This window comes from Clostridiales bacterium (assembly GCA_014799665.1).
Classification (GTDB): Bacteria; Bacillota; Clostridia; order Christensenellales; family Pumilibacteraceae; genus Anaerocaecibacter.
Map to the genome: position 1 here is coordinate 1 of JAAVHP010000004.1, position 57,671 is coordinate 57,671.

General features: G+C 47.8%; 38 protein-coding genes, 1 tRNA gene and 1 riboswitch (1 of these 40 running past the window's edge). Of the genes, 24 read left to right on the forward strand and 15 right to left on the reverse strand.

The features are described from left to right. The 5 genes from HDT28_00770 to HDT28_00790 form a co-directional block, all read left to right on the forward strand. On the forward strand, positions 1–957 hold a 957-nt coding region (locus tag HDT28_00770), incomplete at its 5' end, for a hypothetical protein (GenBank protein MBD5131119.1). A 15-nt stretch (positions 958–972) separates the two neighbouring features. Continuing rightward, positions 973–6,555 carry a hypothetical protein gene (locus HDT28_00775; GenBank protein ID MBD5131120.1) on the forward strand — a complete coding sequence of 1,861 codons (5,583 nt, stop codon included), beginning with the start codon at positions 973–975 and terminating at the stop codon, positions 6,553–6,555. Positions 6,556–6,615: 60 nt separating this feature from the next. Further along, positions 6,616–11,922, forward strand: a complete 5,307-nt coding sequence (locus HDT28_00780; GenBank protein MBD5131121.1) for a hypothetical protein — start codon at positions 6,616–6,618, stop codon at positions 11,920–11,922. Beyond that, on the forward strand, positions 11,915–14,503 hold the full coding sequence (locus HDT28_00785; protein MBD5131122.1) for a hypothetical protein: 2,589 nt from the start codon (positions 11,915–11,917) through the stop codon (positions 14,501–14,503). The genes HDT28_00780 and HDT28_00785 overlap by 8 nt, the downstream gene beginning before the upstream one ends. A 21-nt stretch (positions 14,504–14,524) precedes the next feature. Then, positions 14,525–14,797, forward strand: coding sequence for a hypothetical protein (locus HDT28_00790; GenBank protein ID MBD5131123.1), 273 nt, complete (start codon positions 14,525–14,527; stop codon positions 14,795–14,797). A 589-nt stretch (positions 14,798–15,386) separates the two neighbouring features. Here the strand turns inward: HDT28_00790 and HDT28_00795 are convergent. The 5 genes from HDT28_00795 to HDT28_00815 form a co-directional block, all read right to left on the reverse strand. Beyond that, on the reverse strand, positions 15,387–16,706 hold the full coding sequence (locus HDT28_00795) for a linear amide C-N hydrolase (protein MBD5131124.1): 1,320 nt from the start codon (positions 16,704–16,706) through the stop codon (positions 15,387–15,389). Positions 16,707–17,225: 519 nt separating this feature from the next. Next, entirely contained in the window at positions 17,226–17,663 is a 438-nt protein-coding gene (locus HDT28_00800) for a VOC family protein (protein MBD5131125.1), read from the reverse strand. Between the two features lie 382 nt (positions 17,664–18,045). Beyond that, a complete protein-coding gene (locus tag HDT28_00805) occupies positions 18,046–18,249 on the reverse strand; it encodes a hypothetical protein (protein MBD5131126.1) in 204 nt (67 codons plus the stop codon). A gap of 121 nt (positions 18,250–18,370) precedes the next feature. Next, positions 18,371–19,570 (reverse strand): hypothetical protein, encoded by a 1,200-nt coding sequence (locus tag HDT28_00810; protein ID MBD5131127.1) that lies wholly within the window; start codon positions 19,568–19,570, stop codon positions 18,371–18,373. A gap of 178 nt (positions 19,571–19,748) precedes the next feature. Continuing rightward, a tRNA-Val gene (locus HDT28_00815) sits at positions 19,749–19,823 on the reverse strand. 256 nt (positions 19,824–20,079) lie between these two features. Between HDT28_00815 and HDT28_00820 the strand changes: the two genes are divergently transcribed. From HDT28_00820 to HDT28_00845, 6 genes are all read left to right on the forward strand, one after another. Next, entirely contained in the window at positions 20,080–21,888 is a 1,809-nt protein-coding gene (locus HDT28_00820) for a hypothetical protein (GenBank protein MBD5131128.1), read from the forward strand. A 15-nt stretch (positions 21,889–21,903) separates the two neighbouring features. Further along, positions 21,904–24,678, forward strand: a complete 2,775-nt coding sequence (locus tag HDT28_00825; protein MBD5131129.1) for a hypothetical protein — start codon at positions 21,904–21,906, stop codon at positions 24,676–24,678. Between the two features lie 423 nt (positions 24,679–25,101). Further along, a complete protein-coding gene (locus HDT28_00830) occupies positions 25,102–27,267 on the forward strand; it encodes a hypothetical protein (protein ID MBD5131130.1) in 2,166 nt (721 codons plus the stop codon). 35 nt (positions 27,268–27,302) lie between these two features. Next, entirely contained in the window at positions 27,303–28,256 is a 954-nt protein-coding gene (locus tag HDT28_00835) for a hypothetical protein (GenBank protein MBD5131131.1), read from the forward strand. Between the two features lie 2 nt (positions 28,257–28,258). Continuing rightward, the gene (locus HDT28_00840; GenBank protein MBD5131132.1) at positions 28,259–29,074 is read left to right on the forward strand and encodes a ParA family protein; all 816 of its coding nucleotides are present in this window, start codon (positions 28,259–28,261) and stop codon (positions 29,072–29,074) included. A 48-nt stretch (positions 29,075–29,122) separates the two neighbouring features. Further along, a riboswitch (TPP riboswitch) is annotated at positions 29,123–29,231 on the forward strand. 203 nt (positions 29,232–29,434) lie between these two features. Beyond that, positions 29,435–30,622: a hypothetical protein gene (locus HDT28_00845; protein ID MBD5131133.1), complete on the forward strand. Its 1,188-nt coding sequence runs from the start codon at positions 29,435–29,437 to the stop codon at positions 30,620–30,622. Positions 30,623–30,692: 70 nt separating this feature from the next. On the opposite strand, the gene HDT28_00850 is transcribed toward HDT28_00845, so the two are convergent. Next, positions 30,693–31,709, reverse strand: coding sequence for a hypothetical protein (locus HDT28_00850; protein ID MBD5131134.1), 1,017 nt, complete (start codon positions 31,707–31,709; stop codon positions 30,693–30,695). Between the two features lie 374 nt (positions 31,710–32,083). On the opposite strand from HDT28_00850, the gene HDT28_00855 reads away from it, so the two are divergent. The 4 genes from HDT28_00855 (at position 32,084) to HDT28_00870 (ending at position 35,051) form a co-directional block, all read left to right on the forward strand. Continuing rightward, positions 32,084–32,776 carry a hypothetical protein gene (locus tag HDT28_00855; protein ID MBD5131135.1) on the forward strand — a complete coding sequence of 231 codons (693 nt, stop codon included), beginning with the start codon at positions 32,084–32,086 and terminating at the stop codon, positions 32,774–32,776. A 17-nt stretch (positions 32,777–32,793) separates the two neighbouring features. After that, positions 32,794–33,792 (forward strand): GGGtGRT protein, encoded by a 999-nt coding sequence (locus tag HDT28_00860; GenBank protein MBD5131136.1) that lies wholly within the window; start codon positions 32,794–32,796, stop codon positions 33,790–33,792. A gap of 167 nt (positions 33,793–33,959) precedes the next feature. Beyond that, entirely contained in the window at positions 33,960–34,166 is a 207-nt protein-coding gene (locus HDT28_00865; GenBank protein ID MBD5131137.1) for a helix-turn-helix transcriptional regulator, read from the forward strand. Positions 34,167–34,184: 18 nt separating this feature from the next. Next, a complete protein-coding gene (locus HDT28_00870) occupies positions 34,185–35,051 on the forward strand; it encodes a hypothetical protein (protein ID MBD5131138.1) in 867 nt (288 codons plus the stop codon). Between the two features lie 49 nt (positions 35,052–35,100). On the opposite strand, the gene HDT28_00875 is transcribed toward HDT28_00870, so the two are convergent. Together HDT28_00875 and HDT28_00880 are read right to left on the reverse strand one after the other, a co-directional pair. Continuing rightward, positions 35,101–35,493, reverse strand: coding sequence for a nucleotidyltransferase (locus HDT28_00875; protein MBD5131139.1), 393 nt, complete (start codon positions 35,491–35,493; stop codon positions 35,101–35,103). Continuing rightward, positions 35,480–35,779 carry a nucleotidyltransferase domain-containing protein gene (locus HDT28_00880; protein MBD5131140.1) on the reverse strand — a complete coding sequence of 100 codons (300 nt, stop codon included), beginning with the start codon at positions 35,777–35,779 and terminating at the stop codon, positions 35,480–35,482. Before HDT28_00880 ends, HDT28_00875 begins: the two co-directional genes overlap by 14 nt. Before the next feature lie 94 nt (positions 35,780–35,873). Here HDT28_00880 and HDT28_00885 point away from each other — a divergent pair, with 94 nt between their 5' ends. The 3 genes from HDT28_00885 to gyrA all read left to right on the forward strand — a co-directional run bounded on the left by HDT28_00885 (position 35,874) and on the right by gyrA (position 41,727). After that, the gene (locus HDT28_00885) at positions 35,874–36,452 is read left to right on the forward strand and encodes a hypothetical protein (protein ID MBD5131141.1); all 579 of its coding nucleotides are present in this window, start codon (positions 35,874–35,876) and stop codon (positions 36,450–36,452) included. Positions 36,453–36,940: 488 nt separating this feature from the next. Next, positions 36,941–38,854, forward strand: coding sequence for a DNA topoisomerase (ATP-hydrolyzing) subunit B (gyrB, locus tag HDT28_00890; protein MBD5131142.1), 1,914 nt, complete (start codon positions 36,941–36,943; stop codon positions 38,852–38,854). Between the two features lie 335 nt (positions 38,855–39,189). Next, complete coding sequence (gyrA, locus tag HDT28_00895; GenBank protein MBD5131143.1) at positions 39,190–41,727, forward strand: DNA gyrase subunit A; 2,538 nt, start codon at positions 39,190–39,192, stop codon at positions 41,725–41,727. Between the two features lie 162 nt (positions 41,728–41,889). On the opposite strand, the gene HDT28_00900 is transcribed toward gyrA, so the two are convergent. After that, positions 41,890–42,165, reverse strand: coding sequence for a helix-turn-helix transcriptional regulator (locus HDT28_00900; protein ID MBD5131144.1), 276 nt, complete (start codon positions 42,163–42,165; stop codon positions 41,890–41,892). A 301-nt stretch (positions 42,166–42,466) separates the two neighbouring features. Here HDT28_00900 and HDT28_00905 point away from each other — a divergent pair, with 301 nt between their 5' ends. Both HDT28_00905 and HDT28_00910 read left to right on the forward strand, forming a co-directional pair. Then, positions 42,467–42,703 carry a hypothetical protein gene (locus HDT28_00905; GenBank protein ID MBD5131145.1) on the forward strand — a complete coding sequence of 79 codons (237 nt, stop codon included), beginning with the start codon at positions 42,467–42,469 and terminating at the stop codon, positions 42,701–42,703. Between the two features lie 91 nt (positions 42,704–42,794). After that, complete coding sequence (locus HDT28_00910; GenBank protein MBD5131146.1) at positions 42,795–43,544, forward strand: hypothetical protein; 750 nt, start codon at positions 42,795–42,797, stop codon at positions 43,542–43,544. A 70-nt stretch (positions 43,545–43,614) separates the two neighbouring features. On the opposite strand, the gene HDT28_00915 is transcribed toward HDT28_00910, so the two are convergent. The 5 genes from HDT28_00915 to HDT28_00935 form a co-directional block, all read right to left on the reverse strand. Beyond that, complete coding sequence (locus HDT28_00915; GenBank protein ID MBD5131147.1) at positions 43,615–44,649, reverse strand: hypothetical protein; 1,035 nt, start codon at positions 44,647–44,649, stop codon at positions 43,615–43,617. A 159-nt stretch (positions 44,650–44,808) separates the two neighbouring features. Next, a complete protein-coding gene (locus HDT28_00920; protein ID MBD5131148.1) occupies positions 44,809–45,759 on the reverse strand; it encodes a restriction endonuclease in 951 nt (316 codons plus the stop codon). Between the two features lie 10 nt (positions 45,760–45,769). Then, a complete protein-coding gene (locus HDT28_00925; protein MBD5131149.1) occupies positions 45,770–46,954 on the reverse strand; it encodes an RtcB family protein in 1,185 nt (394 codons plus the stop codon). A 21-nt stretch (positions 46,955–46,975) separates the two neighbouring features. Beyond that, on the reverse strand, positions 46,976–47,875 hold the full coding sequence (locus HDT28_00930) for an ATP-binding protein (GenBank protein ID MBD5131150.1): 900 nt from the start codon (positions 47,873–47,875) through the stop codon (positions 46,976–46,978). Positions 47,876–47,965: 90 nt separating this feature from the next. Further along, complete coding sequence (locus HDT28_00935) at positions 47,966–49,381, reverse strand: DnaD domain protein (GenBank protein MBD5131151.1); 1,416 nt, start codon at positions 49,379–49,381, stop codon at positions 47,966–47,968. Positions 49,382–49,528: 147 nt separating this feature from the next. Here HDT28_00935 and sbcD point away from each other — a divergent pair, with 147 nt between their 5' ends. The 3 genes from sbcD to HDT28_00950 all read left to right on the forward strand — a co-directional run bounded on the left by sbcD (position 49,529) and on the right by HDT28_00950 (position 56,331). After that, positions 49,529–50,737, forward strand: a complete 1,209-nt coding sequence (gene sbcD, locus HDT28_00940) for an exonuclease subunit SbcD (GenBank protein ID MBD5131152.1) — start codon at positions 49,529–49,531, stop codon at positions 50,735–50,737. A gap of 98 nt (positions 50,738–50,835) precedes the next feature. Next, positions 50,836–53,673, forward strand: a complete 2,838-nt coding sequence (locus tag HDT28_00945; protein MBD5131153.1) for an SMC family ATPase — start codon at positions 50,836–50,838, stop codon at positions 53,671–53,673. A 27-nt stretch (positions 53,674–53,700) separates the two neighbouring features. Beyond that, complete coding sequence (locus HDT28_00950; GenBank protein ID MBD5131154.1) at positions 53,701–56,331, forward strand: leucine-rich repeat domain-containing protein; 2,631 nt, start codon at positions 53,701–53,703, stop codon at positions 56,329–56,331. A 59-nt stretch (positions 56,332–56,390) separates the two neighbouring features. Here the strand turns inward: HDT28_00950 and spo0A are convergent, their stop codons facing one another. Further along, the gene (spo0A, locus tag HDT28_00955; GenBank protein ID MBD5131155.1) at positions 56,391–57,119 is read right to left on the reverse strand and encodes a sporulation transcription factor Spo0A; all 729 of its coding nucleotides are present in this window, start codon (positions 57,117–57,119) and stop codon (positions 56,391–56,393) included. Positions 57,120–57,511: 392 nt separating this feature from the next. On the opposite strand from spo0A, the gene HDT28_00960 reads away from it, so the two are divergent. Beyond that, positions 57,512–57,671 carry the start of a DegV family protein gene (locus HDT28_00960; GenBank protein ID MBD5131156.1) on the forward strand. The gene runs 710 nt beyond the window's last position, so only the first 160 of its 870 coding nucleotides appear in the window; it begins with the start codon at positions 57,512–57,514; the stop codon falls past the right edge of the window.

Sequence of the window (57,671 nt, forward strand, 5' to 3'; positions counted from 1 at the left end):
TATATGGATTATCCTTATACAGAAAAAGCGTTCACCGGAAAGATTAACGGTAATAATTACAAATTATACGGGGAATGCGGTTGGCCGATATTCGGATATATAAAAGGAGCCGAGATTTGTAATTTTGTTTTATCAACTGAATTGCATAACAATAGTTTGATTTATGGAGTATTTTGTTATTTAGCTGAAAATAGCAGTATAAAAAACATCGTTAATTATGCCTATATGGGTGGCGCAAAAGGGGATAATTGGGACGTTTCGTTGGGTGGCTTGATATGTCTTATTGCGGATTGTACCGTAGAAAACGTAATTAATTACAGTGACGTTACGGGTGAAGCCGCGATAGTCCAATATGCATATAACAGTACTGTAAGAAACTGTAAAAACTACGGTAATATTTCTGTTGCTTTTAAATATCCGATTGTTGGGGCTGTTGTAAGCGTAATTTTGTTGGAAAGATATGAAGTTCCGACTGTCGGGAGTATAGTAGAGGACTGTGAAAATTACGGAAACATTATAGGCGTAAACTATATAGGCGGGATAGTGGGGCGCGTAGAACTTTTTAAAGATGCGCACACGATCGGATATGATTATCCGAGAAATTATTTTACGGATCTCGGGCGCGTAAAATTAGCGCAAAACCCGTCGGTCATAAGAAATTGTAAAAATTACGGGAACATTTATAGGTATAAAGATTATGAAGAGGATCCGTTAAAAAATACAGTAATCTGCTGTTTCGGAGGAATAGCGGGATTAGGATATCAAATAGAAAACTGCACGAACAGCGGTAATATTTACGGGTTCGAAGTTATACATCCCGAATACACTGTGGATTATATAGGCGGAGTAGCGGGCGCCGCCTGCACGGTAACAGATTGTACAAGCTCGACAAAATTAGTAGCGGCAAATACGATCAAGCACACGGACGATATTTGCGGTTACTTAATAGAAAAATAAATTGGAGAAGAAAGTATGAAAAACGTCTTGAAAAAGGGTATCCTGCCGTTTATTATCGGTGCGCTAGGTTTGGTAATCATATCGCTTGTAATCTGGTTTACCCCATCCTCAGTCGCACGTGCAGATGAATATAAATCGCAGGTCGGCAGTTTTACTCCGGAACTCGTCATTAATAAATATGAGGATGGTGAAGCTGAATTGCTGTCGGATAACCTGATTGAGGTTAAATGCAATTCGTTCGGTAAGAATATAACCTTTGATTGCGGTTCTTGGTATAAAAACGAGAAATCGGGGCAAGTTTTTATGGATACTCGGTTATCCGATGATATTTCGTTTGCATATTTAAATGCCCAAAATTCCAAGCTGAGCGTATCGTATTATGATGAATACAATGAATATAATGTTTTAACGGTAAACGCCGACGCGGAATTAGCGGAGCATATCAATAGCGCCAGCGTAACCGACACTTATACGGCTAACAACATTGTATCGGAAGATCGATTACTTTTTGCCGGTTTAACAAATACAAGAACTAATACGTTTTATTCCGACGGAAGTCGCACGACGTCTGATGAAAAAAGTGACGATGGGTGGACAAATTTGTCCGAAGATGATATTATTCGGTTAAAAAATTTGACGAGCGACAAAAAGAAAAAGGAAGAGCTGCTGGATATAGGAAGAAAAGAAAAAGACATCACGAATATAGTCGATTACATACCCGAGAAGTATTTTGCTATCGAAACAAACACTATGTTTATAGGACAGGAATATGGGTTTGTTATCCTTTCAACATTGTATGAACGTACTTATACTTTTTATGGAAGAGATGCGTGTACTTACTTCAATAGTGTAATTGTATTTAGTATAGACAGGGAAAGTAATGTCCTCAGTCGGGAATATCCCGTAACGCTTAACATTGCATTTACGGCGTCAGGCGCATGTTATTATTATCCTAACGGATGGGGCGACGGCGATGACAAAGCCACTAAAGATATAAGTCTCAGCCAATATTACGATGGCTATGAGGGTATATTTATCGCCGATCCTGCTTTTTCTTCTCGCATAAATAATTTATATGATATAAACGCGTTTAACGAAGATTATGATTTGTATAAGGATACCGATACGTCCCTATCGCAGGTGCGAATGAATTATAACGGATATGCCGGCAAAAAAGTAAGGAAGAAAAATGTAAGCATGGAATCGATTAGTTCGATGATTTTAACTATCGCTTCGAGTGCGGCTTCCACAGCAATGAAATTTATTACTAAAGGAAAATGTAATCCTTTCATAGCGCTGATCGGCACCGGCATAACAACGATTAGTGAAATATGCAAGTTTGCTAACGAGGAAAAAGTATTTAATGGCATATATTATAATAATGAGAAAAATATATTTACTTTTGACGCACCGTCACAAAAACCCAATAAGTCGGTAATTGCCTGTATCGGCGTTGATACACAATCCGATAATATTGATTATAAACCCGGATCTAAAGCCAGCGCTATTTTCGGGAAAAATGGGCATTATGCTCAATCTATCTTTGTATTGAATGAAGTGAACAAGCCTACCGCCTTTACGAGTTATGTAAATTTTGCGTTGGGGTTTCAGTCAGCAAATAAAGATGATTCGCAAACTTACAGATATCCTGTTCCGGATAGATTCAATTACTCGGGATTAACAGTAAAGCTGTGGGATAATGGGAATACAGAGAAAGTAACGGTAAATAACGATACGGAAATCTATGCATATGCAAACAACAGGATTTCGTTAAACTGTGCTGTCGAAGAGGATGGGTATTATAATTTGAAATTGAAAAATTTCGAAAGAATAATTTCAAGTTATGACGAAAAAAAATTGCCGATAGAGAAAGCGCAAACTCTCAATGACATAACCGAAGATCGTAACTCGATATTTAATGGCATGGTTTCAGATATAAGCGGCGACGTTATAAGTATTCGGCTGTACTTGAATAAAGGATCGAATAAAGTTTCTTTGGAATTGGCGGACGTAAAAAATATCCCGTGTTTGGGCGCGTCGTTTGTTGCATCGATTGAAAAGTGCATTAACGAAATCAGTGTGGGCAGTACGAAAGTCGTTAAGTTAAAGCCCAATGAAAGTGGCATATATAAGTTCGACGCTCCCAAAACAGGTATATATAGGATTGACAATACTACTGCTACGATAGACGTATTAAACGAAAACAACATTGTCGTTATTGCCAATCGAAAAGATGGCGAAGTTTTGCTTACGGAAGGGAAATCCTGTTTTATTAAAGTAAAGAACACTTCAAGCGTAGCTTTGACAACAGAATTGTGCGCAACATTTAAACCGGAAACCACAGAATTAAATTACTCTGGAACGCTCGACGCACATAAAAGCATATGGTATCCCATTAGGATAAATAATAGTGGCACTTATGTTTTCGATGCCGATGGCGATATAAGGATAGCGTTTAAGGATTCCAAACCACGCGACGTTTTTTGCGGCTCTAATAAAGTAGTTTTTCCTTCGGGTACGTATTTCCTCTACGTCGAAAATTTAAACGATACGAAAACTGATTATAGCGTTTCTATATCGTTTGAACCCGGCATAATGAAAGCCAATCACCCGCATAACGTGTATTTAGATACCTCGTATAAGTTTATTCCGCCGATAACGGGTAAATATCGGTTAACCGTGGACAATGAAGATTATATCTTAACGATAGACGGCAAACCTTATACCGGAGAAGATTTAACAAAAGGGAAACAATATATTATAACTGCTAAAATCAAGAGAAATATCGATATCGGAGCAAAAATACAAATAGATTTTGTTCCGAAGCAGGAGGGGGTCTTCCATTTTAATGATAAAGTAAACCTTATATCTTCTTCGGCTGCGTTTTCTACCGAAATAGATGGGGAATTCCAAATAGATTCAAATTATGTAACGGTTTACAGTCAGGATTTGACTGTAATCAGTAAAGTCAATAATACTTATCTATTATCGGCAAATGAGATATACTATATAGTCAATGAGGGTCAAACCGGTTGTGAAGTAGTATTCTACGCAAAACAAATCCCCGTAAATACTCAATTTAACGTCTTACCGAACAGTACGTTATATTATAGGATATGCCCGGACGTTGACGGTCTTTACTCGGTTGAGGCAAGCGGACAATCAACCGTAGCTGTATTTGAATATGGGAATCTATCTAAAGAAGAATCTTTAACCAAAGAGAGCGGTTCATACAGATTAAGCAAGGGAAGCATTTATTACGTTGTTGTAAAGACAAATGCCAATCCCGATGTTATAACGATACATAATAATGAATGGGACGGATTATTTGAAATAACGGAAGGGTTGATGTTCGAAAATGTGTTGTCCGCTAACAATTATTTCACTACGAACACATTTATTCCGGAGTTTTCGGGCCTTTATAAATTTGTCTTTTATAGGGATAGAAACGTTGATTTTAAGATAAGTTTGGAAAGTAACGGACAAGCAGTTAAGGAAGCGGAGTTCGTACCAATGAATTTTGTCTTAATCTTTGAATGCGAACTCCGAGCAAATACAAAGTACAATTTGAATTATGAACTGCAATCTAATATTCCCGGCAATACCTATTTAGCATTCGGGATTTTTAAGACTATCAGTCCTTCGAATTTTGTTGTTTATGCGGATGGAAAATTGCAAGATAATAGCGGGGATGCGAACATCGTAGCATTAGGGAAAACCGGCGAAGGATTTACTACAAAGCAAATAGCCGTTTCAAAACAATTCGGTGACGTTACATATAAAGTGCTGAACGCGCCGATTATTGATAATTCTCCTGCCGTTACGATAAGCGGAAACGGTTTATTAAGAATAAACAATAAACTCCCGCAATGGACAAGTTTTGCCGTTGAGATAAACGTCGGAAAATGTGAATACGGAGATATAGTTTTAGATGAGGGTATATCTAAAATTATAAATTTCGTTATATATAACAAAGTCGAAAATATTGAAATTATTGATGAGGATAACGCATTCGTTACCATTGTTGACGTTGCGCCGAATAGTTCAATTAATTTATATGCTAAAATTTATCCTTTGTTTGCTGCGCAAGCGGATACATTGAGTTTCAGTGTTAAGGAAGATGATAAAAAATATATCAGCTTGAATAGCAGCGGAAATAAAGCGACAATATTCGGTGTTGTAACGACTCCTAATAATACATACGCAAGAGTCTATGCGTTTTGCGGAAATGAATTTACCGTAGTTGTTATGGTGCGAGTCCACGCCGAAGAAATCACGGCAACGTCCGCTTTAGACACAAGCCAGTTTAACGGCAGCACAGCCTATGAAATAATAGTAGAAACAGGTAATATAGGAACGCTGAATTTAAGCAATAAAACCAATATCAATTATTTGAAAATACGCGGCGGCTCTGTTAAGGAGATTAATGATTTCAATCTACAAATCGGTTCGCGCAGTTTTGTATTGGTATTGGAAGATATAATTATTCATGGTACGAATGATAGCGTAATATATTCTACAAGTTCCGATTTGTCGGTTTACTTCTCGGATAACGTTGAACTATACGGCAAGGATGGCGACTTAGATATTCAAAACGGTGCACCCGCTATCAAGGTAAAATGTATGACGGTTTATCAGATCGGAACACAAGAGATAGTTATACAAGGTGGTAACGGTTATAGTTATAAAACCAGTCAAAATAATGTCGGCGGCGATGGCGGGATAGCTATTCTTTCCGATACGTTAGGTGGAAAAGTTGAGCTCAAATCGATCCATGATTTTGTTATTAAAGGTGGTAACGGCGGTAATGGCGCTAAAGGTATTGACGGAAGTCATGCAACCGAAAACGGAAAGAAAGGAAGCGACGGAGGAAATGGAAGTCGTGGCGGCAACGGTGGTATAGCTATTTTTTGCGTCGGTACTTTGAAAATCAGCGGGAATAAAATAAATATATTAGGCGGCAACGGCGGTAATGGTGGTAACGGCGGTACCGGCGGCAACGGCGGCAATGGGGCGAAAGGAGATTCCGTCGATGCTTCTCCGGGGCAGCGCGGTGGCGACGGCGGCAACGGCGGTGACGGTGCTTTGGGTGGAGAAGGAGCAGTTGCTATTTATAACGATACGAACATATCATGGCAAACTAATTGGTCGCACGTTGACGGAGAAGACGGTGTTTACGGTAATGGTGGTAACGGTGGTAATGGCGGTCGCGGCGGAGATGGTGCCGATGATGACAGTACGGATAACGATTCATCTCCCGGTGGCGACGGTGGTAACGGCGGTAACGGTGGAGAAGGAAATAAAAACGGTCGCATGGGCAATGGCGGCGATGGTGGTAATGGTGGAAATCCCGGGGCTAACGGCGACGGTGAACACGGCGGTAACGGCGGATATGGCTATAACGGCGGCAACGGCGGTAACGGCGGGTCTACGGAAATGTGGTTACAATCCGGCGGCAACGGCGGTAATGGCGGGGATGCATATGGCGGAACAGTCGGACAAGGCGGCAACGGCGGTTATAGCGGCGTATGGGGAAGCGACGGTTCAAGCGGTTCGTCGGGTACACAACGTGGCGAAAAGCATAAGCCTGATGCTTGAGAAAGGTATAACTTTACGCTAAAATTTCTTTGAAATAAGTAGTAATTCGGGAGAAAAAATATGAGTTATGACAATTTATCGATGGAAAATCTTACTAGAATCGTAAAGTATTCCGATAGTAAGGATATTACTTTTGAGGCAACAAAAAATGATATTTCATTGGTTGATTTAAATTCCGATCTTATAGTTAGTAATACTTATAATGGTATTAATGTTTGGGGACGAGGGAAGAAAAGCGTTAGCAATTATGAAAGCGCGGAATATCAATTGTTCATTTTGCGTGTGAGCTTCGACAGTGACGATACAGAGCAAAATTTGGCGTTTCCGTTTTTGTCTGCGCTGCGACTATCGCAACAACCGTTCAATACTATAGTTGACGGTAGTTTTAAGAATCTTTCAAACAAAATGTTGGTTGTTCTTTTGATTGATGCAAAAAAATATTCAAACAGAGAACGGGCAAAAGATCTGGTATCGTATTATCTTAATAAATTTGAAAATCTTATTATTTATGCAAAATATAAGTATGATGATGAGCAAGAGGATTATACGTATGAGCTTTTAGAAGAGGATGAATTCACTTTTGGTAAAATATTCCCACTGTTGCCTATATCAGATGAAAAACATAATTTTCCGTTTAAATCGTTAGATTATAGGGAACTGACCTCTATAAGAAAATATAAGGAAATCCCGAGTTACTTTGATATAGCTATCGATCGACTTTCAAATAACGTAAAGGAAAAATTGTATGATTTGATTTATGGAAAAAATGTATATGCCGGTAATAAAGAATTTATTAAGCAATATGAGGAAATAATAGGCTCTAAACTCCAAACTTTAACGTGTTTGGCGCAAATTATTTTTCTTACTATGTTAAAAGGCGTATCGGAAAAAGTAGACGAAAATGTTATTTATCCTATCCTATGTAAAAAAGAGTTTGATGCTAACGCAGAACCGGATGAGACAATTGAAGAAGTCGAACTAAATCAAGAAGTAATCATGAGCATTTACCTGTCGGCAATAGAGTATGCCGATGGTATTTCGCAAATCTTAGAAAACTCGGTCACGCATAGTAGCGAGCATATCGGATTCTTTTCTATGAGAACATATTATGTGGATTGTAACTCGCCCCCGAGCAGTTCTGAGAATTGTGCACATTACAGATATTCGATAACGCAAAAATGTAATGTAAGAGGAAACGGGCCGTTTGAAAACTGTCGGTATATGATTGAATTTACCGCAATCGACTATGCTATCCCTATCCCGAATGATGCCGATTGCGCAACAAAAGATGATAGAAGAAACTTTTATCGTAAATATGTGAACGGAATCTACGACGTATTTAAGAAAAATAATCCCGACGCTAATTTGGTGCCGGATACGTTAGAAGGCGTTTTTAATTTCCGAAGTCGAGAAATTGATCAAATAGCTCATCATCTCGGACTTAAGCTGTTTAGAAATCTTATTGTAGAGAATGGGGGAATGGTTGTTGCAGGGTCGCCACGCAGGAGCGATCAAAAAGAACCAATAATTGATCCGATATGTTACTTTCATAATTACAAGAGAAAAAGCGCCAAGCCTATTGAAAATAAAACTAGAGGCTTTACATACTATGTCGTTATGCTCCCTATTCAGGAGCGCAGCATGGATCTGCCGGATTCTGAGCGTAGCAAAAAATCGTTTGCCGTAAACGATTCCGTTTTTGATGATAAAAGCGTTGTGCAGTGGGATATTCCTAAACCCGATAAGAATATTCTCGATATAAGTAAGCAAACAGATAAGAGTATCGCTATCAATAAGATGCGAGAATACTATACTAATCAAATATTATCTAATACGTCGGATAATATTGTAATTCCCGTAATCACTTATGAATTGACCGATAATTTTATGGAAGATTGTGAACGTTTTGCAAAGATGAGTCTGTTGGTGCAAGAAGATCTTCGTAATGCGTCCGGTTATCCGTCCAAAAGAAGATTTTTAGCATTGAACTTTGTTAGCAATAATATTGTGCTTGCGGATCAAGCGATAGGATATTTTATAAGAATATATGCATCGTTCTATAAAAAAGCGGACGGCGGTATCCCCGCACTCGGCTGTTCGCAACTTGCATTATTTGCAAACGTTAAAGACGAGCCTACGCAATATGTGATGAATATAAGTGGAGAAAGTATTGATGATTTGCGTACCGTCGCAGAGTATTTTGTTTATTCCGGATTTCCGATTGCGTTGAAACAAGCCAACCAGTTGAGGTATCTTTTTGATAGACCTGATAAAAGCTCAAACAGCGGAAGAAAAGTTTCCGCAAAGCCCGGAGACGCAGTAAATCTCTTCCCTTATGATTTGTTTGTTCGTGATGAGCAGGCGCAACAAGAGGGCGTTTTTATATCGTCTATCAATAGAGAGCTTAATAGAGAACTGGGGGCGGAAATATCTACAAGACAATTCGCCGGACCGATCAGAAACGGAGTTAGACTTAAACCCGCGCACGTCGCTTTGAGCGTTGGTATACATTTGGACACTTTCTATCAAGCGGAATTACTTTTTTATAATAACAGTATAATTAAAAATTTTGCCATTTTAATAGCACGAGATTTGATAAATAAACTTAAAAATAATGATTATGGTAAATCAGAACAAAATGGAATTGTAGTTATCGGCTATGAAAACTATTCACATGTATTAACGGAGCAAGTAACATATTATTTGGAAAAATATGCGGATTCGCTCGGTATCGGATACATATTGGGCAATAATAATTATCCACATGTTGCTTACTGTACGTTTGCCGGTCAAATCGATATCGTAAGCGGAATAAAGACGAGAGTTGTTCCTAAATTCAGACTGCAACATTTGGTGCTAGATAAGGATGAAAATCTTGCCGACATACAAATGTCGGATCTGTTTGTAAAAGACGATAATGGCAAAGTAGAAGCGCCGTTATTTGTAATTGTCGAGCCCATTGCAACAACATCAAACACGATCTTGCAAATAAGACGCGCCCTTCGGCATTTTTCCGATAACGCCGGAGTAGCGTCCATTAACTATTCGTTGATTGTATCTGCGCCGAAACACGACGAGCCGGAAGGAGAGTACATACATGGGTTGGATATCCTCTCACAGTATTGGTACAAGGATATTGATCCGAAAATTGATAAGTTTGGTCAGATACAGCTAAAGCGAGATTATCCAGACGAAGTAGAACAAGTTGTTCAATATTTGATTCATGTTGGGTCTAATTGGCATAATGCGCATAATTGCCCTATGTGCGATAGGGATGTGGCTTTGGATTGGGTCGATAAAACTTCCACAACCACATATCTTATTCACGAGCTTTTGGGTAGTAGCAGAAAAGGTATTACCTATGCGCTACAAATCGGTGATAATAAGCAGAAAGAAATTAATAGCGATAGAATTGGCTTCTTGCGCGGAAATATCGCATATGGGCACACGCAAACACAATCAAACCATTTTTTATTCAATTTGGATCTAAAGCACATGTTGGAAAGCCATGTGAAATTAGCAATAGGCAGTCGTAAAAATAAGGTGACTTGTCGAGATGACGTGGAAAAATGGTTGGGAACTATCGGAAAAGATTCCGCGGCATTTAACATTTTAATTTCACCTTTACATGAGCGCAATAGCCCATTTGTAAGAATGGTTTCCGAGTTTGCGCTGAAACAAAATATACGATTTATTCATTTCGATGTTTCTTCAATGCCGCGTGAGACTGTTCGTACCGATTTTATTTATGTAGCCGATGAGATATCCAATATTATAAATGATAACCACCACAATAAGGTAAATGTTTACTACTGCGACGATTCAAACGTTTCGGGCGAAAGCATACACCGTGCAATGCTAATAATGAAGATGCTTTTAAACGAAGCGCATTTGGCGGCGGACGACTATGGTCGAATTAACTTATTTAAGGGGATTATATTGTTTGTTAACCGTTCGTCTTATGAGTCATTGCAACAGTTTGTACGTAATCCGGAAACGGACGTTTACTCATACATAAACCTTGGTGTCCCCAATTACAATACTCATCAAGGAATATGTTACGATTGCAGCTTTATCAAAAAGCTTGAGTTAGAGAAGAAAAGAACTGTATCATCTCGCGATATTTGCGATATTGATCGTTTGATACAAAAACACAGGTTATTGACCGTTGATCAGTTCTGGGAAGTTATTAAGAGCGAGCTGTTTACCTCTGGGAAGTACGTAAAATGGTTAAAGTCATGGAGATTGATTAATCCCAAAGAAAAATTGCCAAAGGAAATTAATGCAATATTAACGTCGCTTAATACAAGGACGTCAGAGTTTTTTTCAGAAATACCGAATCTGCAGGGTATAACGGACAAGAACTATGTAAATAGCGAATTTTCAAAAATATACGAACAGTTTAATCAAGTAATAACGAACATTGATAAAATATGTTTGAATGATTTGATTTCCGATGATTTGATTTCCGAAGAAGAAAGGAATAAAAACAGAGAGAATATTTGGCAATTCTTTAAAAATAGAGTAATAGCCGATCGATATTATATGCGATTATTGTGTACCCATAAGCTATATTGCGCGCTCGAGCATGTTTCAAAAAATGCAAAAAATAATGATGATTTATATAAAAAGACGTTAGAGGCTGTGCTTGACTTATTGATAGATGAAAAACAGAAAATTATAAAGGATACTCCTAAAGAAAAGCAGCGGTCCTTGGTGCATTTTTGCGAGTTGCTTATCAGCTATATAAAGATATTGTCTCGCGAGCAGTTGGTAAGATATTATCATATTAGGCAGGTAGCAATAGATATAATGCTGTATCTGTTGCTTGCCTGTATTAATGGTGTGAATAACGCGAAGGTTAATTCACTCGCATCGAAGCGCGTAACTGAACATGACACGGATATTTTTGATAAATATCGCCAAATTTTAGATGGGTTGATTTTTTCTAATTTGGATGAGTTAGATGGTGAAAAGACCCAAGTGAAAACAACACATGAAAACAGTCTGAATGCCGGTTCTCAGGCTTTTTTGGTGATATCGCTTATAAAGAAAATTGCTCATTTGGATTCGGTGTTTTTCATGAGAAATAAAAATGAAGCCATATCGTTGAAGATAAATGAATTTTCTGATATTTGGAAAAAAGCTGTTAATAAGTATTTCGGTATAATAAATTATCAAGATTATTATAATTCAATTGAAAAAAAAGAATTAACATCGCTTACTACTATGCCGTCATTCGAGTATTTTGTCAATGTATATCAAAATGCGCTTCGTTGGACGTTGCTTACAACGCATGACGATGACGGCAAAAGCTATAGGGTAGAGGATGTTTACAGTATTAACAAGGAGGAAAGTGATGAGTGATTTGTTTGAAAAACTTATAAACGAATTTAAAGTAACGATGTCTCTTGAAAATACAAGACGGCAATATGATATTATAGAACTGCTTGCAACTGAGTTTGGCAAGCATAAACACGTTGACGAAAAAAATCGTGATAGTGTATACTGCGATAAAGAATTATTTGACAATATCTTCGAATTTACGGAAAAAGAGACCAAAGGTATAAACAGTGGCGGAATAGGCGATTCTAATCCGTTGTGTAAGTATATTAAAAGCAGAAATAAGGATGAATTGTTTAATATCGGTATTAATGATGATGATAGTATCAATCATTATAAGTTAGCATCGCTTGTTACATATTTTTCGTTAGTGCGTTACTATGAGGGCATAATCGATAAAAAACATTTGGGTAATAAGGTAAAATCAATTGATAGGTCAGATTTTGATAGAATAGTGGAGGCTATTCGCCGAGTCCTCGATGTGGATATATGCCATTTTGTTTCGGTAAAAGATGGGGAAACACTAGTGCTTGCTTCATCCAATGAAAGGTATTACTCTTATAATGAATTGGCCGAGGATAATAAACTATTCGCTTTCTCTCAGTTGGTAATGTCTGGCATAGACCCAATTCCGTACCAGAACAGAAATAAAGCCCTTCGCACAATTAACGACGTTGTGCATGAGGGGGGCGACGAAGATTGGCTTCTAGATAGGACAATTAGTTGTAAGCGGGTAAGATATGATAAAGAACATGAAATGCCTGTGCTGATTATACGCCTTTCTCCGGATAATTCGGCCAATAATGTATATTTAATTGCTTTATTAAATGATAAAGAAGACGGTAAGATTAATGGGCGTAGGTTGTTGGAAAAGGCGGTGGGGATTGTATTTCTAAAATCTAAATTATGGCGACTCGTAGATTCGAATTATGAAAATTTGTGCAGTTCTCGGATGCGGTTTGATTACATACCTCGGATCAACAAGGAAAATTTATGTGTTGCTTATCATATAAGTGATCTTCATGTTGGTTCATCACATTCGATTGACGATAAGATAGAGTGTATGCGTCATTATTTTGACGCGGCAGAGAGCAATACGAAAAAAGTAAAATTGCTCGGTATACCAGAATTACTGCTGATTACCGGAGATATATGCAATTATGCTCCTACGGCATATGAGTTAGAATCAAATTACGCACACGCTGCTCAAATTATCAAGCATTTTGTTTCTTGTTTTTGGTGCGTTACAGAAAAACATGATAACAAAGCTCGCCACTTTTTGCGATCTGATTGGAAAAAACGACTTGTTTTTTGTCCGGGTAATCACGATTATGCGTCGATGAATGAGTTAAAAGCGAGTAGCAACCGCAGAGAAACGACTGGGGGTAATCCGGTAGAATATTCCGGTGGCTCTATAGCTAAGTTTACATATTATATTAATGCGTTGCGCAAGCATTTTGATGTGTCGGATGCGCATATTGATGATAAATTGAATTTTGTTAGATATTATAAAAAAATCGGTGCAGTTATTGTGTCACTCAATTCCTGCAGTGAAGCAAATTCAAAGCTACAGAATAAAGCACATATTGATTTTGATCAGGCTAATATTATGGAGCGCACAGTCAAATCTTTATTGAATTCTGAGAAAAAAAGAGAAGCATTGTCGCCTGCGGTGATAGTATTGTCACATCATAGCTATAATTATTTTCCTAATTATTTTAAAGATAGGCATCAGCGAGATAATCAAAAAGAGGACACTTCTGTTCACGATGCACTAAGTAAAATTAATATCAGACACAATTTTGAAAGAAATATAGTAATACAATTAAACGAGCTGGCAAATAATATTCAAGAAAAAAGCCGGGAAAAAATAGGAAAAAGAGACAAAGATTACAAAAAATTAATTGCTCGTATTTTTGCAATACTCTTTGCTTTGCGTTTTTCCGGCAATTCAGATGAAATAAAAGAGTTTAGGGAAAAGGCTTTCAGATTATATTCAAAGGCTTACGGATTAGATGATGACGCAGAAAATGATGTACAAGTTTTATATAATAGAGCTACTACCGAAATGGACGAATTGATTAAAGAGACAGAGTTGATTTTGGATAATAATCGAAACGAAAAAGAGTTTATAACGCTAAGCGAATTGTTTTATCATATGACGGAGGATAGATTCTATATAGAAAAAGGAACAATGGGCATGAAAGCAAGTAAAGAAGATAGTCGTGTTTTATTGCGGCTCAATGCGGTTTGCAGCGATATTGAGGAGTCCATTGCCGATTATGAAGCATTGAAAAAAATAGGAGAATTGTTTATAAAAGAGGATAATACTCACTGGTTGTCCGGGCACGTGCATGAGGACGCAGTAGCCAACGCAGGGCTATTTAAAAACAACGATCGGTTAGGAATATATGATGAGCTCGATACATATCAGGAGCTAGCTGATAAAACAATCGGAGAATATGGCAAAGCTCACGAAGCTCAAAAATTTTCCGGGGGTAAAGGGTTGAATGTTTACAGTTATGTCCATAATTTTAAGAACGAAACAGTTTCCTATCAATCTTTGCTGGAGTTGGTAGATTTGGAAAATAGTGGAAATATATAAAATTAAAGTCAGGAGGTTAACATGATAAACGCAATCTCGAAATTGGGAACATCAAAAAATAATGCCGACGAAGATAAGCTAAAAATTATCAAGCGGCGGCTGTTGTATTTGTACGAAGTAATAGTAGATATTACATTCGTACTTAAAGAGATTAAAGATGGTATGTATTACTATAATTACAGTTATATTGTCGATGCCGAATTAGATAATAATGATATCAAAGAGTGGGTAGATAATTTGGTATTACGAAAGCCGTGGGATATTACCGGGAATCGTATGGCAATCGTTTTGTAATATCAACAGTAACGGTTTTAATGCTACGACATATGTAGTATAAAGTAGTGCCTGCAAATTAGTAAATATATAAAGTTATCATGCCCTTTTAGTGATAAATTAAAGGGTGTTTTATTCGTGATGTATCCATTTTTAATACCGTATGTTCCTTAAAACGATCCAATAACACCTGGTTTTTCATTAACGGAAAAAACAGAGTTGTGTTTACATATGTAAAAATCAGAAAAATTATTATGCCGTTGATGCTTATTCCTTATAACAAAAAGCAATCGCTTGACAGAACAAGCATTAAATCCATTTACAAAAATAGTACAATTGTTTCAAAGATCTATAATTAAAATGAGCTTTATTTGGTTTAAAACAAGAATTTTTGATAATTATAAAACAAATCGCAGCTGTTATAAAAGTTCTATCCAACTTAGATTTTCCTTAAATTTCATAAAGATTGATAATATCGGATCGTAAATCGCCATAATAAAATAATGCACCATTGACTCTGGGCATAAGAGTTTAACTTGCAATCATGCTTTCAGTTGGGTGGAGCAATAGCACCCTAAAACAAATATTCTACGCTAAATTCCTCGGGTTTTTATCTCGTAACGGTTTTCAATTTTCCCGTGGCAAAGGAATATTCGAATATCGCCGTTGAGTCGTTGAAGTTTTCGTTGGATACCCACAGGACCGATTTTTGAGTGAGGTTGTAGATGGCGCTGTGTACCGTCACGCAGAAGCCCGGTTTGTAGGTCCGTCTGCCGACCTTTTCAAGAAGATCCATTGCCGCCCATTCGTCCTTGACTACGCCGTTCGTTGCGGAGAGGTCTTCGTAAATTACGTCGTAGCGATCAAGTCCCGCTTTGTCGTCGTCCGATTCGTAGTAGCCCGGCAGAATGATAAAGTTCGTAACCCACTGGAAATCGCACGCGCCCTCGCGCTCGCCGATGTTGTCGTCGCCCGTGTTGTAGGTTACGACAAGCTCGCGCGCCGCGCCGTCGTTGTCGGTGGCGTCGGTGCCGTTCACCCATTCGAGAATGGCGCTCTTGCCGGTTGCGTCCGCGATCATGTAGTGGAAGGACGTGTTCGCCGAATCGTGGAAGTTGTACTTTTTAACAAGCTCTATTGCTTCGTCCACGTCGTCGGCGTAGTCGAGGATCATGCGCATCATGGTCGTCGTCGTGATATCGTTCTTATTGGGATCTTTCTGGTCCGTCGCAACGGCGTTTCCTTTCTCGGGCTCGCCCTGATAGGTCATTAGAACGCTGCAACTCACGCCCGCGTCGTTGATGCCGTCGAGCGGCACGTAGGGCGCGGCGAGACAGGTGATATTATTCATGAGTCCCTCTACGTCCTTTTGAGGATCCAGACCGAGATACCTCAGATCCGCCGTGGAGAACGAAGCGTGCCTGCCGCCGCCGGGGTTGGTGAGCGTGATGCAAACGTTCGAGCTTTCATTGTCGTAGTTTCGGGCAAAAAGTCTGTCGCCGCTCTCGGTGACGGCTGTGAACGAGGCGCAGCCGAGATCGGTCTCTTGAATGTTCATTTTTATGAGTCCGCGAGTGACGTGGTTCGAGATGAACGAGATAAGCTCGGCGTCCGTCTTGGCTCCGCCGGACGATAAAAAGTCGTCGAAATAGTATCCGCCCTTGACTTTCATGCTGTACACGGCGGCGTCGTCATGGTCGGCGTTGCGCTCGCGAATCAAATCGAAATTGGAAAGGGTAGAGATCTCGTTGTGCCAGACACCGAGGAACGCAAAGCCGAGTATCGCAATTACGCCTACTATGCACGCTAGGGTGATCGAGGTTATCTTTACCCATAGCTTGACCTTTTTCTTGGGCGGCTTTTGCGCTTCGCCGTCCGTTGCCGCTTGCGTTACTTCGGTTTCCTCGGCGAGTTGTGTTTGTTCTTCCATAATATCTCCTATGCTTTTTTGGTTTGGCCACAGTGGACTCGGACTCCGCAAGCCCAAACGCCGCATTTTTGGCTATTTTGCCCCTTGCGTCGCTTGTCGTACCGCTAATGGAATGGTACGACTGCGCTCCGCAAGTGTCAAACTAACTCAAAACTTCGGCGTTTGGATGCAAGCAGTTTTTGGGAGCAAAATGCGCCGTCAGACAAGGAAAAGCACACGAAGCTGTACTATCTGCGGTACCGCGAGTGCGCTTTGACGCAGTATCACGGCACATTATGCCCCAAAAACCTTACGGGTTCGAGTCCACTATGGCCTACTCAAAGCATAATTTATTATACTCGTGACTTGTTGATTTGTCAACAAATTTACGGGTAAAACCAATAAAAAGGAGAAATAGCATTAATATAAATCGGGCGTATGCTCACGCTGATTGCCCACCAATGCAAAAACGCACCCGTTTGGGTGCGCCTTGAGTTGGTGGAGCAGAGTAACCTAAAACGAATAATTGATAAAGCAATTTTATCTTTCTGTTTGTTCAGTCATAATTACCCACCGAAAACCAAATTTATCGACGAGACTACATAGGCAAGAACTATATGTAGTACTTTGAATAGGTGTTATAATTTCACCACCGTCTTTCAAGACTTCAAATGCTTTTAAAACATCAGCTTTTGTCTCCATCGTGACAGTGAGCGAAAGCGCACGACTCGGTTGATAATGAATATCGAGATCAATGTTGTCAGACATCATTATTCTTTGATTGCCGATATAAATTTCCGCGTGATAAACGAAATTGCGCTGCTCATTTGACAGTTCCCTATTATAATCTTCAGGTCGAGCGTCGCTAAAACGCAGTAAGCACCCCACTTTTGCGTTGAATGCTTGTTCATATAAGCGAATAGCTTGTTCGCATTTTCCATTTCCATTGAAATTGAAGTTGGGTGTAATTATAATCATAGTTAACTCCTTAGAATAATTGATATACTCATTTTACAACAAATATATATACTTGTATTGTAAAAAAGCGACAATCATATCTTTCAGTAATTTAAATTATATCACAGATAAAAGATAGAAGCAATAAATCATACACAGTATAAAATGTCGCTATGGCGGGTGCGCGGGTATAACAAGTGTGCCGTACCATAAGCAATACAGAGTTGTGCGCGGAAATCACGCACGGGCTTCGGCATTCGCCGAGCGCCTAGCAGTCAATACAAGACAAAAATACTTGCTTTCGATGATGTTTTTGGCGTAGTATTTACAAAGTTACCGCGCGGCGAAATGGCGTTGCTATTTTGATAGTCTAGTTTTTTACTGCAATACTGTTTATTGTAAATTACTTCGCCTCGCTACTCACCCAAATCGTATTGCCCACCAACGCAAAAACGCACCCTTTGGGTGCGCCTTGCGTTGGTGGAGCATTAGTAACCAAAAACGAATTTTCCACGATAAATTGAATTTCTAAATTGTTTTCCTGCGGTATCATAATTCCATATGTCAAATATATTTTTTCAGAAAGTTGGACTATTCCTTCAAACATTAATACACTTCTAAATTACTTTTTATCGTACAACCAATTACAGTATACGTATACAATTTATGCAACTGCAAAAACTAATTTGACACAATAACGGGCATTTAATTTATTTAGCAACAAATTGTTAAATCTCCAAAAAATCGTCACAGATGTGCATACTACGTTTATATTCTTTACCATTTTTCATCGAATCGTTTGTCATATATGTAATAACATTATATTCATCCAACATTTTTAATACATCCATGTTTGGATGCGGATCTTTCATATTGCCAAACGTGCGGTTATCGTGCGAGATTATAGCATACTTAGGATTAATCTTTGATAGAATAGGTCTACTGGTATTATTTTTGCTCCCGTGATGTGAAACTTTGAGATAATCCGCACTAATATCTATATTACTCCGAGTTAGTCGCCTAAATACTCGTTTACTAGCATCACCCGCCAAAAGATATTGACATCCCTTGTGTTTCGCTTTTAGTACAACACAAGAATCATGCGCTCGGTCAACATATTTTTCATGGACTGCTCTAAATGTAGATCTTGACGGATGTCCGGTAAAAGTTTCAAGTTGTTTATAATTGCCGGAGATAAATTTGAGTAATGTCCCGCATGCATACTGTGTACGCTCAACATGTCTCGAATAATCGGATTCATTAAATGGTTGCCCACTTTCATGTAAAAACATTGCAGAGAATCTGTGATCAACACCGTGACCATGTCTTACCGATTCTACATAATTAGTCAATTTATCAGCAAAATCTTCTTTAAAAAGTGAAAAGAACATGTCTTTACAATCGGACATGGAAATTTCATTACAGAAATCAAGATCAGCTTGCGCAAGTGCCGGATTAAGAAACATAATGTGATTGCATAAACGATCACCTTCGGCTACAAAGCGCAAATTAATGTGTGTGTCGCTCCCAGGTGAATTTACAAAGTCTAATACAGATTTCAAGAATAGCTGTGAATCGACTACTTGGTTTAGCTCCGATATGTATTCGCCACAACCACGCGCGCCCTGCATGCCCTTAAGATTTAATAGCGCTCGCGCAATTAGTCCTATTTCGTTGAAATCATACGGGACAAACAAATTGGATATTTGATTTAGTTTATTAAAAAAATACTTAATGCCATTTATATGGTCGGCATGATGGTGCGTCAAAATGATATTTACATCATCATTCTGATCGATTTCTTTTGTAACATCGATATGACCGGGACCGAGATCTACAAAATACATTTTAGCTCTATGTTTGCATTCCAACGGGCGTATCACCATACAGTCGCCTTGCCCAACATTTAACACCTTTAAGTATGCCATAAATCCTTTCCTACTTTTGTTTTCACGCTTTAGCTGGTTTTATAAATACAATACGGGATTCCGCCAAAGCCTTTATACTATACAAACATTATACAATGTGCAAAGAAAAAAGTCAATGTCGAATTTAAAAACTCGCAAACAAAAAACCTAAAACAAAGTGGTTCGTTTTAGGTTTTTTTGGTGGGCAATACAGGGTTCGAACCTGTGACTTCTACCATGTGAAGGTAGCACTCTCCCGCTGAGTTAATTGCCCGTAAAAGTATTTTGTTCGTATGTAATTCTATCATGAAAAGTCGGCGTTGTCAAGCGAATAGCCTGGAATTTCGAGCGCCTGGGGGATATTCTTTGCCGCCGTGGTTTTCGCCATCCGCTCTATCATTATATAATATATATACGCAGCTGATCGGGGTGGCGGGCGGCAGAAATTTTACTAAAACTATTGACAAGCATTTTGGCGTGTGATAAAATATATGAGCCTGATTATATGAAAATGGGCGAGAGGTAGGTAAATGATGAAGAAAAGAAGAAGCGGCTTTATTGCCGTTGTCGCCGTTATCCTATTGCTGGGCACGCTAACTTGGTTAGTCGGCTGTTCAAAAAACAATAGGGGGAACCAGCTCGACAGTGTTGACGCGAACAGCATTAAAATCGTAGAAACCAACGAGTCGTTTGCCATCAGCTGGCACGCGGTTACGAACGCCGACAAGTATAAGCTCGAAATTACCGGCAACGAGACGATTGTCTCCGATTATCTTGCAATCAACCTGCGTTCGGTTCAGGGCTTTACTTTCCCTGCGAGCGGCGAGTTTACGATATCCATAACGGCGCAAGGCGACGGCTACGCCGATTCGGCGCCTACAACTATTCCTTACAAAACGGAGGGAGTTCAATTGGCAAGCCCCGAGATAACTGCTTTTGAAAACGGCGTAATCCAATGGAAACCGAGTAACGCTGTCGCTTCATACGAAGTAAAGGTGGACAACGTTACCGTGAGCGCCAACGCATCCGATTGCCGATACGATTTATCTTCATTGACGGGATTGAAGCGCGTTGAAATTATCGCGCACGGCGACGAGGTTTGGACTTATTCGAGCGGCGCGACCGCGCTCGCTTACAACGCTTCAAGTAAAGCGCTTGAATTTTTGCCGGTAACCGATTGCTCTATTAAGGACGACAAACTCGTTTGGGGCGCGGTCGGCGGCGCCAAGGCGTACAAGGTAGTCGATATCGAGATGAACTCGGTGACGGTCACCGACACAAGCTACGATATTGCCGACAAGCTGTTAATTTACGGCGTATATCCCATTAGCGGCAAGGAGCTTATTAATAGCGCGACGGTTCAGCTTGCGCCTATAAAATACCTCGACGGCGAGGGCACGGCGCAGAACCCGTACAAGATCAAAACGATATTGGATCTGCGCACAATAGATTACTACGAAACCATCTACGCAGAACAGGTTGCTTCCAACAAGAACCTTCCGCGTAACGTTTACGAATTACAAAACGACATAGACTACTCCTACGTTCCCGTAGGCGACGACGAAACGAATATCCACACGCTCAAAGTTCCGTTCTTCGGCACGCTCGACGGCAAAGGTCATACGCTCAAAAACGTGCGTGTCGCTAACTACGACGGCGGGTACTGGTCGTTGTTCGATCGGCTCGTTCAGGGCTCGACCGTCAAAGATATTGTCTTTGACAGCCCCGAGATTTCGACCAAGCTCCAAGACGAGGATCACCCGATCAATACCACGATAGCTACCGTGGCATACTATAATTACGGCACTGTTTCGGGCATTACCATAACCAACGCCAAATATGCGGCGGCGGGCGGCGAAATAGCCGGTATCGTTGCGCACAACTACGGCACCGTTTCGGACTGCACGCTCGGCGGCACATTCAAGATCGAAGACACCGAGCTTGAAAAACAGGCGTGCTACGAGGTAGCGGGCATCGTTCTCGAAAACCTCAAAGGCGGCAAGGTAACTAACAACACCGTTACCGAGTTTACAGCGGTCGGCACCACGTCCAAGGACGCGACCAAAAAGTCGTATTACAATCTCGGCATGGTCGGTGGCATCGTGGCGTACGCACGTGCGGGCAGCGTCACCACCGGCAACAAGTACACTAAGATAACCGTTACGAACGCAAATGCGTCTTCCTATACGGTAGGCGGTATCATAGCGAGTAACGCTTCGGGTACACAAAACGGCAACACGGCGGGCGAACTGACCGCCAACAACACGAAGGCTACCGCAACCACGGGCTCCGGTTCGCGTGCGCTCGGTACGCTCATAGGCAAGACCGCTTCGGTTTAACGGGGGTAGGGAATTATGATGAGAACTAATAAAAGAATAGGTATAAAATACATTATCGTAACGGCGATACTGCTGATCGCGCTTCTCGCGGCGGGCATGCTGTTCGCGCGCGGCGGTTCGGCGGTCACGGCCGACAACAACCCCACGTTGACGATCCACGTTTACGATCCCGCTCAGGAATATTCGAAGATAACGGGCTGGGTATGGATAGGCAACAGCTCCGACGAACGTCCGTTCGACGCGCAACCGCTCGAAGACGAGCAGTTCAAAAAAGACGATAACGTAGCGCGCGCCATTAATATCGAGCTTACTCAAAGAGAGTTCGAGCAGCTCAAAAACGGCACTAAACTCGGCTTCCTCGTCGTAGTCAAAAAGGCGGAAACGGGCGGCTGGGACAACAAGTACGACAAAGAGAGCATGGGCGACTGCTTGGTCGATCTGTCCGATAAGTTCGATGCCAACAACCACGCCGACGTTTATTTCGTGCGCAAAGACTCCGACGTATACACAAACCTTGAGGAAGCTAAAATGGCTCTTGAAAAAATCATAAGCGCAAAATTCACGAATAAAACGTCCATTTGGTTCGAGGCTTCGAGCGCGATCAGAAACGGCGCTAAGGTAACGCTCACTGTAAACGGCGACGCGGTAGCCACGGCGAACGCCAAGGTCAACCCCGAAACTTCGGAATACAAAGCAACGGCTTTGTTCCCGGGTCTTAAATTCGATTTCGAAACCAACTACCGTATTTCGGTTGCGGGCTATCCCAAGGACGCCGCTATATCCAAATCGACTCTGATAGATACTTCGGAATTTATAACGCAGTTCGAAACGGCGGGTACGCAAGATGCCGTGCTCGGCGCGGTCATATCCGCCGATAAGAAAACGACTACATTCCGCTTGTGGGCGCCACTCTCCACAGAAACTACGCTCAATCTTTACAAGGACGGAAGCGAGGAAACGGCTTACGACGTCATTACGATGGAAAAGGCGCTTGTTCAAGGCAAGTGGGGCGGCATCTGGGAAGCCGTGATTGAGGAAAACCTTAACGGCACCTATTACACTTATACGGTCAACAATACGGGCGCGCCCGTAGAAACAATCGACCCGTACGCCAAAGCGTGCGGCGTGAACGGCGACCGCGGTATGGTTATAGATTTTTCTACTGCTAACCCGACCGGTTGGGACAAAGATAAACATTTGTATGCGACTAACGCGACCAATGCCGACACCCCCATACTTTGGGAAGTTCAGGTAAAAGACTTCTCGGCGTCGCCCGACTCGGGCATGAAGTACAAGGGCAAATTCCTTGCGTTCACCGAGCAGAACACGACGGTTCCCGGGACCGATCTTAAAACGGGCTTGAATTACCTTAAAGACCTTGGCATTACTTACGTTCACCTTAACCCCGTTTACGATTTCGCGACCATCGACGAGCGCGAGACCACGAACGCAGACAACACAAAGGATAACTTCAACTGGGGTTACGACCCGCAGAACTACAACATTCCCGAAGGCTCGTACTCGACCGATCCCACTCGCGGCGAGGTTAGAATTAACGAGTTCAAGCAGATGGTCATGGCTCTGCACCAAGCGGGTATCGGCGTAGTTATGGACGTCGTTTACAACCACACATATCAGACTCAGGGTCAGGCGCTCCACGACACGCTGCCGTACTACTACCACCGCACGAACAAGGACGGTGGCTTCGAGAACGGCGCGGGCTGCGGCAACGAGACCGCTTCCGAACGCACGATGGTTCGTAAGTATATAGTCGACTCGGTCAAGTTCTGGGCGGAGGAGTATCACATCGACGGCTTCCGTTTCGACCTTATGGGTCTTCACGACGTAGCTACGATACAGGCAGTGCGCGACGCGCTCGACACCATTGACGGCGGCAAGGGCAAGCAGTTGCTTGTTTACGGCGAGCCGTGGTCGGCTGACGGATCGTACACGCCTTATTCGTGGACGACGCGCAAGAACGCCACTTCGTCGGCTTCGACTAAGATCGGCAAGTATATGAACAACTCGAACAATAACCTTATCAAGCATTTGTTCGCAGGCTTCAGCAACGACTATCCGCGCAGCATGGATAAGCTTCCCGAGCGCGTCGCGGTGTTCAACGACACCGGTCGCGACGGTATGCGCGGCAACGTTTGGGACGGCGTAACCGGCAAAGGCTGGGTAAACGGCACCAAGGGCGAGGTCAGCTCCGTTCAGAGACTGCTTGAAGGCGGCGCAGGCACTTCGGGTTCGGGCATGTACACCGGCTCGGGCGCAAAATGTATAGCGTACGCTGCGGCGCACGATAACTACACGCTTTGGGATCAACTGGTTGGTTCGCGTCACGGCGAAACCACGCCCGTTCAGTACGATATAGCAGACGCTACTCGTATTAAACAGTGCAAGCTCATATCCGCGGCATACCTTATGAGCGCGGGCGTTCCGTTCATGCTCGCGGGCGAGGAAATGGGCAGGACGAAGTACGGCAACGAAAACTCGTACAACTCGCCGTATAAGCTCAACATGATCAACTGGTCGCGCCAGGAAGCGTTCAGCGACTTGTATAATCACTTCAAGAAGCTTATTGCGGCGCGTAAGCAATACAGCAGTCAGCTGTTCTCGTACAGCAAGTCGATAAATCCTAACTTCTGCTACGCTACGAGAAACGAAGGCGACGGTTCGACCGGTGCGCTTCACTTCGAACGCGGCACTACCACCAAGCTCGAACTCGACCTCAATCCCTCGACCTGGCAGTGCTCGGTCAAGATCGGCGGCAAGTCGGTACTGTAATTAATTAGGAATTAGAAATTAGTAATTCCCTCATCCACCACTTCGTGGTCCCCCTTCCCCAATTGGGGAAGGCAAGAGCGGTTGTGCCGAACGGTTCGGTACAACCGCTCTTTTTGTTTAATTAGGAATTGTGAATTAGTAATTAGGAATTAAAAGGGATACGGCTCGACTACCCGAAAACCCGCCCTCTCCGTTGGTGAGGTTAAAAAATGGAATATTCTTGTTTGCTTTTCCTAGTTGGCGTAGAGAAATAAGTAACACAACGATAGTACTCGGGTGTAACGCAAAACGAATTACCCTATGCCAACACCCGACACTAAAAGTTTTCTTGCCTACTTCTTTTACAAAAGAAGTAGGGAAAAGGGTTGCAAAAAAGTGTTCATTGTGGTAAACTAAAACCAACTAATTCCACGGAAGGGTATAATGGAAAAAGTCGAAGAACCTACCGTATTGTTCGGTAAATCCAAATGGATATGGACGCTTGACGCGACCAAAAAGAACAGCAACGTAATATTTCGTCGCACTTTCTCGTTCGGTCAGGACAAACCGCCCGCACGCGCGATCTGCCGCGTCGCCTGCGATACGCACTACTATATGTACGTTAACGGCAATGCCGTGGTCTGGTGCGGCGGGTTCAACCGCGGCAAGAAAGCGTACTACGACGAGTTCGACATAGCCAAGTACCTTATCAAAGGCGATAACGTTATAGTCTTTCATTGTCAATACTACGGCAACTCGGGCAGGGACCTGGAAACCACGTCCCGCGCGGGCTTCATCTTCGAATGCAACGACTTAGAGATATATAGCGACAGGTCGTTCACCGTATACGAGAGCCGCGCGTTCAAAACCCCGCGCTCGTCCAACTGCTGCTATGCGGGCTGGGACGTCAACTACGACGCGTCGCTCGAAGGCCAGATCCAGAACGTTCTCGACCCGTCGTTCAACTCGTCGCTATTTCAGGCCGCGAGCGAGCTCGACATATATCCCGACGGCATAATCGGCGTGCTCCAACCCCGTCCGCTCCCGCTCGAAAAATTCTCGCCGCAGCCCGTCATAGGCAAACCTAAAAAAGTCAGCGACCAGTTCAGCGGCGACAAGTATATCATTCGTCTTCCTCGTGAAATGCGCTTAACGCCGTACATGGAAGTTACGGGCAACGGTCAGGAAAAAATAACGATCACCACCGACCGCACGGCATGCATGGGCAGCTTCGGCGACGAGGTAAGCACGTACTACGCGCACTCGGTAACGTACACCACCAAACCCACGCTCAACGTGTTCGAGTGCATGCTCCCGATGACGGGCGAGGAACTGATATTTTCCATGCCGCGCTCGGTCAAGGTCCTTAAACTCGGCTACCGCGAGATCGGCTACGACACCGCGCCCACGTGCGAGTTCTCGACCGAAGGCGGACGACTGGACACCCTGTTCAAGAAAGCTCAGAACACCCTGTATGCGTGCATGGGCTCGACGATAGTCGATACGCCCGAGCGCGACCGCTCCATGTGGCTGGGCGACGCGTCGCTCGCCGCGCGTGCGCTGTACCTTAGCTACTTCGACGCTAAGGACCTCGTTAAAAAAATCATCACCGATATTTTCGATTACGCCGAGGACAACGTTCTCTTCTCGTGCGTGCCGGGTAGCGTGCCTGTAGATATCCCCGCGCACGGACTCTTGGCTCTGTCCGAGTACGGCCTGTTCGCGCAGTACCGTAACTTCTCGGGCGATATAGACGTGTTCCGCTCGGATTTCTCGCGACTTGGCGAATACCTCATGCTCTGGGAAATGACCGAGCACGGCGTGCTCCCGCGCGAGGGAATGCGTAGCTGGTACGACAACCTTTACAATATCGACGGACTGCTCATAGAGAATGCGCTGTACTACTCGGCGTGTAAGTTCGTCAAGAGCGTCGGCATAGCCGTAGGCGAGCACGAGTACGACGAAGAACTCGAAGACCGCATGGCGAACATTGCCGACTATATAGAAAGCACCTGGGACGGACTGGGATACACCTCGAACGGCAACAGCTACGACGACAGAGCGAACGCGCTCATCGCGCTCGCGGGGCTCGTTCCGCAGGAGCGTAAAGCATCGGTCGTGCGCCTGCTGTCCGCAGTAGACAATTCGTCGCCGTACATGGAATGGGCGGTCATCGAAGCATTGAGCATACTCGGTCGGCGCGACCTCGGTCGGCGCAGGTTCGACACCAAGTACGCGCTCCTCGCCGAAAGCGAAAGCAGCGTGCTCGGCGAGGACTTCAACGGCTTCGGCAGCGCGTGCCAGAGCTACCAGTCGGCGGTCATCTTTGAAGCGATCCAGCTTTTCGGCGGCATCGACATAACGGAAGGCGCAAAGAATATCGTCATCACGCCCGACTTCCGCGCTATTGAGAATATGCGCGTCTCGCTCAAACTCGCAAGCGGCACGCTCGACGTTCGGTATAAATACTCGCCGACGCGTATCGACATAATAATCGACAACGCGACTTCCGCCAAGCTCGAACTCGTTATCGAGCCGGAAATGATCGGGCGCAGCGTCGAACGCCGCACTATCGTTATCAATAAGGGTAAGAACAAGTTTAGTATATAACTCGCTTCGACTTAGCCCGAATTCAATTTTATATAATGAACACAAAAAAGTACAAAGCTATGTTCGTTACGCTACGAGATAGCGGCGAAATTCCCATAGACGTGTACGACCTGGTTATGCGCGAGATCGAAAAAGACGGCAAAATGACCAAGCGCGTGTACGGCATATACCTGACCGAGCTTGAAAAGCGCCGACTGTTCGACGTTTGCACCGTGCCGTTCGACACGAAAAACAGCGCACAAACGGACGGTACGTACAAGTACCGCAGCAAGAATATCTTCAAAAGACTGGCGCACAGGTTTTGGTTCCGCATATTCAAGATCGGAGCGTACGTCGCGTGCGCGCTGTGGTTCGGTGTGTGGCGGGTCAAGGACAAGAAAAAGCTAAAAGGCATAAAAGCGTGCATGACGACGTCCAACCATATCGGCTTCCTCGACTCATTGTTCGCGCTCCGCGCCATACCCGGCAAACAGTATATCGTGTCCGCACCGTTCAATTGCAAAAACGACCTAGGCGGCAAGATACTGTCGACGGCGGGCGAGCTGCCGTTGCCATTGCCCAACTCGCTATCGGGCGCGCGCGCGTTCGAGGAAATGCTTGGCTACGCGGTAAGCAAGAACGCAAAGATCCATTTCTACGCCGAAAAGGTGATGTGGATAGGCTACAAAAAACCCCGACCGTACAAGGAAGGCGCGTTCTACTACGCGGACAAGCTCGACGTTCCCGTCGTGTCCATGCTCTACTGCTTCAAGAAGCCGCGCGGACTGAGAAAGCTGTTGCACCTTCCCAAAATGGAAATCAGGATAGCCGACCCGCTTTACGTCAATAAAGAGCTGCCGCCGCGCGAACGCAGGAAAGACGTTTGCGCCCGCGCCGAGCAGGCGGTTAAGCAAATGTACGAGGAGTTCTACGGCATTCCGCTCGAATATGAGAGCCTGAACCCGACGGACCAAACAAACGAAACAATTATCTCGACAGAGGAAAACTAATCATGGCAAAAACTATCGCTATCGCCAACCAGAAAGGCGGCGTGGGCAAGACCACGACCTGCGTCAACCTCGCGGCATACTTCGCCGCGTTCGGCAAGCGCGTGCTCATAATCGACAACGATCCGCAGGGCAACGCGTCGAGCGGGCTCGGCGTGGAAAAGCACAAGGTCAAAAACTCGGTATACAGCCTTATAATAGGCGATTGCGACGCGGTGGACGCTATCATGCCGACGGGCGTCGAGGGCTTGGATATAATCCCGTCCAATATCGATCTCGCGGGCGCGGAAGCCGAGCTCGTAAGCCTCGATAGACGCGAAAGCTCGCTCAAACGCGCGATCGCACCCGTCAAGGATAACTACGACTACATATTCATCGACTGCCCGCCGTTCATCGGCTTGCTCACGCTCAACGCGCTGACCGCTGCGGACAGTATACTCATTCCCATGCAGGGCGAGTACTTCGCGCTCGAAGGACTGAGCCAGCTCATGAACACGATCAAGCTCGCAAAGAAGATCCTTAACCCGTCGCTCGAAATCGAGGGCGTGGTCGTAACCATGTTCAATTCGCGCACCAACCTCGTAAACTCGGTCGCTGAGGAGATCACCCACTACTTCGGGAAAAAGGCGTTCGCGACAAGAATACCGCGCAGCGTACGGCTCGCCGAAGCCCCGTCGTTCGGTATGCCTATCAGCCAGTTCGATCCGACGAGCGCGGGCGGCATAGCGTATAAAAATTTGGCGGAAGAAGTGCTCAACCGCAACCGCGACAAGTTCACCCCTATCAAGAATCTGTCCGCACTCAAAAAGAAAGTGCAGTAATTAGCTCAATAAGTTTGACAATACTTAAAGTTTGTCGTATAATAAAAAAGTCAGATGCAGGGGCGCGGTTAGTACCGCTGAGAAGTCCGCACGTGAGCGGCAGTCCCTTTGAACCTGTGAGTTAGCACTCGCGTAGGGAGCCGTCGAAAACGTGGTTTTTTACTTGTGTGAGTGTGTCGCTCGCACAAGTATTTTTCTTGGAATTTTTAGCGCATTCATCGCGTGATACGGACTACGCTTGGTTCGGCGGCTTGGTCATGTAGGTGGGTCTACACTCCCGTCGCCGCCTCGCCAACTGTTGTCCGTCTGACGCGCGACTGCGCTAAAAAATAACTTTTTTTTGAGAGGATAGGAAAAACCATGTTAGACGGAATCAAAAACTACTTCGCCAACTTCAACGGCGCGACTAACGCCTGCCGCACAATCGCGCTGTGGATAACGATCGCGCTCGTCGTAGCGTTTATCGCGAACAAGCTGTATTTGTTTATAGCGGCCAAGCGCGACAAGACGGCGAACGCCGAAACGCTCGCGGCGGCGACAAAACTCAATAACGGCGCATGGATAGTGACCGCGCTCGTGTACGCAGTGTGCATGATAGTCACTTTCACAACCTGCTTCTTCATAGATGATAGCATAACGCCCATACTGTTCTACCCGTTACTCGTTCTCATAATCGCGGTCGTGGGCAGCGGTATCGCGCTGTTCGTAAAGAACCATATAATAACCAAGATAGTCACCGCCTCGGTGTGCGGCGCAGCGCTCGTTGCCGTTATAGTGTGCATGGCTGTGTATTACGCAAGCGGTGACGCGGGCGAAGCGTTCAGCAATCTCGGGCTGTATCTCAGCGCGGTAATAATCACGGCGGCTATCGTCGTGTTCGCGTTCCTTGCCGACCGCAAGAGCGGACAGTTCGACACCCGCGCGATAACGTTCGGCGCGGTGTGCATCGCGCTGTCGTTCGCATTGTCGTACGTGCGGATTTTCAAGATGCCTATGGGCGGAAGCATCACGTTCGCTTCCATGCTGCCGCTTATGCTGTTCGCGTATATGTTCGGGTGCAAGAAAGGCGTGCTTGCGGGAGTTATTTACGGCGTGCTTCAAGCCGTGCAAGACCCGTGGATCATCCACCCCGCGCAGTTCGCGCTCGACTATGCCGTCGCGTTCGCAGGGATCGGGCTTACAGGCTGTATGCGCGATCTCGGCGTGCTTAAAGGCAATATGCGCGCGCAGTTCGCGGTCGGCGCGGTGATAGCGTGCGCGTTCAGGTTCTTGTGCCACTACTTCGCTGGCGTGTTCGCGTTCGGTATGTACGGCGAAAGCTTTGCCGCCGAGTACAATATGCCCATACTCGCCAACGCTTACTTCTACTCGTTTGTATATCAATGTATGTATATAATCCCCGAGCTTGTTCTCGTTCTCGTCGTAAGCATGATAGTCATGACGTCCAAAAGCTTCCGCCGCCAAATCGAGATATACTCGTCGCGCGAAAAGACCGAAAAACCCGTTAGTGCAGAGCCCGCCGAAACGGAGCCGGAAGTCCAAAATTAAATCAAGCATATAAAAACGGCTGTAACGAGCATATCGATACAGCCGCTTTTGTTATTAGAATTTATTAAGATTACTCGGTATACATGGGGTAGGAATAAACCTTGTGTGAGCCGAAAAGCTTGCCGACGAAATACTTGTTTGCGCTCGCTTCGTTGGTTACGACTATGCGGTCGTTGACTATCGTTATATCCTCGGAGAATGCGGGGAGCGTTAGCGACTTTATCATAGTCGTCGAGTCGGCGTAGTACAGGGGCACGGTTTTGCTTTCCGCGCTCGCGTTCTTCTTAAAGCTGACGGTCATGGTGTCGGCGCTCTCTACCGGTTTGTGGTATTCGAGCTTGGAATGTTTAAGCCCGTACGAGCGCGATAAAACGAGTATTCCGTCCTTTACCGCACAGCCCTGAACGAGCCCCGTCACCGATATGCTGTATAAGGGGTAGGGCTGATCGCCGTCCTTAAAGAGCGTGCCGTCGGCGTTCAGCTTGTAGCAGGAGATTATCGCCTTGTTCTCGTCGCCGTTCGGTGTGGTGTAGTAGTGCGATTTCTCCGTTTCGTAATTGCCCGCGCGGTAGAACTCGCCGACGAACAAATACTCGTCGTCGCTGTAACAAAACGCCGCGTTATTGTCGACGGGTATTCTTTCCAAAGCGGTGACTGCCGTGGTCGCGTTCGCGTTGTAAAGTGCGTTAAGACTGTACGCGATAAGCGTGGAGCCGTTTGCGATATATACCATATCCTTGGTGCAGGTAACGCCGCCCGCGTGGCTTTTGAGCGGCTCGCCGTCAACGTCGTTGAGCATGACCCTGCGGCTGTCCTTGCCGTTGACGAGATACAGCATAGCCATGCCTTTGCCGTAGTAGCCGGTCTGGATATACACGTCCTTGTCGGCGGCGTACGTTAGCCCTTGCGGCGCGATACCCTCGGAAATGCCCGCGACGTCGCAAACGTATTGGCGCACCTTTCGCGCTTCGCCGTACGCCGCCGCGCCGATGATAGCGAGTATGGCGTACAGCACCAAAAACAGCCCGACTATCGAGCCGAGTACGATACCTGTGATTATCAATGATTTTTTGAGCGTTTTGTTCATAGTATTTATAGTATAACCCAATTCCGCGGGGAAGTCAAGGCGAAGGAAAGAGAATGAAGTCGGCTTCGCCTAATGAAAAATGAAGTCGCTACGCTAATGAAGAAATTGATGACCTCGTTGGGGTGACTGAATAATCCCCCCCTCAACGTAAAAGTTTCTTGCCTACTTCTTTTCAAAGAAGTAGGAGATTCTTCGCTTACGCTCAGAATGACAGGAATGCAAACCGCTCAACGTAGTTTTTCTTTGCTTACTTTCTTTTTTCAAAAAGAAAGTAAGGAAAAAGAAAGTAAGACAAAATGCGCTGAAAATCTTTACAATTCGCGTTGGCTTGTGATATAATTACTATGCAAATAAATATGGAGGATATTTATACAATGCAATATTCACACGAAGTAGAACTCATGCAGTGCGTGGCGAAAGGTTGCAATCACGGTCCTGCGCCCATTCCCGAAGAGGGCAAGTGGGTACAAGCCTACGATATCAAAGATATCAGCGGGCTTACGCACGGCTGCGGTTGCTGCGCGCCGCAACAGGGCACTTGCAAGCTCACGCTCAACATCAAGAACGGCGTTATCGAAGAAGCGCTCGTCGAGACGATCGGCTGCTCGGGTATGACGCACTCGGCTGCTATGGCGGCGGAGATCCTGCCCGGCAAAACGCTTCTCGAAGCGCTTAATACCGACCTCGTTTGCGACGCTATCAACGTTGCAATGCGCGAGCTGTTCTTGCAGATAGTTTACGGCAGAACGCAGTCCGCTTTCTCCGACGCGGGTCTACCCGTCGGCGCAGGTCTTGAAGACCTCGGCAAAGGGCTTCGTAGCCAGGTCGGCACCATGTACTCGACCAAGGTCAAGGGTCCGCGCTACCTCGAAATGGCGGAAGGCTACGTAACGCGCTGTGCGCTCGACAAGAACGGCGAGATCATCGGCTACGAGTACGTAAACCTCGGCGTCATGATGAAGCTTATTGGCGAGGGCGTCAGCGGGAACGAAGCGCTCGAAAAAGCGAAGAAGCACTACGGTCGTTTCGAAAACGCGGCTAAGTACATAGTGCCGCGCAACGAATAATCGAGGAGGAATTAATTATGGCTATCACGTTCGAAGGTTATGAGAGAAGAATAGACAAAATCAATTCCGAACTCAAAAAGTACGGAATCAAATCGCTCGAAGAAGCGAAAGACATCTGCCTTAAAAAAGGCGTCAACGTAGAAGAAATCGTTAAAGGCGTTCAGCCCATTGCGTTCGAGAACGCGGTTTGGGCGTACACAGTCGGCTGCGCCATTGCGTTCAAGAAAGGCGTTAAGACCGCCGCAGAAGCCGCCGAGTGCATCGGTTTGGGCTTGCAGGCGTTCTGCATTCCCGGCAGCGTTGCTGATCAGCGCAAGGTCGGTCTCGGCCACGGCAATCTCGGCGCAATGCTTCTCCGCGACGAAACCGACTGCTTCGCGTTCCTCGCGGGTCACGAATCGTTCGCTGCGGCGGAAGGCGCTATCGGTATCGCGCGCAACGCCAACAAGGCGCGCAAGAAACCGCTCCGCGTTATCCTCAACGGCTTAGGCAAGGACGCCGCGTATATCATTTCGCGTATCAACGGATTTACCTACGTTCAGACCAAGTACGACTACTACACCGGCGAGCTTAAAATCGTTAAAGAGACGGCGTTCTCGGACGGCGAGCGCGCTAAGGTCCGTTGCTACGGCGCGGACGACGTCAGCGAGGGCGTTGCGATCATGCGCCACGAAAAAGTCGACGTTTCGATCACCGGCAACTCGACCAACCCCACGCGCTTCCAGCACCCCGTTGCGGGCACTTATAAAAAGTGGTGCCAAGAGAACGACAAAAAGTATTTCTCGGTCGCGAGCGGCGGCGGCACGGGCAGAACGCTCCACCCCGACAACGTTGCGGCGGGTCCCGCTTCGTACGGCATGACCGACACGATGGGTCGTATGCACAGCGACGCGCAGTTCGCGGGCAGCTCGTCCGTTCCCGCGCACGTCGAAATGATGGGTCTTATCGGCATGGGCAATAACCCCATGGTCGGCGCGACCGTCGCGTGCGCCGTTGCGGTTAGTCTTGCAAAGTAGCGGCAATTAAATACGAAATCAACAAAAAGCTGTCACCGCGGTGGCGGCTTTTTGTGTTTCAAAAAATATAACGCATTTAAGAATCAAACCATAAATAGTATCATTTACTGCAAAATGCAGTTGAATAAATGATTAACAGCATTTCGCTGTAATATATATGATATATTATGGAAGCATTCGCTAAAAGATTAAGGGAATTAAGGGAAAGTTACGGCTACACGCAAAAGCAAGTTGCCGAAAAACTGCATATTTGCCAACAATCTTATGCGCGGTATGAGATCGATACCGGTGAGCCGAGCTTGACTACTCTTGTTAAGCTTTCTCAACTTTTTGAAGTAAGCGTTGACTACTTGCTTGGAATAAGCGATACTTAAAAATTTTATCGGTACGAAATGGATGACGAGAAAGACAGGCGCGGGGAAGAAAACGCGGACGATATAATAGAAACGGGCGGCGAGCCTACCGACAGCGGCGCGACCGAGAATATTCATTCCAACCACAGAAACAGAATGCGGTCTGCCGCCGTGCTCGATCCCGAACTGAACGGCTTTCGCGACGTGGAGCTTTTGGAGCTATTCGCGTCTTTCTTCGTGCCGCAACGCGACACAAATCCCACGGCGCACGCACTAATCGACGAGTTCGGCTCGGTCGTTGACGTTCTTCGCGCGCCCGCCGAAAAGCTTATAAACGTAAAGGGCGTGCCCAAAAGCATGGCGCGTACCCTGCCCGCACTGGTTGCGACTATTTCACAGCGCATAGGCGCGCCCGTTATGATCTCTGACCACTTCGCTGCCGCGGACTACTTCGGCTCGGAGTACCTAAGCGGCGACAACGACGGAACGTTCGTCGTGTGCTTGGACGGCGGCGGCAGGGTGCTCGGGCTTGAACGTTGTACGGGCAAGGACGAGGTATTTTCTTTCCGCGCGGTGTTCGGTGCGGTCGGGAGATACAACGCCAAAAAGGCTTTACTCGTTCGCCGCGAAAAAGGGTTCTTTCCCGATCTGTACTCGCTCAATATGCCGCTCAAAAAGCTTGCCTTTCTATTGAGCGAGGTGGGCGTTAGGCTTATCGACTTTTTGCTTTTCACCGACAGCGGGTATTATACGCTCGGTCAAGTGCCGACGGCTAAAAGCGGGTGGTCGCCGCAGTTCACGTTTGTGCCGACCAAGCAGTTTGCAAGCTCGCCCGAGCTTCTCGAAAAGTTCGCCGAAAGCATGCAGTCTGCGGAAGCCGCCGCAACGGACGATTTACCTAATTAGCTATATTCTTTTATTCAATTAAAAACACGCCCCGACTTTGGGGCGTGTTTTACTGTTCGCTTATTAATTTGGCTAAACGCGTTAATTCTTTCGCGTATTTATTACTTATGCTGTCGGCGAGCGACGCGGCAAGGTCGTTCCCGTAGTCGTGGGTCGATTGGTTACGGCATTCGAGCATATCTAGCCAAACTTGTTCGCTCTGAATAATGCCTTCCTGATAGGCGAACCCAAATACGCCTTTGGGCGAGCCGATAGTCAGCATATAGCCCTGCTCGGTCATGTATTCGCGCAAGCTTTTCCACGCAAGCTCAAACGAGAACTCGAACCGCTTAATCAACGAGTCTTGGTAAAACTCGTTATCGGGTTGGCTGCGGTATACCGTATTGGCTTCGTTAAGGCGTTTGGTGGCTTTTACGAAGTTCACGTATTTAGGCGTTTTCATAAATAGTTATACCGTCCTTTTCGATATTATCGGTGAAAGTCGATTGCGGTTGCTCTTGCATAAAAATCAAATCGACTTTGTGCAAAGTTGGTAATTCTTCGCTGCAAAAATATCTTAACAGCGTTTTATTACGTTGCGGTAGCTCGCCGTAAACGGCTACGTCGTAGTCGCTGCGTTCGCTGTTGTCGCCGCGCGCTCGCGACCCGAATAATACCGCTTTGGTTATTTCGGGATACTTGGCGAACTCGGCTACCATATTCTTAATGACGTTATCCATCACTGTCATTGTCGAACAAACTCCTATAAGTATTATATAGATTTATTATATTATTGTCAATTCATTACGTATATTTAAGCCCGATCATGGCGATAATTTCGGCATGGTTACTTATTGTTTGGGTTCGGCGCGGCAAAAGCGCGCGTATTTCAAAAACACGGCGGACACGGCTGTGCTCGATAACGAAGAAGTTCTGTTCTGCGCGAGCGAGAACGGGCGCAATTATTTTGCGTACGGCGCGGTGCCGTTCGCGGTGTTTACCGCCGAGCAGTACGTTAAGTATAAGCTTGCGTTATGCGGTGCGGAAAAAACGGTCGAGGCGCTGTCCATGCTTTCGATGCTGAACATACCGCACGATGTGCGGCTAGGTGCGATCGTTCCCGCGCAGCGTGCGTGTATCGATTATATTATTAAGAAAAGCGGCGGCTTGCTCAAAGAGCGTACCGTCGTCGACCTCGACGGGGTAAAGTGCACGCGTAAAAACCGCAAGGCGCTGAACGAGCTCATCGGGCTTTGCCCCGATCTTTTCGTTTGCGTTTGCGACAATAGGTTTTTGAAGTACGCGAAAAAGCCGTTTACAACGCTCGATTTCGGGAAAAGGCAAAAGTGCAGTCGTCCTAGGTTTTACGAGGCAAGACGGCTTGCGAAGATGATCAGTGCATATAAGATAGCGGTTATGTAGGGAATTAGGAATTAGTAATTAGTAATTAGGAATTAAAGGTGATATAGGATTTACCACTGTGCGCGGGTTCCGCTGGATACCTCGACTGACGCTCGGTATGATGGTGTAAGAGCCGTGCTTGTTGTAACGATATTACCGAAAAGAAAAACCCAACCACCATCATCCCGACCGAAGCGGAGGGATCTAGGCGAACCTCCGCAAGGTAGTAAACAAAAAACGACGGTATCATTTCTAATTCCTAATTAGTTTACCCCCCTAACCCCTGATTTCCACTCTAAGGGCTTTTAACGTCGGTCAGTGCAACCGGCGTTTTTTATCTTGCGTGGCAAATAACGGCAATTGACGGCAAATTAAGGCATATTCGAAAAAATAAAGTTGTCAAACCCGCCTAAAAAGCGGTCAAAACCATTGCAAAAAAATACGGGGTGTGCTATAATATTCATACTACGGATAAATAGCTTATTTATTCGATTTTCGGAGTAAAAGTTATGGCAAGAAAGACTGACAACGGCAATTACAATGCGAGTTCTATTCAGGTTCTGGAAGGGCTTGAACCCGTTCGCAAACGCCCCGGTATGTATATCGGTTCGACGGACGAGCACGGTCTGCACCACCTCATTACCGAGGTCGTAGACAACTCGGTCGACGAAGCGCTCGCGGGCTACTGCGACAGGATCTTGGTCGAGATCACGCGCGACGGCGCGGTCGCGGTCACCGACAACGGGCGCGGCATTCCCGTAGAGATCCACCCCAAAGAAAAGGTGTCGACCGTCGAGGTCGTTCTTACCAAGCTCCACGCAGGCGGCAAGTTCGGCGGCGGGGGATATAAGGTGTCGGGCGGTCTGCACGGCGTCGGTGTTTCGTGTGTAAACGCGCTGTCCGAATGGCTAGACGTCGAGGTGTACAAGAACGGCAAGATCTACCGTCAGCGCTATAACCGCGGCGTGCCCATGAAGCCGCTTGCCGAAGTGGGCAAGACCGACAAGACGGGCACGAAGATAACGTTCTTCCCCGATACCGAGATTTTCGAAACGGTCGATTTCGTGTACGATACCGTGCGCACGCGTTTGCGCGAGGTCGCGTATCTTAACAAGGGCTTGGAGATTGAGCTCGTGGATAACCGCAAGGGCAGAGAAGCGCGCGACGTGTTCCGCTTCGACGGCGGTATCAAGGATTTCGTCGAGTACCTTAACCGCAACAAGAACACCATGTTCTCAGAGGTCATTTACGGCGAAAAGACTTTCAAGGACAGCGAGGTCGAGTACGCTATCCAGTACAACGACGGATACAGCGAGCTCATCTATACCTACGCAAATAATATTAACACCGAGGAAGGCGGCACGCACCTTGTAGGCTTTAAGAACGCGCTCACCAAGGTCATCAACGACTACGCGCACGAGCAGAAGCTGATCAAGGACGACGAGAAGCTTGCGGGCGAGGACGTTCGCGAGGGCATTACCGCCGTCGTTTCGGTCAAGCTTACCGAGCCGCAGTTCGAGGGTCAGACCAAGACCAAGCTCGGCAACTCGGGTATGCGGTTGCAGGTCGAAAAAGCGGTAACCGACGCGTTCGGCACGTACCTCGAAGAAAACCCGAAAGAAGCGAAAGACCTCGTCATGAAGACGATCACCGCGCAGCGAGCACGCGATGCGGCGCGTAACGCCAGAGAGCTCACTCGCCGCAAGGGCGTGTTCGAAACTGCTTCGCTCCCCGGCAAGCTCAGCGACTGCACCAACCGCGATCCCGAGCACTGCGAGATATTCATAGTCGAGGGCGACAGCGCAGGCGGCACGGCTAAACAGGGTCGCGACCGCAGATTCCAGGCGATACTTCCGCTCCGCGGCAAGATCCTCAACGTGGAAAAGGCAAGGCTCAATCACGTTCTGGAAAACGCCGAGATCAAGGCGATGATAACGGCGTTCGGCTGCGGCATCGGCGACGAGTTCGACGAGAGCAAGCTGCGCTACGACAAGATAATATGTATGACCGACGCGGACGTAGACGGCAGTCATATTCGTATACTTCTCCTCACGTTCTTCTTCCGGTTCATGCGCCCGCTTATCGAGCGCGGGCACGTATACGCCGCGCTTCCGCCGCTGTACAAGGTGGCTAAGGGCAAGAAGGAAATCTACTGCTTCGACGAGAAGGAGCGCGACGAGGCGCTCGACCAGCTCGGCAGGAAAGGCTGCGAGCTTCAACGCTATAAAGGTCTCGGCGAAATGAACGCCGAGCAGCTGTGGGAAACGACCATGAGCCCCGAGCACCGCGCGCTCAAACGTATTACCATGGAAGACGCGTTCGAGGCGGACGAGATATTCAGCGTGCTTATGGGCGATATGCCCGAGCTTAGGCGGCAGTTTATTGAGGAGAACGCTAAATTAGTAACGGACTTGGATATTTAACCTCGTATTCATCGGCGGATACGGGCTACGCTTGGCTCGGCGGCTTGGTCATGTACGTCTATGTACACTCCCGTCGCCGCCTCACCAACTGTTGCCCGTCTGCGCCGCGACTCCGAGGTTAAAAATACGTTCTTTATAAGCTAAACACCATCAACAAAAAACTTAAAGTTCTCTTGCTTACTTCTTTTTCAAAATGCGTAGATAAAGTATTTGGGCATAGACTTGTAAAAGAAAAGTAAAGCAAAAGAAACCATCAACAAATAACTTAAAGTTTTCTTGCTTACTTCTTTTCCAAAAGAAGTAAGAGAAAAACCCTAATTAACATAGAGGTAATCATGGCAAAGAAAATACGTTCCGACAAGGGCGGAAGCTCTTCCGGCAAGGAATATATCGATAATACCAAGATAATCGACACGCACGTTGTCGACGAGATGAAGCAATGCTTTATCGCGTACGCAATGGCGGTCAACGTGTCGCGTGCCATTCCCGACGTTCGCGACGGTCTTAAACCCGTTCACCGTCGTATACTTTACGCCATGGGCGAGCTCAGCCTGTGGTCGGACAAGCCCTACCGCAAGTGCGCGCGTGTAGTCGGTGACGTTCTCGGTAAGTACCACCCGCACGGCGACTCGTCGGTGTACGACGCGCTCGTTCGGTTCGCGCAGGACTTCTCCATGCGTTTCCCGCTCGTTGACGGACACGGTAACTTCGGCTCGGTCGACGGCGATCCGCCCGCGGCTATGCGTTACACCGAGGCAAGGCTTGCCAAGATCTCGGCGGAAATGCTTCGGGATATTGACAAGGAAACCATCGACTGGACTAACAACTTCGACGACTCGCTGCAAGAGCCGTCGGTGTTGCCCGCACGCTTCCCCAATCTTTTGGTCAACGGCTCGGACGGTATTGCGGTCGGTATGGCAACGGCTATCCCGCCGCACAACCTCGGCGAGGTCATAAACGCTATCGACGCGCTTATCGACAACCCCGAAATCACGATCGACGAGCTGTGCAGGTACGTACCCGCTCCCGACTATCCGACGGGCGCGCTCATACTCGGCAGATCGAATATCAAGCGCGCGTACAAAACGGGTAAGGGCGGCGTCGTCATTCGCGCCAAGACCGATATCGAGGAATACCCGGTGCGCGAGGGCAGCGACCTTATGCGTCAGCGCATAGTCGTTACCGAGCTGCCGTACCAGGTCAATAAGGAAAAGCTTATCGTCCAGATCGCCGACCTCGTCAAGGACAAGCGTATTGAGGGCATTGCCGATATCAAGGAAGAATCCGACCGCCAGGGTATGCGTATCGTTATCGAGGTCAAGCGCGACGCGCAGGCTCAGGTCGTTCTCAACACACTGTTCAAGCACACGAACCTTCAAGTCTCGCAGGGCATAACGTTCCTCGCGCTCGCCGACGGCGAGCCGAAGATCCTCAACCTCAAAGAGATGCTCGAATACTACTTGAAGCATCAGGAAGAGGTCATCGTTCGCCGCACCAAGCACGACCTTGCGGCGGCACAGGCGCGCGAGCATATTGTCGAGGGCTTGGTCAAGGCGCAGGCGAATATCGATCGCGTTATCAAGATAATCAAGCAGAGCCGCGACAACGTCGAGGCGGCTGAGAAGCTAATGGCGGAGTTCTACCTGTCCGATAAGCAGGCGAACGCCATACTCGAAATGAAGCTGCGTAGGCTCACCAGCCTCGAAATCGACGCGCTCCAAGCCGAGCTTGTCGAGCTTCAAGAGAAGATCGCGGACTTCAAGAACATCCTTTCTAACCCCAAGCGCGTTACCGATATCATCCGCACCGAGCTCAACGAGATCAAGGAGCAGTACGACAATCCGCGCCGCAGCGAGCTCGTTATCGACTACGACGAGATCGATATCGGCGATCTTATAGATAAAGAAGACGTCGTCATTTCCATGACGCACTACGGCTATATCAAGCGTTTGCCTACGACCGAGTACAAGGCGCAGCACCGCGGCGGCAAGGGCGTCACGGCGCACAAGCCCAAGGAAGAAGACTTCGTCGAGAAAATGTTCGTTACGAACACGCACGACACGCTGTTGTACTTCACGAACTTCGGGCGTGTGTATGCGGACAAGGCGTACGCCGTACCCGAAGCCGAACGCACCGCGCGCGGCAGAGCGATAGTCAATCTTTTACAGCTCAACGAGGGCGAAAAAGTCAGTGCGGTCATTCCCATCAAGGAAGACGAGTACAAGGGCAATCTCGTAATGGCGACCAAGCGCGGCATGATCAAAAAGACAGCGCTCACCGAGTTCAAGCTTATCCGCAAGGTCGGCAAGGTCGCTATCAAGCTCAACGAGGGCGACGAGCTGATTTCCGTTCAGCAGTCGGGCGGTATCGACGAGATACTAATCGCGTCGCAGAGCGGCAAGTGCATTCGCTTCTCCGAGGAGAACGTCAGGCTCATGGGTCGTGACACGCAGGGCGTGCGCGCTATGCGCTTGGACGAGGACGATAACGTCGTCGATATGACGATCGTCGCGCCCGATTGCGACGTGCTTACCGTCAGTGAGAACGGGTTCGGCAAGCGTACCGATATCGAGGAGTTCAGACTGCAATCGCGTGCAGGCAAGGGCATTAAGGCGGGTAACTTTAACGACAAGACCGGACGGCTTGTCAATCTCAAACTCGTCAACCCCGAGGACGACGTCATGGTCATTTCCGATAACGGCACGATCATTCGTATGCTCGTTAAGGAGATCTCCAAGATCGGGCGTGGCTCGCAGGGCGTGCGCATGATGCGCGTCAAGAACCAGGGCACCGTTGTGTGCGTGGCGACCGCGCCGCACCAGGAAGTTATCGAGGATAACGGCGAAGCGCCCGAGGGCGGCAGCGAAGAATAGTTTTTTTCGTTACTTCTTTGAAAAGAAGTAACCAAGAAACTTTTGCGTTAAATAATTAAAGAGTGGTTTGACCGAACCACTCTTTTTTGTGCCGAAAACTAAAACGAACGACAGCCTTCCCTAAATGGGGAAGGTGCCCGAAGGGCATCGGGCACTTTTAATTTATCCGTTATTATTCGTATCTCTACCAATAAGCTCGTCAAGCGTTATACCGTAGTAATCGGCTAATACGATTAATGACGATATGCTTGGCTCAACCTCGTTATTTTCCCACCTGCTAATGTTTTGTTGTGAGATACCAATAAGCTTAGCCAATTCTCGTTGGCTTAAATTTGCTTTTTGTCTATGATATTTAAGTTCTTCGCCGATGTTCATTTTATCACCATATATCACTATAAAAATTTTAACACAAATTTGTGTGATTTGCTTGACTGACACAAAATTGCGTAGTATAATATACACAAATATGTGTTAAGTGGGACAAATATGTTAGATGAACAAAACCCTTGTTATAGGTGTAAAAATCTCGACAGGTTTTATACAAGGGGAGTAAAACAATTTAACAAAACAAAAGTCGGTTGGTGCTGTAAAAAAGAAGAGATAGTTAATGTTCACGATAGCTGTGATAAATACGAGCTACGGAAACCGTGTAAAAGAATAAGCAAGTCGATTAAGTTTTGCTTGAATGACTTGCTTACGGATATATCGGGGATACGGGAAATTATAGAGGACGAGCGGCGTGAAAACGAAGAAGTGTAAAGACTGCAATTTTTGTAAGTGCGTTTACCGAAAAGCAGGGTACTCGTTTTGGCGACGGTATTCGCATTATTGTACATATTACGATAAATTGGTCAAGCTTGACTACGACTGCGTGCATTTTAAAACAAGAAAAACCGAAGTCGATTTGTCGCAGTATCGATTTGACGGAGTGGAAGAAGATATAAAAAAGCTCTGCAAATATTTAGCAGATCTGTAAGAGCGGAATTAGTTTTTTGCATAAATCGTCTTTATGTGCTTGACGGCTGTGTAGGTGAATGTGCTATACTGTTAAAAACAAAGGAGCGATCATGAGAAAGAAAGGTTTAGCGATTGTTTTGGCGGCGAGCGTTGCGGCTCTGTCCGTCGGTACGGTAGCGTGCGGGGGAGAGGTTGTTGACGATATAACCGCCGACACCAATCCCGCGGATATTGTGTCCGACGAGGTCGCGGACGCGGCGGCGTGGCGGACTGCGTTCGATTATTCGGGCAGAACGAATTTTTCGTATAAAGAAACATGCGAACGCAGTGAGGACGGACAGGTAGTGTTTCGGTACAGCACGGTGTGCGGCTTCAATCCCGATAAGTACAGCTATGACGAAACGAACATGGTGGTGTTCGTTTCCGAGCAGGAAAATGAACAGGGTGAAACGGTCACTGTTGGCGAAGAAATAAATAACGTTTATAAGTGTTACGCCGCTGTTATCGACGAAAAAAATTACGAGTACGAGTACGACAGCGAGAACGACGCCTGGTATAGGTCGGAAAGGAACTACGACGTAATGGATGGGAAGAAGTTTTCTTTGATCGAGCTGTACGGCGAGCTTTATAACGGTTACGAGCGGTTCCGATACGCAGACGGCGTATACGTCGGGGAGTTCGAGGACGAGTATATCACTGAGTATTCTGTTAAGATCAAGTATGGCAGGGTGGTTTATATTTCGTACGTATCGCGGATGGAAAACGAGGAAGACCCCGCCGTCGAAGAGATACGCACGCTGTTCATTTATGATATCGATAAAACTACCGTCACCCTTCCTACTTCGTTTAAAAATAGGTAGTTAATAAATTTTTAAGAGAAATTAAAAAGAGTGGTCAATATCGGTCACTCTTTTATTTTATAATTTTTGATTAAAATATAACCGCCCACAGTTCGAGCATTGCGATCATTACCAGTGGGACGGTAATTACGGACAGCAGGGTGTCGGTAATCACGGCGGCGGTGGCAAAGTCGTTCTTTAAGCCGTAGTGCTCGGACATAGCGACTACCGTCGACGCGGGCGACATGGCGAGCGCGATAACCGGCGCGAGGAATATATAGTCGGTGGCGACGGGCGAGCTGCCCACGAACCCGCTGCACATTGCCCTGAACGCGAGCGCGATGGCGAACGCGAGTATGGGTGACAGTATAAGCCTTAGCGCGCCCGCGCCGTACACGCCGCGAGTACAAAACAGCGTTTTTAAAGGCAGTTCGGCAAGCCCGATGCCGACGAGTATCATCGACACGGGCGCGACCATGGCGGCAAGGCTCTGCGGCACGGTTTGAAGCTCCTTGCACGCGTCCGCCATGAAGAAGTTTATTTGCGGCACGAAGAACAGCAGTAGCCCGACCGCCGAAGCGATTATCGACGGGTTAAGTACTATCTTTTTAAAGCTGATATTTTTGCGGTCGTGGGTCAAGAGGAAAACGCCGAGCGTCCAGATCAGGAAAATAAATACTATGTTGAACACCGCCACGTACATGACGGCGAGCACGTCGTTATCGGTGAAGATCTTGACGAACGGTATGCCGAGAAAGCCGCAGTTTGAGAACATGGCAATGAACGTATAAATATCGGCGGACTGTCTGTCCTTGTACCTGACGAAAATCAGCTTGCACACGCCGAATATAACGAGCATGGCGACGGTGGCTATCGTCGCGGTTATGCCGAAATTGGCGGCTATGCGTGCGCGACCTACGGCGTTAAGTGTGGCGTAATCGTTCTGCGTGAACACGGCGAACGAGTTTATCATAAGCGCGGGCTGGCACACGAACAGCAAAAGATTGCTTAGCGTGGTCTTTGCGCTGTCGCCCGAAAGGTTGAGCTTTTTAAGTATGAACCCCGGTATCGCAAACGCCAAAAGCGCGAGCGTTATCAGTATTGCCTTTACGAATATTTGCCCCATATAATTATTGTACCATTATCGACGAGGAAAGAAAACAATATTAGGAAAGAAATTGAAAAATAAGGATAATTAACAAAAGAGTGGTTAAGCTTAACCACCCTTAAATAATTAAAAGTAAAGTTTTCTTGGTTACTTCTTTTTCAAAAGAAGTAACGAAAACTATTCTATCACGTACTCGCATTGCTTGGCGAGCTCGAGCCACTTCTCGCCGTCGATAAGCACGAGGTATTTCTGCTTATACTTCTTGGCGAACTTGACCGAATTATTATGATACTTGCGGCTCGTGACGAACAAGCCCTTGGTCGCTTCGCTCTCGGCGGTGAGCACACCGCAGAACTCGCGTACCTCGCATTCGGGCACTTGCTTTTTGGGATTGTGGTAGTTCTTGACCTGCAAGATGACCGTTTCCTTAAACCCGAGCGGATCGACCGCGGTCAGCCTGCCGTCTATACCGCCGTCGTTCGGTCCGTCGGTGTTCAAGCCGACCACCTCTGTAAACCCGATCTTTTCGTACCACTGTTTGAGCATGGCGACCGAGTGATCAACGAGCGCCTCGTCGCTTATCTCGTCCAAAAGCCTGCGGTTCTTCTCGTCGGGCGTTTCGGGCGGCTTGACCTTGGCATACTTGTTATTGGAAATAACTATCTGGTTGTTTTTGACAAGACCGGAAAGTATGCGCCCCGCGTCCGATTTGATAACGTCGGTAGTCACGTTCAGCGCGGCGCGCGTGCGCTCGATTATCATGCCGAGCATCGATTTTTTGGCGACCTCGGTCTCGTTCAGAATCTCGAATATACAGTTCTCGATGATCTCGTCGCGGTCGATATCGATATCGGCTTCCGGGTCGCGGCAGGACAACTTTTTATCGCTGTTCTGTTCGAGCGTGTTGTTCTGCAAAAGCTGTTCTATCGCGTCGCCCAACCGACACTTGACGATATTGAGCGGCGCGCCCGAAGTTTTATCGGCCAGCTCCTCATTCGTCAGTCCGCCGCTTGCGGCGTAGTCGGCAATACACTTCTCGACAAGCTCCTTGCGCAATACGGGCTTCGACGCAAACTTGACTATAAGCGCTTTCGCCTGGGAATTATTAAGAACGGTTGCGTTTTTCATAATGTTGCTCCTATTCGTTACCCGCCTTGAAATTATAGATAGGCTTGATAATTTTTTCGATATCGACGGTGGGCGCGATAAGCCGCACTATCTCGTCCATGGGCTTGTACACCATGGGCGACTCGTCGAGCGTGGACGCGCCGACCGTCGTCGTGTACACGCCCGCCATTTCCTTCTTGAACTCTTCGACTGTGAAGTAATCTTTGGCCTCGCTACGGCGCAGAATACGCCCCGCGCCGTGCGGTGCGGAGTTGTTCCAATCGGGATTGCCCTTGCCGACGGCGATAAGACACCCGTCGCGCATATTCATGGGAATGATCACGCGCTGACCCTTGCGCGCGGGGATCGCGCCCTTGCGAACGATTCTATCATCGTCGATAAAGTTATGTACCGTTTCAAAACTCGCGTAGCGGCTGATCTTTAAGAATTTGAGTATGTCGTCCGCCATCTTCTTGCGGTTCTGAACGGCGAACTGCTGACACAGTTTGAGGTCGTGCATATAGTCCGCCATGCCGTCGCCTTCGAGATAGCAATACTCGGCGGGGATCTTGGTCTTGTACGCGTACTTTTGCGAGATCGCTTGGAGCGCGGCGGGAATATCGCTCTGCTTGCCCTGCGCTTTCAGCCGCGCGGTGGTTTCCGCTTTCTCGGGCTCGGCGCAAAACTTGCAGTCGGGCTCGGCGCGTTTTTGGTAGATCTTGGCGACTTGAAGCCCGAGGTTGCGCGATCCGCTGTGAATAACGAGATAGCGGTTACCGTCCGTGTCGGCGTCCACCTCTATGAAATGGTTGCCGCCGCCGAGCGTGCCCAGCGAGCCGTAAAGCCTATCGAAATCGCGCAGTTCGTCAAAGCACCGCAACTGCTTGATAAGCGCTACGCCGTTGACTTCTTTGCGGTAATTGCTCCCGCACGGGATCTTGGCGCGGATGAATCCGTCGAGGTCGGCGAGCGAAAACTCCGCTTTGCCGAGCTCGACGGTCAGCATCCCGCAACCGAGATCGCTACCCAAAACGTTCGGGATTATCTTGTCGCCGAGCGTGGCGGTGAACCCGACTACGCAGTTCATACCGCAGTGCACGTCGGGCATTATTCTTACTTGCGCACCGAAAAACGGCGGCTGCGCAATAAGGTTGTATACCTGATTGACCGCTTCCGGCTCTATGTTCTCGGTGAATATTTTAAGATCGTCGTTCATGATTATAGGGGATAGGAAAAATTATTTCTTATCGGCTTGCAATCTCGCGTTGGGTGCGGTGATAAGGAATAGGTTAGCGCGCGATTTATCGCACAGCCGCGAGAAGATAGCTTCGCCGTAGCGCGAGATAAGCGCTTCGGGCGTGAGGTTCGTAGTGACGAGCGTGTGCTTCTTGCGCAACCACCGCTCGTTGACTACCGTATATAAATATTCGCTTGTGATATTTTTTAGCATGGTTTCGGTGCCGAGATCGTCGATCACTAATAGCTCGCAGTCGAGCATGGGCGAAAACGTATCGCGGTAATCGGCAATAGCGAACTGCGTGTGGTAGTCCTTGGCGCGCTTCAAAAACTCGAACGCGCTGACCGTGACCGCCGACTTGCCGCGCGCTATCGCTTCGGTCGCGACCGCCGCCGCGAGCATGGTCTTGCCCGTTCCCGACGACCCGACGACGATAAAGAACGGCTTGGCGTTGTCGCTGTCGAACCCGTCCAGATATTTCTGTGCCGCGCCGTACACCTTGGCTATCGCCTTGGGCGCGGTCTTGCTCGCCGCAGCAAAATCGACTTGTGGCAGTGCTAGGTTGTCGCCGTTGGCATTAACTACCTTTTTAATAACGCACGCGCAGTACTTGCCGTTCACGTACCCCGTGTCTCCGCACTTCTTGCAGCGGCAGGGCGGCTCGATAACTTCCTTTTTGAGCCCCAGTTTTTTCGCCGTTTCTTCCAGCTTGCGTTTGGCCTGGGGCAGGGTATTATCCAGCTTCTGCGCTTTCTTTATCGCTTCGTCCTGATACTCGGCGTATGCGTCGTGGAGCGCTTTGCTCGATCTCAACGCATTGCGCCATACTTCCAGCCCCGCGTCGAGATCGGCGCGGCGCGTATTCGTTATTTCCTTGACTGCGCGTTGATAATCGTTCATTGGTTTTCTCCTGTATAAGGATAAATTTATAATGCCCTCATCCGCCCTTCGGGCACCTTCCCCAATTGGGGAAGGCGAATAAGGATAGATTTAATCGTCGTCCGTTATCTGCGTAAATAACGCATTCAATTCTTCCGCCGAACGCTGTTCGGATACGACGCCCGTCGGCTGTGCGGGGGAAGCCACGCTCGGCGCGATCGTGGTCTTTGCGCCGTCCACCGTCCTTATCCCGCCGTCGTGCCAGGCGCGGAGTATGCTGTTCATGTACGCGAACGGGTTGTCCTTGCCGACCGCGAGCGTTGCGGCGTGGTAGATCACGTCGCGCGGCATATCCAATTTCTCGCTCCAATTCGTAAAGTACGCGCGGTGAATATCCTTGACCGCGCCCACCGTGCCGAGCGTTTTCAGTATCTTTTCTATATTGCCGTCGTAGCGGTTTTCGTGCCCGACGCGCTCGCGCACTGCGGCTTCGGTCGTCAGCCCGAGCGTGAAGAAGTCGCGGATGACCGCGTCGAGGTCGGACAAACGCTTCATGTCCTTTTTCATGCAGTAGTCGGCGGCGGCGAGTATCGCGTTCGGCTCGAAGCCCATGCCGAGCCAAGGATTGATATAGGTCGCTATCTCGGGGTCTACGTTTTCGTAGTACAGCCCGAGCGCCTTGTTGACGGACTTTGCGAGCTTATAGTTCTTTTGCCGCGCGTCCTCGTACTCGTCGATCTGCGCTATCGAGGTCAGCCCAAGATCGCGGTACTGCGTAAGCTTGGCGTCGAGGAGCGCCGCGCCGCCGCGCTTGACGTTTTGCGCCACGTGCAGGATAACTTCCTTATCGAACCTAAACTCTATTTTCCATTTTTTGTACAGCTTGACCGCTTCGTGGTCGGGGCGTTTGCCGCCCATTGCGCCGAGCACTACGCAAAGATCGTTATAGTACACGCCGTACTCGTCGAGCCGCTCGCCGACGGCGTCGACGGTGCGATAGCCGTCCTCGGCGAGGTTGCGCGCCACCGTTACGATATACGGGCAGGAAACGTTCTCGCCTTTGAGGTTTACGCAATACTTGACGATAAGCGCCATGGCTTGCCATTCGAGATTGAACTTTTCCATGAGCGTGTAGTATTCGCCGTACTCGTTGGGGGTTATCTGCCTGCCGGTAATGAAGTTTTGCGCCTGGCGGTTGAACTCGCCGTACTTGTCGATATCGAATTTCTTTATTTTGGGTCGTGCCGAGCGCGGCGAGAAAAAGCAGATCTCGTCGCCCAGTCGCGACATGAGCCCTTGCTCCGTCCAGTACTCGATAGCCGCGTCCACCGTGGAAATATCGAGGTCGAGCCTACGCGCGAGCCGCTCCACGCTGTCGTCCTTGTCCTGCTTTCTCGCGGCAAGCGACAGCGCGTAAAGATAAACCTTTACGTAGTCCCCGTCGGCGTACGGCATATACTCGACGATAAATTTATTCTCGACGGTGATCGCGCCGTCAAGTGACGCTTCTGCGGAAAGCTTGAACACAGAATGACCTCATTTGCTTGAATAATTCGTTCGTTTGTACTATAATGATAGGGTATTATCGATATAATACAAACTTAAATCAACGTTGTATTATAATACCACTTATCGCAAATTTAATCAACTGTTTTTCAAAATTCGGGAGAAGAAATGAAAATTTTACATACAGCCGATCTGCATCTCGGGAAAAAGCTCGGTAAAGCTCAGCGGCTCGACGAGCAGTGCGAGGTCATAAAAGAGCTTGCCTTGCTCGCCGATACCGAGGACGTCGACGTTATTCTCATTGCCGGCGATATTTTCGACGCGGCGGTGCCGCCGAGCGACGCCGAACGCGTGTTCTACCGCAGCGCGCTCACGCTTGCCGAGCGCGGTAGGGCGGTCATCATGCTCGCGGGCAATCACGACGACGAGCGGAGATTATGCGCCGCCAAGCCGCTTGCCGATCTTCAAGGCATAGTGCTTGCGGGCGAGCTCGACTATTCGGGCGTGGGCAGTGAAACGCTGTCCGACCCTACGCCGCCGCCGTCGCTGTACGGGCTGTTCGACGCCGCCGACTATTTGCAAAAACAGCGGATCAAGGTTTCGGGGCATTTCGGGGGCGTGACGATCGAAAAGGCGGACAACCCCGCCGACAAAACGAATATCGCGCTCGTGCCGTACCCGTCCGAGGGCAGGCTCAAACGCTGGTACGATCAGGACTATAACCTCTCTTATGCCGACCGCGTAAAGCTCACGCTCGACAAGGCGTGCGAGTTTTTTACTCGGGACGCGTATAATATTCTGTGCACGCACTTGTTTTTGAGCAAGGAGGGTAGCGACGCGCTCGGCGGGCTTGTGGCATTGCCGACGAGCATACTTCCCGAAAACTGCGACTACGTCGCGCTCGGGCACGTGCACAAGCGGCTTAAAATCAGTAAAGCGCCGCACGCCGAATATTGCGGTTCGCCGTTGCAGTACGCCTACGACGAAACGCGCAATAAGTCGGTCAATATCATAGACACCGTTAAGCATAGCGTTACGCAGGCGGTGCTGTCGTCGGGCAAGAAGCTTACCGAAACGACGGCGAGCAATTTCGACGAGTGCATGGCTAAGCTCGACGCGTATTCCGCCGACTACGTGCGCATCAAGTACGGCGGCGAGCCGCTCGGCAAGGACGAGACGATCCGCATAAAAACGCATCCCGCGTTTAACGATCTTATAGTCACAGCGTCGCTTGCGGGCGATAAAGTTCCCGAGCGCCGCGCGCATCTCGACGACGATACCATTTTCGAAATGTACTACAAATACCGCTACGGCGCCGAGCCTTCGGCAAAGCTCAAAGCGGCGTTCAGCGAACTGATTAAGGAAATTAAGAATTAAGAATTCAGAATTAAGAATTGCGGTTGAATTAAATAAAAACACCCCGCAGGGGTCAATAATTCTGAATTCTACATTCTGAATTTAATAACGGAGTTATTATGAAACCGATAAAGCTTACAATCGAGGGCGTAAACTCGTTCATAGAACCGCAAACGCTCGACTTCGAGGCGGTGGGGCGCACTAATCTTTTCTGCATAAGTGGCAAGACGGGCGCGGGCAAAACCACCATTTTCGACAGTATCATGCTCGCGCTGTACGGCAAGAGCGGCAAGGGCAATCTTGCCGACGTCGTCAACCTTTCGCGCACTTCGGCGCGCGTGGAGTTCGAGTTCGCCGCTAAGGGCGAGCGGTATACCGTCGAGCGCACAATAAAGACCCGCAAGGAAAAGAACAGCGACGGCGAAGCGCTGGACAAGCGTACCGCCTCTTGCGACTGCACGCTGTATAAGAACGGCGAGGTACTCAAAAAGGGCGAGGAAGCGACCGAGTTCATCCGCGACCTTATCGGGCTCGAAGCGGGCGAGTTTAAAAACGTTTATCTTTTGGAGCAGGGCGAGTACGCCGAGTTCCTCAAAAAGACCCCCACCAAACAGACCGAGGCGGTGGGTAAGATTTTCGATCTCATGCGGTTCGGCGACGTGTATTCCGCCGCTAACGAGAAAATGCGCGACTTCGAACAGCGTGCGCGCGGCAAACAGCAAACCGTTCTCGACCTTTCCCACAAGTACGGGCTTATCGACCAACCGCTCTACGACGAATACGTTAAGGACGGCGTAAGCGTTAAGACGGCGGCGGACCTGCGCGACGAACTGAACGACAGGCTCACCGCCGAGCATAAAGAACTGTCCGCGCTCAAAGCGAAAACGACGACGCTCACAAAAGACGCCGAGGGTATGCGCGCCGAGCTCGAAACGCTCGAAAAAGCGCGCGAGCTGTACATATCGGTGACCGAAAAACAAAAGCAAGTCCAAAACCTTATGCTTAGCCTCGACGAGGCAAAAAGAAAAGCGCGTATCGCCGTCGAGCAAAAGGAAGCGTTCGACAAAACGCGCGATACTTCCGCTGCCGCTAAGCTTACGGCATTACGCGAAAAGCTGGATACGCTCAACACTCTTTCCGCGCTCGACCGCGAGTACGAAGCGGCGGTCAAGGACGTAGCGGCTAAGAAAACCGCCGAAGCGGACAAGCGCGAAAAATCGGAGCGCGCCGCGCAAACCACCAAGCAAAAAGAGCAAGCTAAAACGAACGCGCAGATCGAGTTTATAAACAAGCTCGCCGAGTTCGTTTCCTACACTGACCGCTTGAAAGAAAAGTCGCAGCGGTTGATCGCTGCTATCGACGGCGTGAACGCGCCGACGGGGAAACCCGCGGCGGTCGCCGACGCCATTCACGAGCTCAACGACGAACTGCGCGAGTATAAATCACTTAGTGCTGATTTGTCCGCCGCAGAAAAGAAGCGCGGTGAGCTTGCCGGGTGCAAGGCGGCGGTGCTCCAAAAAATAGAAAAGTACGAGGGCGAGCTCAAAGAGATAACGGCTAGGCTCGAAGCCGCCGAAAAGACCGAAAAGGAAACGGCGGCGGCGCTCGCGGCGGCTCAGCTCAATTCGCATGCCGCGGCGGTCCGTGCCGAGCTTCACGACGGCGATAAATGCCCCGTGTGCGGCGGCGTTTACGGCGGGTGCTGCGATACGGGCGATACCGACGTAGCCGAGCGTAAGTCCGAGCACGACGGCGCGGTAAAAGTACTCGAAGATATATCCAAGCAAAAGACGGAGTGCGAAAAGCATATCGACGGCGCAAAGACCGAGTATACGCATTATGACGGTGCGTTCGCCGAGTGCGAGGCAAAGATCGCGGAATTAAAAGAACAGTCGGCGGCGACGCGCGTTGATCCCGAGGTTTACGCGGCGCTTATCGAACTTTTGACTTCGGCGAAGAAGCTGGGCGAGGAAGCGGCGGCGAAGGAGAGCGAGTTTTCCAAATTCGTACCCGAGGTCACGCGGCTCAACGCCGAGCTCGAAGCGGCGGCAAACGCCGTTAAGGAAGCGGAAAGTAAAGCCGAGGACTACAAAGCGCGGCTGGGCGACAGCTGCGGCAAGACCGCGGAGCGCGTGGCGGCGGTCAAGGGCGAGATATCGGCGCTCGAACAAAAGGAGCGCGAGTTCGCCGAACAGAGCAAAAAACTCGAAAACGAGCTTAACGGCGCGAACGGCGCGGTGAGCGCGGTCGAGCGATCGCTCGAAGCGGCGCGGGCGGACTGCCCCGTGGATATGCCGCCCTTCGACGAGGAAAAGTATTCGAACGCGCGCGACCGTGCGGAGTCGGTGAACAAGCAAATCAACGAGAACGAAAAGACCATTGCGGTAAAACAGACTCAACTCACTTCGCTTGAAAGCGATCATGCGGCGTTTGCGAGCGCGGTAGCCGAGTACGCGACTGTGGGCGATACAATAAGCATCTACAAGAAGATCGCCGACATGACCAAGGGCAAGGCGATGCTCAATTACGTTGCCACCGAGTACATAGTAGAGTTCACCGCGATAGCGAGCGAGATCCTCGGCGAGCTGTCGAGCGGAAAATACACCATGAGCTACGACAAGACTAACGGCTTTATCGTGTCCGACTACCTCAACGGCGGCAAGTCGAGAAAGACGGATACGCTGTCGGGCGGAGAGCTGTTCCTGGCGTCGCTGTCGGTCGCGATAGCGATAGCGCGCACCGTCGGCAACGGCAATAACGCGTTCTTCTTTTTGGACGAGGGGTTCGGCACGCTCGACGACGAGCTTATCGATACCGTTTACGGCGCGCTCGAAAGTCTCAGTAAGGATTGCTTGGTGGGCGTTATCACGCACGCGAACGCGCTCATAGACAGAATGCCGTCTTGCGTGGAAGTGCTCGAAGCGACGGACACCGCAGGAAGTAAGATTAATTGTTAATCAGGAATTGTGAATTTAGGTGTGATTATGAAAGTCAAAATAAACGTAATAAAATTTATTATAGTTTGTATTTTCGTAGTTTCCGCACTTTTTGCGTTTGTCGGGTGCGGCGCGCACGAGCATACTTTCAGCGATAAGTGGTCGAGCGATTCGGTCGAGCATTGGCGCGATAGTAATTGCGGTCACGCCGAGATCACCGACGAGGGCACGCACGATTTCGACGAGTACGGCAATTGTTCTGTTTGCGGATACCGCAAGCCGCATACCGAACACACGCTTAAATATTACGAATATAAATCCGCTGACTGCACGGCGGCTGGGTATGAGGAGCATTACGAGTGCACAGAATGCGGCAGGTATTTCTCCGACGAGGACGGCGTTCACCCCATTTCGTTCGACAGCGTTTTAATAAAAGCGACGGGGCACAGCTTCGATAATAAGCTCAGCCACGACGAAACGCACCACTACTACGCCGCGCAATGCGGTCACGACCTTGCCAAGGACAAGGAAGAACATACGTTTATAGGCGGCGAGTGCCGCATTTGCTTGTACCGCCCGGGCTACGAGGACGTGTATAAGGACGATATAAGATACACGCTTAGCGAAGACGGGCAGTCGTACTACGTTTCGGGCGAAAAGATAAACGAGCTTAAAGCCGTTATTATAGAGAGCGAGATCGACGGCAAGCCCGTGACCGAGATCGGCGAGCAAGCGTTTGATAATTGCGCGGGGCTTACGGGCGTTGTTATCCCGATTAGCGTTACGGTCATAAGGGAGAAAGCGTTCGAATATTGCGGACGGCTTTCCGCCGTCACTTTCGGCAATAGCGTAAAGGTCATAGAAAGTAACGCGTTTTTGAGTTGCATTTCTATCGGTTCGGTATTTTATACGGGCACGGTTGCCGATTTTTGCAAAATCGAGTTTGAAAATACGGGCGCAAACCCCGTGTTCTATCTGGGCGTGCCCGGTTTGTTCGGTTCGAGCTACGGCAATCTGTATATAGCGGGCGAGCGCATAAGAGATCTCGTAATACCCGACGGCGTTATCGAAATACCCGATTTTGCGTTTAATAATTACTCAAATCTCGATAGCGTTACTTTGTCCGACAGCGTAGAGCATATAGGAGAAGACGCGTTTTGGGGCAGCGGGCTTGCGTCGATTACGTTCGGCACGGGACTGAAAACGGTGGGCGACAGTGCGTTCTATCTATCCAATTGCGAGAGCTTGGCGGTGAACGTTAAAGACCTTAAATCGTGGTGCGGTATATCGTTCGGCGAGCGCTGCGCCAATCCGCTCGAAAACGCGTTCAAAGAAAAGTCCGACGAGCCCTATCCGTTCCCGCGCGTTTTGTCGAAGGATAATATCGCGTTGTATATCGACGGGAAAAAGCCGTCGGGCGAACCGACGCTGCCGAGCGGCATTAAGGGGATACCCGCGTTTACGTTCAAGAACAGCGATATAACGAGCGTCGTTATTCCCGACGGCGTGGAGAAAATCGGCGACGGTGCGTTCTTTAAATGCGGCAAGCTCGAACAAGTCGAGATCGCCGATTCGGTGACAACGGTAGGCGACTACGCGTTTTACGAATGTCAAAAGCTCACGGCTATCCCGAGCGGAAGCGGCGTGACCGAAGTGGGCGATTACGCATTCTTTAACTGTATTCAGTCGAAGAACGCTCTAACCGATCTAGCGGTGGATAACGGCATAAAGACCATCGGCAGCTTCGCGTATTCAGGTAACACGGCGCGAAAGATCACCATTCCCGCGAGCGTCGAAAATATGGATAACTATGCGTTTTACGGGGTAAGCTGGGTTAATGCGATCGAGGTCGATCCCCAAAACGCTATATACAAGAGCGAGGACAATTGCCTTATAGACAAAACTACGGGCACGCTCATAAATGGCAGTACGAATAGCGTTATACCGAGCGACGGAAGCATAAAGGCGATAGGCGATTACGCGTTTACGTTCTGCGATTTAACGGACGGGTTTACTATCCCGCAGGGTGTGGAGAGTATAGGCGAATATGCGTTTCGCGGTAACTCGCATCTTACGACGCTCGTCGTTCCCGACGGTGTGACGACGATCGGCAAGGGTGCGTTCGAAAACTGCGGAAAGCTCACTAACCTGACGTTGCCCGACTCGATAACGCGAATGCCCGACCTCGGCAATTTCTATTTGTCGTTCGACGACGACGTAAAAGCCGAGCTGTACGAGGACGGCGCGCTCTATATAGGCAACCACTTGATTGACGCAAGGCAGGTCGGTGAAGATTACGTCATTAAGAGTGGTACGCTTACCGTCGGCGATGAAGCCTTTTCGCGGCTTGCGAAAAGTGTGGTTTTGCCCGACAGCGTGGTGTACTTTGGACCCAATGCGTTTGAATATATGTACGCTCTGGTTACGGTCAAGCTGGGGAAGGGTCTTACCGAAATCAGCGATTATGCGTTCGTTTCGTGCTCCGCGCTCGAAACGGTGTACTTATCGAACAGCGTGGTAAAGCTCGGCAAAAATCTATTTTCTAATTGTAAAAATCTTTCCACGCTGTACTTCGACGGTACTGTTGCGGAGTGGAACGAAATAGAAAAAGCCGACGACTGGAATTCGCTGAAAAGCTTTACCGTGCAATGCTCGAACGGCAAAGTTGAGATCAATTAGGAATTAGTAATTAGAAATTAGGAATTAAAAACGCGGATTATCCGTTAATTTCTAATTTTTTACACGCTCTCCAACAGCATTTTATCGGCGACGAGCGCGATAAATTCGCCGTTGGTCGGTTTTTCGTTGTGGTTATATACGCGCACGCCGAACAGCGTGTTAATATTTTCTATCTTGCCTCTGTTCCAGGCGACCTCTATCGCGTGACGGATGGCGCGCTCAACCTTGCTCGGGCTGGTGTTGAAATGCTCTGCCACTTCGGGGTAGAGCTTTTTTGTTATCGAGTTGATTATCTCGGGACTGTCGATCGTCATCTTGATCGCTTCGCGCAGATACTGATAGCCTTTGATGTGCGCGGGTATACCGACGGTTATAAAGATATTGCTTATCTTCTCGTCCATCGAGCGGTTCTTCGCGGTCGGGCGTTTGGTGTTCACCGCCTCGATTATGCGCTCGTCGAGCACGCCGAACGATATGGGCTTCATCATGTAAAAGTCCGCGCCCAGGCTCATCGCCTTGGATATGAACGCGTCCTGCGACAGCGCCGACACGACGATAACTTTGAGATTGCCTTTGTTCAGCCTCTCTAACACGGCGAAGCCGTCGAGCGTGGGCATGACGAGATCCAGGAGCAGCACGTCTGGGCGCACCGCGTCCAATTTTTCGAGCGCTTCCTTGCCGTTAGCTGCCGTTTCGACAAGCTCTATCTTGTCCGAAACCGCAAAGTGCGATTTGGCGCTTGCCACAAATTCCTCGTTGTCGTCGCATACCATAACGCGAATTTTCATGATGTGATGTCACTCCTTTTGTTTGAGAACGGCGGAAAATATACGACCGCGTTTTCTCATGTCGATTTAAAAAAATTATACCATTTTCGCGGTTAAAATTCAAGTTTCGCGTGCTTGCGTAAAAGGACTGCTTTTGTCGAATGAACGGCGTTTATGCCGCTTTTTCTCGAAATGCTTGGCGTAACGGTCGGAAATATTGCGGACAAAGTCGATTAAAAAATATGACACAAATATTGTTGAACTGTGTAAGTTTTGATATTTTTATCCTTTGAACGGTACAAATGTTGATAAAACAACATTCAAACGGATAGCTTTATAGTATACTTATAATATAAGTCGGTCGGGGATGTTTCGGCGCGACTTATGCTTAATTTAACTCACGAGGTGAATAAATGAAATTTACATTGGCTACCGATACCGTTTGCGACGTATTCAAAAGCGAGCTGAGAGAGCGCGGCATCGAGTACATTTCGACCTATTACACCGTTGACGGTGTGGAGCGGCGCGACGAGATCACACGCGATGAGGAGTTGAAGGAATTCTACGACAAGA

Excerpts from the sequence above, each read along its gene's own strand:
- HDT28_00775 (MBD5131120.1), top strand. The coding sequence starts at position 973 with ATGAAAAACGTCTTGAAAAAGGGTATCCTGCCGTTTATTATCGGTGCG.
- HDT28_00780 (MBD5131121.1), top strand. The coding sequence starts at position 6,616 with ATGAGTTATGACAATTTATCGATGGAAAATCTTACTAGAATCGTAAAG.
- HDT28_00785 (MBD5131122.1), top strand. The coding sequence starts at position 11,915 with ATGAGTGATTTGTTTGAAAAACTTATAAACGAATTTAAAGTAACGATG.
- HDT28_00790 (MBD5131123.1), top strand. The coding sequence starts at position 14,525 with ATGATAAACGCAATCTCGAAATTGGGAACATCAAAAAATAATGCCGAC.
- HDT28_00795 (MBD5131124.1), bottom strand. The coding sequence starts at position 16,706 with ATGGAAGAACAAACACAACTCGCCGAGGAAACCGAAGTAACGCAAGCG.
- HDT28_00800 (MBD5131125.1), bottom strand. The coding sequence starts at position 17,663 with ATGATTATAATTACACCCAACTTCAATTTCAATGGAAATGGAAAATGC.
- HDT28_00805 (MBD5131126.1), bottom strand. The coding sequence starts at position 18,249 with ATGTTTGAAGGAATAGTCCAACTTTCTGAAAAAATATATTTGACATAT.
- HDT28_00810 (MBD5131127.1), bottom strand. The coding sequence starts at position 19,570 with ATGGCATACTTAAAGGTGTTAAATGTTGGGCAAGGCGACTGTATGGTG.
- HDT28_00820 (MBD5131128.1), top strand. The coding sequence starts at position 20,080 with ATGATGAAGAAAAGAAGAAGCGGCTTTATTGCCGTTGTCGCCGTTATC.
- HDT28_00825 (MBD5131129.1), top strand. The coding sequence starts at position 21,904 with ATGATGAGAACTAATAAAAGAATAGGTATAAAATACATTATCGTAACG.
- HDT28_00830 (MBD5131130.1), top strand. The coding sequence starts at position 25,102 with ATGGAAAAAGTCGAAGAACCTACCGTATTGTTCGGTAAATCCAAATGG.
- HDT28_00835 (MBD5131131.1), top strand. The coding sequence starts at position 27,303 with ATGAACACAAAAAAGTACAAAGCTATGTTCGTTACGCTACGAGATAGC.
- HDT28_00840 (MBD5131132.1), top strand. The coding sequence starts at position 28,259 with ATGGCAAAAACTATCGCTATCGCCAACCAGAAAGGCGGCGTGGGCAAG.
- HDT28_00845 (MBD5131133.1), top strand. The coding sequence starts at position 29,435 with ATGTTAGACGGAATCAAAAACTACTTCGCCAACTTCAACGGCGCGACT.
- HDT28_00850 (MBD5131134.1), bottom strand. The coding sequence starts at position 31,709 with ATGAACAAAACGCTCAAAAAATCATTGATAATCACAGGTATCGTACTC.
- HDT28_00855 (MBD5131135.1), top strand. The coding sequence starts at position 32,084 with ATGCAATATTCACACGAAGTAGAACTCATGCAGTGCGTGGCGAAAGGT.
- HDT28_00860 (MBD5131136.1), top strand. The coding sequence starts at position 32,794 with ATGGCTATCACGTTCGAAGGTTATGAGAGAAGAATAGACAAAATCAAT.
- HDT28_00865 (MBD5131137.1), top strand. The coding sequence starts at position 33,960 with ATGGAAGCATTCGCTAAAAGATTAAGGGAATTAAGGGAAAGTTACGGC.
- HDT28_00870 (MBD5131138.1), top strand. The coding sequence starts at position 34,185 with ATGGATGACGAGAAAGACAGGCGCGGGGAAGAAAACGCGGACGATATA.
- HDT28_00875 (MBD5131139.1), bottom strand. The coding sequence starts at position 35,493 with ATGAAAACGCCTAAATACGTGAACTTCGTAAAAGCCACCAAACGCCTT.
- HDT28_00880 (MBD5131140.1), bottom strand. The coding sequence starts at position 35,779 with ATGACAGTGATGGATAACGTCATTAAGAATATGGTAGCCGAGTTCGCC.
- HDT28_00885 (MBD5131141.1), top strand. The coding sequence starts at position 35,874 with ATGGTTACTTATTGTTTGGGTTCGGCGCGGCAAAAGCGCGCGTATTTC.
- gyrB (MBD5131142.1), top strand. The coding sequence starts at position 36,941 with ATGGCAAGAAAGACTGACAACGGCAATTACAATGCGAGTTCTATTCAG.
- gyrA (MBD5131143.1), top strand. The coding sequence starts at position 39,190 with ATGGCAAAGAAAATACGTTCCGACAAGGGCGGAAGCTCTTCCGGCAAG.
- HDT28_00910 (MBD5131146.1), top strand. The coding sequence starts at position 42,795 with ATGAGAAAGAAAGGTTTAGCGATTGTTTTGGCGGCGAGCGTTGCGGCT.
- HDT28_00915 (MBD5131147.1), bottom strand. The coding sequence starts at position 44,649 with ATGGGGCAAATATTCGTAAAGGCAATACTGATAACGCTCGCGCTTTTG.
- HDT28_00920 (MBD5131148.1), bottom strand. The coding sequence starts at position 45,759 with ATGAAAAACGCAACCGTTCTTAATAATTCCCAGGCGAAAGCGCTTATA.
- HDT28_00925 (MBD5131149.1), bottom strand. The coding sequence starts at position 46,954 with ATGAACGACGATCTTAAAATATTCACCGAGAACATAGAGCCGGAAGCG.
- HDT28_00930 (MBD5131150.1), bottom strand. The coding sequence starts at position 47,875 with ATGAACGATTATCAACGCGCAGTCAAGGAAATAACGAATACGCGCCGC.
- sbcD (MBD5131152.1), top strand. The coding sequence starts at position 49,529 with ATGAAAATTTTACATACAGCCGATCTGCATCTCGGGAAAAAGCTCGGT.
- HDT28_00945 (MBD5131153.1), top strand. The coding sequence starts at position 50,836 with ATGAAACCGATAAAGCTTACAATCGAGGGCGTAAACTCGTTCATAGAA.
- HDT28_00950 (MBD5131154.1), top strand. The coding sequence starts at position 53,701 with ATGAAAGTCAAAATAAACGTAATAAAATTTATTATAGTTTGTATTTTC.
- spo0A (MBD5131155.1), bottom strand. The coding sequence starts at position 57,119 with ATGAAAATTCGCGTTATGGTATGCGACGACAACGAGGAATTTGTGGCA.